The organism is Streptomyces sp. NPDC093586 (assembly GCF_044764905.1).
Taxonomy (GTDB): domain Bacteria; phylum Actinomycetota; class Actinomycetes; order Streptomycetales; family Streptomycetaceae; genus Streptomyces.
Map to the genome: position 1 here is coordinate 1 of NZ_JBIWJA010000010.1, position 54,283 is coordinate 54,283.

57 protein-coding genes, 1 rRNA gene and 1 pseudogene (1 of these 59 cut by a window edge) are annotated in these 54,283 nt (G+C 72.0%); 30 read left to right on the plus strand and 29 right to left on the minus strand.

The window, feature by feature from the left end; all coding sequences use genetic code 11:
* A 5S ribosomal RNA gene (gene rrf / locus ACIRFH_RS13130) occupies nt 1-95 on the plus strand; the annotation flags it as partial.
* A 61-nt stretch (nt 96-156) separates the two neighbouring features.
* Here rrf and ACIRFH_RS13135 read toward each other — a convergent pair.
* Nucleotides 157-834: a response regulator gene (locus ACIRFH_RS13135; RefSeq protein ID WP_403519853.1), complete on the minus strand. Its 678-nt coding sequence runs from the start codon at nt 832-834 to the stop codon at nt 157-159.
* Nucleotides 831-2,078 carry a sensor histidine kinase gene (locus tag ACIRFH_RS13140; RefSeq protein WP_403519855.1) on the minus strand — a complete coding sequence of 416 codons (1,248 nt, stop codon included), beginning with the start codon at nt 2,076-2,078 and terminating at the stop codon, nt 831-833. The genes ACIRFH_RS13135 and ACIRFH_RS13140 overlap by 4 nt, the downstream gene beginning before the upstream one ends.
* A 94-nt stretch (nt 2,079-2,172) precedes the next feature.
* Between ACIRFH_RS13140 and ACIRFH_RS13145 the strand changes: the two genes are divergently transcribed.
* A complete protein-coding gene (locus ACIRFH_RS13145; RefSeq protein WP_403519857.1) occupies nt 2,173-2,739 on the plus strand; it encodes a GNAT family N-acetyltransferase in 567 nt (188 codons plus the stop codon).
* On the opposite strand, the gene ACIRFH_RS13150 is transcribed toward ACIRFH_RS13145, so the two are convergent.
* From ACIRFH_RS13150 to ACIRFH_RS13175, 6 genes are all read right to left on the minus strand, one after another.
* Nucleotides 2,736-4,238, minus strand: coding sequence for a type VI secretion protein (locus tag ACIRFH_RS13150; RefSeq protein ID WP_403519859.1), 1,503 nt, complete (start codon nt 4,236-4,238; stop codon nt 2,736-2,738). The two genes, ACIRFH_RS13145 and ACIRFH_RS13150, sit on opposite strands and share 4 nt — an antisense overlap.
* An 18-nt stretch (nt 4,239-4,256) precedes the next feature.
* A complete protein-coding gene (locus ACIRFH_RS13155) occupies nt 4,257-5,669 on the minus strand; it encodes an ATP-binding protein (protein ID WP_403519861.1) in 1,413 nt (470 codons plus the stop codon).
* 12 nt (nt 5,670-5,681) lie between these two features.
* Entirely contained in the window at nt 5,682-7,223 is a 1,542-nt protein-coding gene (locus ACIRFH_RS13160; protein ID WP_403520154.1) for an SCO6880 family protein, read from the minus strand.
* A gap of 14 nt (nt 7,224-7,237) precedes the next feature.
* Nucleotides 7,238-8,590 (minus strand): hypothetical protein, encoded by a 1,353-nt coding sequence (locus tag ACIRFH_RS13165; RefSeq protein ID WP_403519863.1) that lies wholly within the window; start codon nt 8,588-8,590, stop codon nt 7,238-7,240.
* Nucleotides 8,580-9,416, minus strand: coding sequence for a hypothetical protein (locus tag ACIRFH_RS13170; RefSeq protein ID WP_403519865.1), 837 nt, complete (start codon nt 9,414-9,416; stop codon nt 8,580-8,582). The genes ACIRFH_RS13165 and ACIRFH_RS13170 overlap by 11 nt, the downstream gene beginning before the upstream one ends.
* Before the next feature lie 205 nt (nt 9,417-9,621).
* Nucleotides 9,622-9,930, minus strand: coding sequence for a hypothetical protein (locus ACIRFH_RS13175; RefSeq protein WP_019526682.1), 309 nt, complete (start codon nt 9,928-9,930; stop codon nt 9,622-9,624).
* A gap of 415 nt (nt 9,931-10,345) precedes the next feature.
* Here ACIRFH_RS13175 and ACIRFH_RS13180 point away from each other — a divergent pair, with 415 nt between their 5' ends.
* Both ACIRFH_RS13180 and ACIRFH_RS13185 read left to right on the plus strand, forming a co-directional pair.
* Nucleotides 10,346-11,290, plus strand: coding sequence for an NlpC/P60 family protein (locus tag ACIRFH_RS13180; RefSeq protein ID WP_403520156.1), 945 nt, complete (start codon nt 10,346-10,348; stop codon nt 11,288-11,290).
* A gap of 225 nt (nt 11,291-11,515) precedes the next feature.
* Nucleotides 11,516-12,223, plus strand: a complete 708-nt coding sequence (locus tag ACIRFH_RS13185) for a phosphatase PAP2 family protein (protein ID WP_403519867.1) — start codon at nt 11,516-11,518, stop codon at nt 12,221-12,223.
* A 2-nt stretch (nt 12,224-12,225) separates the two neighbouring features.
* On the opposite strand, the gene ACIRFH_RS13190 is transcribed toward ACIRFH_RS13185, so the two are convergent.
* Nucleotides 12,226-13,797: an FAD-binding oxidoreductase gene (locus ACIRFH_RS13190; RefSeq protein ID WP_403519869.1), complete on the minus strand. Its 1,572-nt coding sequence runs from the start codon at nt 13,795-13,797 to the stop codon at nt 12,226-12,228.
* Between the two features lie 430 nt (nt 13,798-14,227).
* A complete protein-coding gene (locus ACIRFH_RS13195) occupies nt 14,228-14,395 on the minus strand; it encodes a hypothetical protein (protein WP_403519871.1) in 168 nt (55 codons plus the stop codon).
* Between the two features lie 88 nt (nt 14,396-14,483).
* On the opposite strand from ACIRFH_RS13195, the gene ACIRFH_RS13200 reads away from it, so the two are divergent.
* Both ACIRFH_RS13200 and ACIRFH_RS13205 read left to right on the plus strand, forming a co-directional pair.
* On the plus strand, nt 14,484-15,371 hold the full coding sequence (locus tag ACIRFH_RS13200) for a hypothetical protein (protein WP_403520159.1): 888 nt from the start codon (nt 14,484-14,486) through the stop codon (nt 15,369-15,371).
* Nucleotides 15,372-15,439: 68 nt separating this feature from the next.
* A complete protein-coding gene (locus tag ACIRFH_RS13205) occupies nt 15,440-15,619 on the plus strand; it encodes a hypothetical protein (protein WP_403519873.1) in 180 nt (59 codons plus the stop codon).
* Nucleotides 15,620-15,651: 32 nt separating this feature from the next.
* On the opposite strand, the gene ACIRFH_RS13210 is transcribed toward ACIRFH_RS13205, so the two are convergent.
* Complete coding sequence (locus ACIRFH_RS13210) at nt 15,652-16,029, minus strand: metal-sensitive transcriptional regulator (RefSeq protein ID WP_403519875.1); 378 nt, start codon at nt 16,027-16,029, stop codon at nt 15,652-15,654.
* A 228-nt stretch (nt 16,030-16,257) separates the two neighbouring features.
* On the opposite strand from ACIRFH_RS13210, the gene ACIRFH_RS13215 reads away from it, so the two are divergent.
* Both ACIRFH_RS13215 and pitH read left to right on the plus strand, forming a co-directional pair.
* On the plus strand, nt 16,258-16,878 hold the full coding sequence (locus ACIRFH_RS13215) for a DUF47 domain-containing protein (RefSeq protein WP_077799272.1): 621 nt from the start codon (nt 16,258-16,260) through the stop codon (nt 16,876-16,878).
* Between the two features lie 7 nt (nt 16,879-16,885).
* A complete protein-coding gene (pitH, locus tag ACIRFH_RS13220) occupies nt 16,886-17,884 on the plus strand; it encodes a low-affinity phosphate transporter PitH (protein ID WP_403519877.1) in 999 nt (332 codons plus the stop codon).
* Between the two features lie 158 nt (nt 17,885-18,042).
* On the opposite strand, the gene pstB is transcribed toward pitH, so the two are convergent.
* From pstB to ACIRFH_RS13255, 7 genes and pseudogenes are all read right to left on the minus strand, one after another.
* Nucleotides 18,043-18,819: a phosphate ABC transporter ATP-binding protein PstB gene (gene pstB / locus ACIRFH_RS13225; protein WP_403519879.1), complete on the minus strand. Its 777-nt coding sequence runs from the start codon at nt 18,817-18,819 to the stop codon at nt 18,043-18,045.
* Between the two features lie 30 nt (nt 18,820-18,849).
* Nucleotides 18,850-19,911, minus strand: a complete 1,062-nt coding sequence (gene pstA / locus ACIRFH_RS13230) for a phosphate ABC transporter permease PstA (RefSeq protein WP_403519881.1) — start codon at nt 19,909-19,911, stop codon at nt 18,850-18,852.
* The gene (gene pstC / locus ACIRFH_RS13235) at nt 19,908-20,912 is read right to left on the minus strand and encodes a phosphate ABC transporter permease subunit PstC (RefSeq protein ID WP_403519883.1); all 1,005 of its coding nucleotides are present in this window, start codon (nt 20,910-20,912) and stop codon (nt 19,908-19,910) included. The genes pstA and pstC overlap by 4 nt, the downstream gene beginning before the upstream one ends.
* A gap of 128 nt (nt 20,913-21,040) precedes the next feature.
* The gene (gene pstS / locus ACIRFH_RS13240) at nt 21,041-22,168 is read right to left on the minus strand and encodes a phosphate ABC transporter substrate-binding protein PstS (protein ID WP_403519885.1); all 1,128 of its coding nucleotides are present in this window, start codon (nt 22,166-22,168) and stop codon (nt 21,041-21,043) included.
* 221 nt (nt 22,169-22,389) lie between these two features.
* A pseudogene (locus ACIRFH_RS13245) lies at nt 22,390-22,833 on the minus strand (NUDIX hydrolase).
* A 57-nt stretch (nt 22,834-22,890) separates the two neighbouring features.
* Complete coding sequence (locus ACIRFH_RS13250; RefSeq protein WP_403519887.1) at nt 22,891-24,075, minus strand: CHAD domain-containing protein; 1,185 nt, start codon at nt 24,073-24,075, stop codon at nt 22,891-22,893.
* On the minus strand, nt 24,056-26,296 hold the full coding sequence (locus ACIRFH_RS13255) for an RNA degradosome polyphosphate kinase (RefSeq protein ID WP_403519889.1): 2,241 nt from the start codon (nt 26,294-26,296) through the stop codon (nt 24,056-24,058). Before ACIRFH_RS13255 ends, ACIRFH_RS13250 begins: the two co-directional genes overlap by 20 nt.
* A gap of 622 nt (nt 26,297-26,918) precedes the next feature.
* On the opposite strand from ACIRFH_RS13255, the gene ACIRFH_RS13260 reads away from it, so the two are divergent.
* The 5 genes from ACIRFH_RS13260 to ACIRFH_RS13280 are packed head-to-tail and all read left to right on the plus strand — an operon-like array spanning nt 26,919 to nt 31,362.
* A complete protein-coding gene (locus ACIRFH_RS13260; RefSeq protein WP_403519890.1) occupies nt 26,919-27,461 on the plus strand; it encodes an RNA polymerase sigma factor in 543 nt (180 codons plus the stop codon).
* Nucleotides 27,458-28,306: a zf-HC2 domain-containing protein gene (locus tag ACIRFH_RS13265; protein WP_403519892.1), complete on the plus strand. Its 849-nt coding sequence runs from the start codon at nt 27,458-27,460 to the stop codon at nt 28,304-28,306. The genes ACIRFH_RS13260 and ACIRFH_RS13265 overlap by 4 nt, the downstream gene beginning before the upstream one ends.
* A 43-nt stretch (nt 28,307-28,349) precedes the next feature.
* Complete coding sequence (locus tag ACIRFH_RS13270; protein ID WP_403519893.1) at nt 28,350-29,210, plus strand: ABC transporter ATP-binding protein; 861 nt, start codon at nt 28,350-28,352, stop codon at nt 29,208-29,210.
* Nucleotides 29,207-30,730 (plus strand): ABC transporter permease, encoded by a 1,524-nt coding sequence (locus tag ACIRFH_RS13275; RefSeq protein ID WP_403519895.1) that lies wholly within the window; start codon nt 29,207-29,209, stop codon nt 30,728-30,730. The genes ACIRFH_RS13270 and ACIRFH_RS13275 overlap by 4 nt, the downstream gene beginning before the upstream one ends.
* Before the next feature lie 8 nt (nt 30,731-30,738).
* Nucleotides 30,739-31,362 (plus strand): ABC transporter, encoded by a 624-nt coding sequence (locus ACIRFH_RS13280; RefSeq protein WP_403520161.1) that lies wholly within the window; start codon nt 30,739-30,741, stop codon nt 31,360-31,362.
* Between the two features lie 208 nt (nt 31,363-31,570).
* Here ACIRFH_RS13280 and mshD read toward each other — a convergent pair whose 3' ends face one another.
* A complete protein-coding gene (gene mshD, locus ACIRFH_RS13285) occupies nt 31,571-32,500 on the minus strand; it encodes a mycothiol synthase (RefSeq protein WP_403519897.1) in 930 nt (309 codons plus the stop codon).
* A gap of 207 nt (nt 32,501-32,707) precedes the next feature.
* Between mshD and ACIRFH_RS13290 the strand changes: the two genes are divergently transcribed.
* Nucleotides 32,708-34,543: a bifunctional metallophosphatase/5'-nucleotidase gene (locus tag ACIRFH_RS13290; protein ID WP_403519899.1), complete on the plus strand. Its 1,836-nt coding sequence runs from the start codon at nt 32,708-32,710 to the stop codon at nt 34,541-34,543.
* Nucleotides 34,544-34,729: 186 nt separating this feature from the next.
* Here ACIRFH_RS13290 and ACIRFH_RS13295 read toward each other — a convergent pair whose 3' ends face one another.
* Together ACIRFH_RS13295 and ACIRFH_RS13300 are read right to left on the minus strand one after the other, a co-directional pair.
* The gene (locus tag ACIRFH_RS13295; RefSeq protein ID WP_403519900.1) at nt 34,730-35,380 is read right to left on the minus strand and encodes a Uma2 family endonuclease; all 651 of its coding nucleotides are present in this window, start codon (nt 35,378-35,380) and stop codon (nt 34,730-34,732) included.
* Nucleotides 35,381-35,483: 103 nt separating this feature from the next.
* Nucleotides 35,484-35,774: a hypothetical protein gene (locus ACIRFH_RS13300; RefSeq protein WP_403519902.1), complete on the minus strand. Its 291-nt coding sequence runs from the start codon at nt 35,772-35,774 to the stop codon at nt 35,484-35,486.
* 126 nt (nt 35,775-35,900) lie between these two features.
* Between ACIRFH_RS13300 and ACIRFH_RS13305 the strand changes: the two genes are divergently transcribed.
* The 5 genes from ACIRFH_RS13305 to ACIRFH_RS13325 all read left to right on the plus strand — a co-directional run bounded on the left by ACIRFH_RS13305 (nt 35,901) and on the right by ACIRFH_RS13325 (nt 37,874).
* Nucleotides 35,901-36,734, plus strand: a complete 834-nt coding sequence (locus ACIRFH_RS13305; protein WP_403519904.1) for a helix-turn-helix domain-containing protein — start codon at nt 35,901-35,903, stop codon at nt 36,732-36,734.
* On the plus strand, nt 36,731-36,940 hold the full coding sequence (locus ACIRFH_RS13310) for a DUF397 domain-containing protein (RefSeq protein WP_403519906.1): 210 nt from the start codon (nt 36,731-36,733) through the stop codon (nt 36,938-36,940). The genes ACIRFH_RS13305 and ACIRFH_RS13310 overlap by 4 nt, the downstream gene beginning before the upstream one ends.
* A gap of 20 nt (nt 36,941-36,960) precedes the next feature.
* Entirely contained in the window at nt 36,961-37,101 is a 141-nt protein-coding gene (locus ACIRFH_RS13315) for a DUF6177 family protein (protein WP_403519908.1), read from the plus strand.
* A 90-nt stretch (nt 37,102-37,191) separates the two neighbouring features.
* On the plus strand, nt 37,192-37,479 hold the full coding sequence (locus tag ACIRFH_RS13320) for a hypothetical protein (protein WP_403519910.1): 288 nt from the start codon (nt 37,192-37,194) through the stop codon (nt 37,477-37,479).
* Nucleotides 37,476-37,874, plus strand: a complete 399-nt coding sequence (locus ACIRFH_RS13325; protein ID WP_403519911.1) for a hypothetical protein — start codon at nt 37,476-37,478, stop codon at nt 37,872-37,874. Before ACIRFH_RS13320 ends, ACIRFH_RS13325 begins: the two co-directional genes overlap by 4 nt.
* Before the next feature lie 30 nt (nt 37,875-37,904).
* Here the strand turns inward: ACIRFH_RS13325 and ACIRFH_RS13330 are convergent, their stop codons facing one another.
* The 6 genes from ACIRFH_RS13330 to ACIRFH_RS13355 all read right to left on the minus strand — a co-directional run bounded on the left by ACIRFH_RS13330 (nt 37,905) and on the right by ACIRFH_RS13355 (nt 45,584).
* Nucleotides 37,905-40,016 carry a pectinesterase family protein gene (locus ACIRFH_RS13330; RefSeq protein WP_403519912.1) on the minus strand — a complete coding sequence of 704 codons (2,112 nt, stop codon included), beginning with the start codon at nt 40,014-40,016 and terminating at the stop codon, nt 37,905-37,907.
* Between the two features lie 70 nt (nt 40,017-40,086).
* Entirely contained in the window at nt 40,087-41,526 is a 1,440-nt protein-coding gene (locus tag ACIRFH_RS13335; RefSeq protein WP_403519914.1) for a sensor histidine kinase, read from the minus strand.
* Nucleotides 41,523-42,263: a response regulator transcription factor gene (locus tag ACIRFH_RS13340; protein WP_403519915.1), complete on the minus strand. Its 741-nt coding sequence runs from the start codon at nt 42,261-42,263 to the stop codon at nt 41,523-41,525. The genes ACIRFH_RS13335 and ACIRFH_RS13340 overlap by 4 nt, the downstream gene beginning before the upstream one ends.
* Before the next feature lie 172 nt (nt 42,264-42,435).
* Entirely contained in the window at nt 42,436-43,590 is a 1,155-nt protein-coding gene (locus ACIRFH_RS13345) for a S1C family serine protease (RefSeq protein ID WP_403519917.1), read from the minus strand.
* A gap of 129 nt (nt 43,591-43,719) precedes the next feature.
* Entirely contained in the window at nt 43,720-44,742 is a 1,023-nt protein-coding gene (locus ACIRFH_RS13350) for a LacI family DNA-binding transcriptional regulator (RefSeq protein WP_403519919.1), read from the minus strand.
* Nucleotides 44,743-44,810: 68 nt separating this feature from the next.
* A complete protein-coding gene (locus tag ACIRFH_RS13355; protein ID WP_403519921.1) occupies nt 44,811-45,584 on the minus strand; it encodes a response regulator transcription factor in 774 nt (257 codons plus the stop codon).
* A 266-nt stretch (nt 45,585-45,850) separates the two neighbouring features.
* Between ACIRFH_RS13355 and ACIRFH_RS13360 the strand changes: the two genes are divergently transcribed.
* The 8 genes from ACIRFH_RS13360 to ACIRFH_RS13395 all read left to right on the plus strand — a co-directional run bounded on the left by ACIRFH_RS13360 (nt 45,851) and on the right by ACIRFH_RS13395 (nt 51,281).
* Nucleotides 45,851-46,726: an alpha/beta hydrolase gene (locus ACIRFH_RS13360; RefSeq protein ID WP_403519923.1), complete on the plus strand. Its 876-nt coding sequence runs from the start codon at nt 45,851-45,853 to the stop codon at nt 46,724-46,726.
* 62 nt (nt 46,727-46,788) lie between these two features.
* A complete protein-coding gene (locus tag ACIRFH_RS13365; RefSeq protein ID WP_403519925.1) occupies nt 46,789-47,043 on the plus strand; it encodes a MoaD/ThiS family protein in 255 nt (84 codons plus the stop codon).
* A gap of 2 nt (nt 47,044-47,045) precedes the next feature.
* Entirely contained in the window at nt 47,046-48,356 is a 1,311-nt protein-coding gene (locus ACIRFH_RS13370) for a hypothetical protein (RefSeq protein ID WP_403519927.1), read from the plus strand.
* 147 nt (nt 48,357-48,503) lie between these two features.
* Complete coding sequence (locus ACIRFH_RS13375) at nt 48,504-49,241, plus strand: DUF2993 domain-containing protein (protein WP_403519929.1); 738 nt, start codon at nt 48,504-48,506, stop codon at nt 49,239-49,241.
* Nucleotides 49,242-49,515: 274 nt separating this feature from the next.
* The gene (locus tag ACIRFH_RS13380; protein WP_351998383.1) at nt 49,516-49,623 is read left to right on the plus strand and encodes a putative leader peptide; all 108 of its coding nucleotides are present in this window, start codon (nt 49,516-49,518) and stop codon (nt 49,621-49,623) included.
* Nucleotides 49,624-49,750: 127 nt separating this feature from the next.
* On the plus strand, nt 49,751-50,596 hold the full coding sequence (locus ACIRFH_RS13385; RefSeq protein ID WP_403519931.1) for a sulfurtransferase: 846 nt from the start codon (nt 49,751-49,753) through the stop codon (nt 50,594-50,596).
* A gap of 40 nt (nt 50,597-50,636) precedes the next feature.
* On the plus strand, nt 50,637-50,924 hold the full coding sequence (locus ACIRFH_RS13390) for a DUF1416 domain-containing protein (protein ID WP_100569102.1): 288 nt from the start codon (nt 50,637-50,639) through the stop codon (nt 50,922-50,924).
* Between the two features lie 96 nt (nt 50,925-51,020).
* Nucleotides 51,021-51,281 carry a DUF3099 domain-containing protein gene (locus ACIRFH_RS13395; protein WP_403519933.1) on the plus strand — a complete coding sequence of 87 codons (261 nt, stop codon included), beginning with the start codon at nt 51,021-51,023 and terminating at the stop codon, nt 51,279-51,281.
* Between the two features lie 25 nt (nt 51,282-51,306).
* Here the strand turns inward: ACIRFH_RS13395 and ACIRFH_RS13400 are convergent, their stop codons facing one another.
* Nucleotides 51,307-51,669, minus strand: a complete 363-nt coding sequence (locus ACIRFH_RS13400; protein WP_403519935.1) for a DsrE family protein — start codon at nt 51,667-51,669, stop codon at nt 51,307-51,309.
* A gap of 252 nt (nt 51,670-51,921) precedes the next feature.
* On the opposite strand from ACIRFH_RS13400, the gene ACIRFH_RS13405 reads away from it, so the two are divergent.
* Genes ACIRFH_RS13405 through ACIRFH_RS13415 form a run of 3 tightly spaced genes read left to right on the plus strand, consistent with a single transcriptional unit; the run spans nt 51,922 to nt 53,925 of the window.
* Nucleotides 51,922-52,497, plus strand: coding sequence for an FABP family protein (locus ACIRFH_RS13405; RefSeq protein WP_403519937.1), 576 nt, complete (start codon nt 51,922-51,924; stop codon nt 52,495-52,497).
* A 15-nt stretch (nt 52,498-52,512) separates the two neighbouring features.
* Nucleotides 52,513-52,950, plus strand: a complete 438-nt coding sequence (locus ACIRFH_RS13410) for a Fur family transcriptional regulator (RefSeq protein ID WP_403519939.1) — start codon at nt 52,513-52,515, stop codon at nt 52,948-52,950.
* A gap of 9 nt (nt 52,951-52,959) precedes the next feature.
* Nucleotides 52,960-53,925, plus strand: coding sequence for a YgfZ/GcvT domain-containing protein (locus ACIRFH_RS13415; protein WP_403519941.1), 966 nt, complete (start codon nt 52,960-52,962; stop codon nt 53,923-53,925).
* A gap of 219 nt (nt 53,926-54,144) precedes the next feature.
* On the opposite strand, the gene dtd is transcribed toward ACIRFH_RS13415, so the two are convergent.
* A protein-coding gene (gene dtd, locus ACIRFH_RS13420) for a D-aminoacyl-tRNA deacylase (RefSeq protein ID WP_403519943.1) crosses the window boundary here: on the minus strand, nt 54,145-54,283 show its end. 287 nt of this gene lie beyond the right edge of the window; 139 of the gene's 426 nt are visible here — the last part of the coding sequence; its start codon lies beyond the right edge, outside the window; it ends in the stop codon at nt 54,145-54,147.

The window sequence follows — 54,283 nt, forward strand, 5'->3', positions numbered from 1 at the left end:
AAACGCCCGGTTACATTCCGAACCCGGAAGCTAAGCCTTACAGCGCCGATGGTACTGCAGGGGGGACCCTGTGGGAGAGTAGGACGCCGCCGAACAATTTTTGGGAGAACCCCGCACCGGAAACGGTGCGGGGTTTTCTGCGTTTCCAGGTCCTTTTCAGGACGGCTTCACCAGTTTCGTGTCGTACGCCAGGATGACCGCCTGGACGCGGTCCCTGGAGCCCGTCTTGGCCAGGATGCGCCCCACGTGTGTCTTCACCGTCGACTCGGCCAGATGAAGACGCTGCGCTATCTCCGTGTTGGTCCAGCCCTGGCCCATGACCATGAGGATCTCTCGCTCGCGTTCCGTGAGCGAGGCCAGGCGCGGGTCGGGAGAGCCGTCGGAGGGGGCGTCGGCCGCGGTGCCGGTCGGGAGGTGGTGGACGTAGGCGTCCAGCAGGCGGCGGGTCAGGCTCGGGGCCACCACCGCGTCGCCCGTGGCGACCGCGCGGATGCCCGAGAGGAGCTCCTCCGGCTGGGCGTCCTTCACCAGGAAACCGGAGGCACCGGCACGCAGGCCGGCGTAGGCGTACTCGTCGAGGTCGAAGGTCGTGAGGATGAGGACCCGGGTGCGGTGGCCGGCGGCGATGATGCGGCGGGTCGCCTCGATGCCGTCCAGGCCGGGCATGCGGACGTCCATGAGGACGACGTCGGGGTGGAGTTCGGCCGTCAGACGGACGGCTTCGGCGCCGCCCGCGGCCTCACCCACCACCGTCATGTCGTCCTGGCTCTCCAGGAGCATCCGGAAGCCGAAACGCTGGAGCGGCTGATCGTCGGCGATGAGGACGGTGGTCACTGCGGGGGTTCCTCCGGGAGATATAGGTGAACGCGCCAGCCCCGGTCGGGGTGTGGGCGTGGGCCGGCCTCAAGTGTGCCGCCGTACAGGGATGTTCGCTCGCGCATGCCCGGCAGGCCCCGGCCGTCGGAGAGCGCGGGGGACGGGCCGCCCCGGCCGGTGTCGGTGACGGTGAGGGTGACGGCGCCGCCGGCCTCGTAGGAGAGGTCGATCCGGGCGGTGGCGTCGGGGCCCGCGTGTTTGAGGGTGTTGGTGAGGGCTTCCTGGATGACGCGGTAGAGCGCGAGCTGGCGGCCCGGTGGGAGTACGGCGTCGCCCCGGATGGCCGTGTGGACGGGCAGACCGGCCTTGCGGACGCCGTCGATGAGCCGGTCGAGGTCGGTGAGGGCGGGCTGCGGGGCGAGATCGGCTCGCTCCTTCTCCTCGTCGCGCAGGACGTCGAGCAGGCGCCGCAGTTCGCCCAGGGCCTGGCGGCTGGTCGTGCCGATGGCGTCGAGGGCCTGGGCGGCACGTTCCGGGGACTTGGCGGCGGCGTACCGGCCGCCGTCGGCGAGGCCCGTGATGACGGAGAGGTTGTGGCCGATGATGTCGTGCATCTCGCGGGCTATGCGGGCCCGTTCGGCGGCGGCGGCGAGCTGGGCCTGCTGGTCGCGTTCGATCTCCAGGCGGCGGGCGCGGTCCTCCAGGACCTCGGTGTAATTGCGCCGGGTGCGGACCGTGACGGCGATGAGGGCCGCGATCCCCATGGACAGCAGCTGCGAGCCGACCTGCTGGTTCCACGGGCCCACGTCCTCTCCGTGGCGGGCCAGGGTGACGCACGTCGGGACCGACATCAGGGCCGTCGCCCACCCCAGGGTGCGCAGGGGCAGGCGCAGGGCGATGTGGAAGAGGACGACCAGCTGGAGCAGGGACGCCTGCAGGGCTGCACCCGTCCAGGCGTTCACCGCGGCGACCGGAGCCATGACGAGGAGGGCGGCGCGGGGGTGGCTGCGGCGCCAGAGCAGGGGGACGGAGAGGCCGAGGCTCAGGGCGAGGACGAGGCCGCCGGGGAGACCCGGATCCTGGGCGACGCTGCGCCAGCCGCCGCCGGCGTAGTCGATCAGGGCGGCCGTCACCCAGAAGCCGGTGAAGTGGAGGTCCCACACGAGGGGCCGGCGCCGGTCGAAGGCACGGACTCGCCGGTTGACGCGCTGCACGTACTCGGTGAGGGGCTCGGCCGCTCGCTCTTCCACCACGGGCTCCATCCGACCATGTTCGGGCGTGTCGGGGCGCCGGGCGTCCGTCCCGGGGCCGTATATGAGATGAAGGGTGTCGTACCGGAGTACTACGGTGGCCCGCATGAGCACCCCGACCAGCGGTGACTACGTCATCCGCGCCGTACGACCGGACGACTGGCCCCGGGTGAAGGAGCTGCGGCTGGACGCGCTGCGGGACCCGGTCGCGCACCTCGCCTTCCTGGAGACGTACGAGGAGGGCGCGGCGAAGGCGGACGCCTTCTGGCAGGACCGGGCGATCGGATCCGGTGAGAGATCCACGACGGCCCGGCAGATCGTCGCCGAAACGCCCGACGGGAACTGGGCCGGAACGGTCACCGTGCTCATCGAGGAGCCCGGGACCGAGGACTGGGCCGGGCATCCTGTCGAGTGCCGGCAGGGGCATGTGGTCGGGGTGTACGTCCGGCCCGAGCACCGCGGGAACGGGCTGGTCGAGGCCCTGCTCGACGCGGGTGCGGAGTGGGCGCGGGAGCGGGGTGCCGAGCGGGTGCGGCTGATGGTGCACCAGGACAACGAACGGGCCCGGGGCGCCTACCGCAAGGCGGGGTTCGTGCCGAGCGGGACGGTCGTGCCGCTCGTGCGGGACGCGTCGCAGAACGAGGTGGAGTTCGTGCTGAGCCGGCCGTCCTAGGCCGGCAGCTCCTGGTGCGGCCAGCGGGCGCGGGCCTGTTCGCGGGAGCGGAGCAGGGCGAGGGTGGGCAGACCCTGGTCGGCACCGGTGGCCAGCAGCTCCGGGAGCTGGGGGAGCGGGGCCACGGCGGCGACGTCGTCCAGGACGAGCGTCATTGGTGGGTCGAGCCGACCGGAGGATGACCGTTCGGCCATGCGCCGGCCGCGCTCGACCACGCTGGAGACGAGCGCCGTCAGCAGAGGCATCGCGCCCGGGCTCGTCCGGGGGTCCTCGATGGATTCCCCCACCACATAAAGGGTGCCCTGTTCATGGACGAAGGAATCCAAGGCGAGGGCATCAGTTCGGTGGGGAGTGCACGCCTCTCGGATGTTGACCACGGAGAGGGCGGCCAGGGCACGGGTGGTCAGCTGCTGGGCCATGTCCCGGCGTTCGGGGTGGGCGGTGAGGGCCGCCTCCAGTTCGCCCGCGGCGCCGGGGGCGGCCTTGGGGTGGGTGCGGAGGATGCGTACGGCGTCCTGGATCTGGCTGCCCTGGGTCCAGCGGTGGACGTGGCGGACGGTGCGGCCGTCGACGGCGGCGGCGTGGAGGTAGCTGCGCAGGAGCGTGGTGGCGGTGTCGCCGACGGCCTGGTCGAGGCGGGCGGTGGGCCGGACCGGGGTGAGGAGCGCGGTCGCCCGGGCGAGTGCCGTCGGTTTGTCCTCGCAGCCCGCGACGGGGGACCAGTGGAGGCGGGCCGGGGTGTCGCACAGGTGGGTGGGGTCGTAGAGCAGGACGGGGCCCAGCTTGGCGCGGGCGTCCTTGGTGTCCTGCCACAGGGCGGGGTTCGACGTGACGACGAGGGCGGGGCCGTCCGCGTCGCTCACGGCCTGGGCGGCGGTGGTGCGGCGGCTCTCCCGCGTGCCCAGCAGGATGGTCTCCCGTCCGCCGCGGCTGCCGCCCGGGGGAGCGGCCGCGGGTGCCTGCTCCGTCGCCGTCCGTACCCACGGCTCGGCGGTCGGCGCGGGCTCCGGTGCGGTCCTCGGGGTCGGTACCTCGTGGCGGGGTGCGGCCGGTGCCGGGGACGGTGTCCAGGCGGGTTGCTCCTGGACGGGCGACGGCGGCCGTTCCGCGGGTGACCGCGCGGCCCGTCGCTGGAGCCGCACCGCCTTCCAGCGGGCCACCGTGCCCATCACGAACACGGTCAGGACGACGAGCACCATCAGCTGGCCGATGAACAGCCCCCAGAACAGCCCGTACCCGGAGAGCGCCGCCGCGGGGGCGTCCGGCCAGGCACCGGTGATGTCGTGGGGCTCGGCGATCAGGTGGCGCATGGCCAGGGGGGTGCCGGAGAAGGTGACGCCGGCGGGCCAGGAGCCGTGGGCGAACAGACCGGCGAGGCCCGTCGCCGTCCACACCAGCAGGGTCATGCCGAGGAGGAACGCGAGGATGCCGACCAGCAGGCCGTCGGGAATGCCGCCCTGCTGCCCCGGCCGCTGTTCGCGACGGTCGTCCGGTCTCATGCGTCCCTCCCGCCGCCCCTACGCCACCGTCGATTCGGACGAGTCCGCGATGTGCTGCTCCATGAAGGCCGCCGCCCGCTCCTCCGCCTCCAGCTCGGCGGCGCGCAGGGCGTCGTCCGCGAGGTCGGCGGAGGACTCGGTCATCGCGCGGTCCGTGAAGACCAGGGGGCGTTCGGTCTCGGTGACCAGGTGTTTGACCACCTGGACGTTGCCGTTGACGTCCCACACCGCGATGCCGGGCGTGAGCGACGGGATGATCTCCACCGCCCACCTGGGCAGGCCGAGCACCCGGCCGGTCGCCCGGGCCTCGTCGGCCTTCTGGGCGTAGATCGTCCGTGTCGAGGCCATCTTCAGGATGGCGGCGGCCTCCTTCGCCGCCGCCCCGTCCACGACGTCGGAGAGGTGGTGCACCACCGCCACGAACGACAGGCCCAGCCGGCGCCCGAACTTCAGCAGCCGCTGGAACAGCTGCGCCACGAACGGGCTGTTGATGATGTGCCAGGCCTCCTCGACCAGGAAGATGCGCTTCTTGCGGTCGGGGCGGATCCAGGTGTGCTCCAGCCATACGCCGACGATGGCCATGAGGATCGGCATGGCGATGGAGTTGCGGTCGATGTGGGACAGGTCGAAGACGATGAGCGGCGCGTCGAGGTCGATGCCGACGGTCGTCGGGCCGTCGAACATGCCGCGCAGGTCGCCGTCGACGAGCCGGTCCAGGACCAGTGCCACGTCCAGGCCCCAGGCCCGTACGTCGTCTATGTCGACGTTCATCGCCTCGGCCGACTCCGGCTCGGGGTGGCGGAGCTGCTCGACGATGTCGGTGAGGACGGGCTGGCGTTCGACGATGGTCTCGTTGACGTAGGCGTGCGCGACCTTGAGCGCGAAGCCGGAGCGCTCGTCCAGGCCGTGGCCCATCGCGACCTCGATGATCGTCCGGAGCAGCGCGAGCTGGCCGGTCGTGGTGATCGCCGGGTCGAGGGGGTTGAGCCGGATGCCGTGGTCCAGGGCGGCCATCGGGTCGAGGCGGATGGGAGTTATCCCCAGTTCCTGCGCGATGAGGTTCCACTCGCCGACGCCGTCCTCGCCCTGGGCGTCCAGGACGACGACCTGGCGGTCCTTGAAGCGGAGCTGGCGCAGGACGTACGTCTTCTCCAGCGCCGACTTGCCGTTGCCGGACTCGCCGAGGACCAGCCAGTGCGGGGCGGGGAGCTGCTGGCCGTACAGCTGGAAGGGGTCGTAGATGTAGCCCTTGCCGGAGTAGACCTCGCGGCCGATGATCACGCCGGAGTCGCCGAGGCCGGGTGCGGCGGTGGGCAGGTAGACGGCCTGCGCCTGGCCCGTGGAGGTGCGGACCGGGAGGCGGGTCGTCTCGACCTTCCCGAACAGGAAGGACGTGAAGGCGTCGGTGAGGACGGACAGCGGGTCCCGCATCAGGCTCAGCCCCTACCTTCGGATGCCGGTGGCGAACGGAAGTGTGTTCACGAAGGCGCGGTGGTGCTCGCGGTCGCACCACTCCAGTTTCAGGTACGACTTTCCGGCCGAGGCCCTTATCGTCCGCTTGTCGCGGGCGAGCGCCTCGGGGGAACGGGAGGAGACGGTGATGTAGCCGACCAGGTTGACGCCGGCCGCGCCGCTGGCGAGGTCCTCGCCGCGCTGGTCGAGCCGGCTGTGGGCGGCGATGTCGCGCGGGTCGACGGTCCGGTTCATCTTGGCGGCGCGGGAGGCCTCGGCCTCGTCGTTGGTCTTCTCGGTCAGCATGCGCTCGATGGCGACCTCGGTGGGTTCGAGGTCCATCGTCACGGCGACCGTCCGGATGACGTCCGGGGTGTGGACGAGCAGCGGCGCGAGGAAGTTCACGCCGACCGGGGTCATCGGCCACTCCTTGATCCAGGCCGTGGCGTGGCACCAGGGGGCGCGGGTGGAGGACTCGCGGGTCTTGGCCTGGAGGTAGGTGGGCTCCATGGCGTCCAGCTCGGCCGGCCAGGCGTTGCGCTTGGTCATCGCCTGGATGTGGTCGATCGGGTGGTCCGGGTCGTACATGGAGTGGATGAGGGAGGCGAGCCTGCCCTGGCCGAGCGGCTGGCGGACGCGGATGTCGGCCTCCTGGAGGCGCGAGCAGATGTCGGTCAGCTCGCGCGCCATCACCACGGCGAGCCCCGCGTCCCGGTCGACCTTGCGCCCGTTCTGCGGCCGGGCCGCCCGGGCCATGGTGTGGGCCTCGGCGGCCAGTTCACGCGTGTAGTGCATGCAGGCGACGAGGTAGGCGCGGTGCTGCTCGCTGCTGGTGGACACCATCGACTGCAGCTGGTCGTACGACTGCTGCAGCCACGGCAGCGCCTTGTCGTCGCCGCGTACGGCGACGTCCTTGGCGTGCGCGTCCGGGTCGGCGGGGAGGGTGCGGGCGAGCATCTGGATGCGGGTGACGAAGCCGTCGCCGTTGGCCACGTGCTTGAGCAGGGTGCCGAAGCGGTCGACGAGGGCCTCCTGGTCCTCGGAGTCGCGCAGGCCGACGCCGGGGCCCTCGATCTCGATCGCGGCGGTCACGGTCTTGCGGTCGGCGTGCAGCAGCACGGCGATCTCGTCCGGCCCGAAGGGCGCGGCCAGCCAGGTGATGCGGCCGATGCCGGGCGGCGGGCCGACCTCGACCTCCCGGCCGTCGAGCCGGGTGCCGGCCTCGATGGCGCCGGAACGGTAGGTGGTGCCCTGGCGCAGCGTCCGCTTGTAGCTGCGGTTGATCTCGAACCACTTGTAGAACGTGCGGTGCTTGTACGGCACGTAGACCGCCGCCAGCGCGAGCAGCGGGAAGCCCATGAGCAGCACGATGCGCAGGGTCAGGACGGGGACGAGGAGCCCGCACATCATGCCGAGGAACGCGCCCGCGATGATCAGCGCGATCTCGCCGGTCTCGCGGTTGCGTCCGACGATCGCGTTCGGCCGGGCGCGGCCGATCAGATACGTACGGCGGGGCGTGACCGGATGGGACATGTGGGACTCGGTCGTCAACGCCCGTCACCTCCTGAGCTGTTGCTGGTGCCGCTGTTGCGGGTGTTACTGGCATGGGGCGTGTTCACCGGGCTGCCGGAGCGCGGTGCGGGCGCGGCGGAGGGGACACTTCCGCCACCACCGTTCGAGGGGCGCGAGCTGTGCGCGGCGACTCCGCCGGAGGCGGGGTTGGAGGGGCGGGACGCGGAGGAGGAGCTGGACCGGCCCCCGCCTCCGCCGTCGCCGTTGTGGCGGGTGCTGTGGGTTCTGATGCCCTGGGCGACGAGGTTGGCCGGGGAGCTGATGACGGCCGCGGCCTTGCCCTCGGCGCCCTGCATGATGCGGTTGTTGCGGGACCCGGCGATCTCGTCGCCGAAGCCGGGGACGAAGCGGTAGATCATCGCGGACGCGAAGATGGCGAGCAGGATGATCGCGAGGCCGGAGACGACGGCGGCGAGGGAGTCGGGCCCCTTGTCCATGGTCAGCGCACCGGCCAGGCCCAGCACGATGACGATGACGGGCTTGACCAGGATCACCGCGATCATGATGCCCGCCCAGCGGCGGACATGGCCCCACAGGTTCTTGTCGACGAGGCCGGCGTAGACGACGACGCCGAGCAGGGCGCCCACGTAGAGCAGGACGGCTCGCAGGTACAGCTCCAGGTAGAGGATGCCCGCGGCGATGATCGACACGAACGACACCAGGATCAGCATGATGGGGCCGCCGCCGATGTCGTTGCCCTGCTTCAGGGTCTTGGAGAAGGTGCCGAAGAACGTGTCCGTCTGGTCCCCGGTCGCCTTGGCCAGGACGTCGCTCACCGCGTCGGTGGCGGAGACGACCGTGTAGAGGATCAGCGGGGTGAAGGCCGAGGCGAGCACGGTCAGCCAGAGGAACCCGATGGCTTCGGACAGGGCGGTGGTGAGGGGCACGCCGCGCACGGCCCGCTTGGCCACGGCCAGCAGCCAGAGGAGGAGCGTGAGGATCGCGGACGCCGCGAAGACGACGGCGTACTGCTGGAGGAACGTCCCGTTCGTGAAGTCGACCTCGGCGGTGTTCTTCACGGCGTTGCTGAGCATGTCGACGGTCCAGGACGCGGCGTCGGCACAGCCCTTGGCGAGGGAGGAGAGGGGGTCGAGGGTGGAGGTGAGGCCGGGGGCGTCACCACCGGTACCTCCGGTGGAGCCGCCGCCCTTGTCGTCACGCTCACAGTACTGTTTGGCGGGGCCGATGAGCAGGTCACAGGGGTCGTCACTCGGCGCGGGCGTAGGAGTGGGAGCCGCGAAGGCGCGGGTGGCCAGTAGGACGGCAGTTGCCTGAACTGACGCCAGCACGGCAGTGAGAGTAAGTACGCGTCGCGGGCTACCGGGCATAAGTGAACCCTCCGTACTCCTCGATGGCCTTGCTGATCTCGTCGGAACTGGCGGCTCTGTCGTCTCCTGGAACCGGTGCCGGGCCGTTCTTCTGGGTATCCGTGCCGATTTTCCAGTCGTCAGCGACCCACTCGAGGTTGAAGGTCCAGGTCTTCCACGTCGTGGTCACCGGATCGGTCGACTTTTCCCCTGACATCCCGATCAAGCCCATGTACCAGACGGCGACCTTGGCGCTGGTGTCGCTGTACTGCTCGACCTTGGTGCCCACGGGAATGGTGCGCGACACGAAGGTGTTGCCTTTCGGCGCAGCGCCGTTGGCGTCGAGCCCCAGTTTGTTGAGGAAGCTTGCGGAGTACGCCGAGTCCATCGCGCTCTGGAGCTTCACTGCTGCGGTGGGCGTGTAGATGGTGTCGACGATGGTGTGCCGACTGTCCTTCTGGAACATGCCGGTCGAGCCCAGTGCCACCGCGTAGTTCGCCGCCGCGCTCTGGGCGCCCTGTTGGTCGTGGGCGAAGCCCGAGGGGATGCCGGACGCCTTCGTGGTCACCGGCTGTTCGCCGGACGGCGCCGTCGCCGAGGTCTTCGGCTTGTCGCCGGACGCCGCCTCGCCGGACGTTGCGGAATCGTCTCCTCCACGGTTCGCGAAGGCGATCGCGGCGATCAGGAGGACGACCACGCCGACCACGGTGACCAGGCTGCGCGAGGACGAGCGTCCGCCGCGGCGGGCGCCTCCGTACGCGTCGCCGCCGTTGTCGGGCAGCCGCGTCCGGGTCTGGCCCGTGCCGCCGTAACCGCCGGAGGACTGGTGGTCGTCTCCGAGACTCATGCCGCGTACGCCCCCTCGACGTCGTGCGGGAACACCTCGTACCCCATGCCGTAGAAGTATGACGGTAGCGGTGCCGGCCCCCGTTCGGGCGCGGTGTGGTGACTGGACATCAGGGAAACGCAACCTCAACCGGTGGGCACGACGGGCGGGTGGGATGGAGGGGGAACCGGGCGCGCCCGGCGGGGCCGGTGGACCGCGCGCCCGCCTACACGGCCATGCCGTACACGATGGTGAAGAGCGTGCCGAGCGAGCCGATGATGAACACGCCGGTCAGACCCGCGATGATGAGGCCCTTGCCCTGCTCGGCGCTGAAGGTGTCCCGGAGCGCCGTGGCACCGATGCGCTGTTTGGCGGCACCCCAGATGGCGATGCCGAGGCAGAGCAGGATGGCGACGGCCATCACCACCTCGATCATCACCTTCGCCTCGTTGCCCAGGCTGCCGAAGGGGCCCCAGTCCGGAGCGATCCCCCCGATGATGGTGTTGATGTCTCCCTCGTCGGCCGCAAAGAGCATGTAAGTCACCGCCCCTGTTGGGTAGTTCCGTGCCCCCTGCGTTCATGCAGAGGTCAGGCCTCATTGTCGCCGACAACGGCGCCGTCGTATGTCGACTTGGCGTCATTGATTGGCGGGTTTCGTGCGAATAGCTTGCCACCGGACCGCACCGTGCCCTCGTGGGGTGGTGCGGACCGGTATGCAAAGATTCGTATCGTCACTCTGTGTATCACGGCGTGTCACGCTGGGCAATGAGGTGGGTCCGCAACTTGCCGCGCAGTCCGTCGTTGGCCACTCTTGCGCCCTCGCCCCCGCACTGACATACCGTCACACTCGGTGGACGTGGCCTGGGAAGCGGCTGAATGGGAAGGGTTGGGCCGTGCGCAAAGTGTGGTTCATCGGCGGCGCCGCAGTCGGACTGGGCGTCAGCTTCGTGATGCTGCTGGTCGTCGGGGTCTACCTCGTCGCCGGGAACCTCGCGGGCGGTGTGGGCGGCGGGGTCAAGAAGCTGGCCAAGGGGGCCGTGCCCGCGGCGTATCAGGGGCTCGTACAGAAGTGGGGCAATCTGTGCCCCGCCATCAACCCCGCGTTGCTCGCCGCCCAGCTCTACCAGGAGAGCGGCTTCAATCCCAGGGCGCGCAGCGCGGCGGCGGCGCAGGGGATAGCGCAGTTCATTCCCGGGACGTGGGCCACGCACGGCATCGACGGGGACGGGGACGGCGACCGGGACGTGTGGGATCCGGCGGACGCGATTCCGTCGGCGGCGTCGTACGACTGCTCGCTCGCGTCGTACGTGAAGGACGTGCCCGGGAACGCGACCGAAAACATGCTGGCCTCCTACAACGCGGGCGCCTACGCGGTCATCAAGTACCAGGGCGTGCCGCCGTACGAGGAGACGCGGAACTACGTCAAGATGATCACGACCCTGGAGAAGAGCTTCGCCGCTCCCACCTCGCGGGTCGATCCCTCCGAGCAGGCCGCCGGGGCCATCGCGTACGCGCAGAAGAAGCTGGGGACGCCCTATCTGTGGGGCGGGAACGGGACCGCCGACCAGGGAGGGCGGTTCGACTGCTCGGGGCTGACCAAGGCCGCCTACGAGAGTGTCGGGATCAAGCTGCCCCGGGTCGCCAACGACCAGTACAACGCGGGGGCGCATCCGGCGCGGGACGAGCTGCTGCCGGGGGACCTGGTGTTCTTCTCGGACGATCTGACCAATTCCCGGGCCATTCGGCACGTGGGGATCTACGTCGGCGGCGGGTACATGATCGACGCGCCGCGGACGGGGGCCGTGATCCGGTTCGACCCGATCGACACGCCCGATTACTTCGGGGCCACGCGGGTGACCGAAGATGGCGCGAAAGCATTGCCCACGACAGTGTGAACCGACCGTGAACCCCTCCCCTGAGCTGCGACGACGTATCTCTCTTCGATAACGTCTGCGTGATCATTCGGTGGAGTGTGGAACGTATCAACGGGGGCCGTGCGTTCCTGTTGTCGTGTAGGTGTGCGGCACAGGGACGAGAGCCGGCGGATCTACGACCACGGGGGTGGCAGGAGAGCCGAGCGCAAGGTGCGCCGGAGGACATGACGAAGGGGCCGCTGCAACATGGCTGGACTCGCGGAATCAGGGTCGAACCCCGACGTCGAGCTGCTCTACGACATCAACGGACTCGCCAAGGACGCGCCGCACTGGTTCGACCGCGTCATGGAGTTCGTGGGTGAGTACGGACTGCTGTTCGCGATCGTGCTGCTGGTGCTGTGGTGCTGGTGGGGTGTGCGGCGACGGGGCGGCGCGGACGCGGCCTCGTCCGTGGCCGCGCTGGTGTGGGCGCCGCTGGCGGCCGGTATCGCCGTCCTCGTCAACGTGCCGATACGGGGGTTCGTGGAGCGGCCCCGGCCCTTCAAGGACCACGACGGGCTGGAAGTGCTCGTCTCCGGCAAGGACGACTTCTCCTTCGTGAGCGACCACGCGACGCTCGTCATGGCCCTGGCCGTCGCGCTGTTCGTCGCCAACCGGAAGTTCGGGATCGGGGCGATCGTGCTCGCCCTGTTCGGCGGCTTCGCCCGGGTCTACATGGGCGTGCACTATCCGACGGACGTCATCGGCGGCTTCGCCCTCGGCACGGCCGTCGCGCTGCTGCTGTCGCCGGTCGCCATGGCCCTGCTGACGCCGCTGGTCAAGGCCGTCGAACGGTCGCCGCGGGCGGGCTGGCTGGTCAGGGCGCGCGGGCGGGCCGAAGAGGGTCGCGGCTCCGTGATCCCGGGGGCCCGGCAGGAGAGTGCCGGGTCTCAGGAACGGGACCTCGCCGCCTAGGCCTACAGAGCCTGGGGGAAGGTGAAGACGCGGTCCGGGTCGTACTGGCGTTTCAGTTTCGCCAGGCGCGGGGCCGCGTCTCCGTAATAGGCCCGCCGCCAGTCCGCCAGGGCCGGATCCGGGTAGTTCTGGTACGCGGCGCCCGAGGCGTACGGGCGCAGGGCACCGTACGTGGACGCCAGCCAGGACCGGACCGCCTCGCCGCTCGTGCCCGGCCGCCACGAGGCGAGGTACTGGGCCAGCATCCTCGAGCGGCGGTGCACGAACGCGGTCGCCGTCGGCGCGACGCGGTTCACCGCCCCGCCGAGCGCCGTGAACACGATGCTGCCGGTGCCGTCGCGCACCGGGCGGACCTGGGACAGCAGGGCCCGGACGCCGGCGGGCGGCAGCGAACGGTCGTAGAAGTCCGAGCGGGCCGCGTACGTCTCGCGCTTCAGCGCGCCCTGCGGTGACCGGCCGGGCGTGGTGCCGGGGAGATGGCACCGGGCGTTCGCGGTGAAGGACGAGCAGCCGGCGTACACCTCCATCGACGCCTCGTACGAGCGGCGCCTGAGGAAGACGCCGCTCGCCGGGGCGCCGATGCGGGCGGCGAGGCGGTCGACCGCGTTCTGCAGCTCGCCGTAGGTGCCGAGGGAGAAGGCGGCGACCGTCACGGTCGGGCCGCCGTGGGGCTTGGCCTCCAGGTGGAGGGACGACCAGATCTCGTCGGGTTGGCCCGGGCCCCACTCCTGCCAGGCGCGGACGACCGCGGCGGCCTTCGCCCAGGGCCAGGTCAGGTACGCCGTCACGGCCTGGGGCGCGGGGTGGGTGCGGAAGCGGAGCTCCGTGACGATGCCGAAGGTGCCGTTGCCGGCGCCGCGCAGGGCCCAGAAGAGGTCCTTGTGCTCGGCGGCGTCGGCGGTGATCTGCTTGCCGTCCGCCGTGATCAGGGTGGCCTGGGTGAGGCTGTCGCAGGTGAGGCCGTAGGCGCGGGAGACGACGCCGTGGCCGCCGCCGAGGGTGAGGCCGGAGATGCCGACGGTGGGGCAGGAGCCGGCCGGGACGGTCACGCCCTTGGCGGCCAGGGCGCGGTAGACGTCGATCAGCTTGGCGCCGGCGCCGACGGTGGCCTGGGTGCCGCTCACCCGGACGCGGTCGAGTTTCGACACGTCGATGATCAGGCGGCCGTCGCCGGAGGACCAGCCGGCGTAGGAGTGCCCGCCGTTGCGGATCGCGACGGGGACGCGGTGGGCTCGGGCGTAGGAGAGGGCGGTGCGGATGTCGTCGGGGTGGGCGGCGTAGGCGACGGCGGTGGGGCGGAGGGTGTCGAAGCGGGTGTTGTAGAGCTGGCGGGCCGTCTGCCAGGACTGGTCGCCGGGGCGGAGGAGGGGGCCGTCGAGGGATTTCGCCAGGGCGGTCCAGGTGGCGGGGGGCGGCTTGGCAGCGGTGGTTGTGGGGGTGAGGCGGGGGGTCTGGGCGGGGGCGGGGTTCTTGCCCGCGCCGGGGGGTGTGTCGGGGGGTGTGCCGGTGCACGCCGTGGTGACGGTGGTGAGGGCGGCGGCTGTGGTGCCGCCGAGGAAGGTGCGCCGGTTCATCTGCGTCTCCGGGTCCCGGGGGTTGTGGGAGGGAGACGGGGTGGTGGGGGTGTGGGTTCCACGGGCTGGGCCGGGCGGGTGTCCGGCGGGGTGGGCGCGGGGCCGGGTGACGCGGGGCGGCGTTGGCGGGGTGCTTCTCCCAGGGGGGCCCTCAGCGCTCGCCTGTGCCGGTCTGGGGGTGTCTTCCTGGGCGTTCAGGTAGTGGGGAGACGCAATCGCCCGCGGTTCGGCGAGTGGGTGCGGGGCGGCGCTGATGAGGCGCGAGGTGGGGGTGGGGGCGCGGGGCGGGGACGCGGGCGGGTGACGCGGCCCGGCGTCGGCGGGGTGCCTTCCCCGGAGAGGGCATCCCCAGCGCCCACCCGTGCCGCCCTTGGCGGCGCGATCGCCCGCGATCGCCCGCGGCTGCCCGCGGCTGCCCGCGGTGGCGCGGCTACGGGGCGTGGGACTTCGCGTCCGTGCGGGCCTGGCTCCTGGCTCTGCGGGCCGGGCCCCGCCACCCGCAGGTGCAGCGGGCCGTGCAGAAGGCACCCTGTTCGACCGTGCTGGTGCGGTGTTCCGGTATGTCCTGGGGAGCTTCGCGAGCGTCCTGCTGAGCCACGGCCACAACGTTACCGGGGTCGCCCGCCCGTCGTTAGCCGGGACGACAGGGGGCCCGGGACGGGCCGTGTCGGCTGGGGTAGGTGGCGATGGTCGGGCGGGAGAGGGAGCGACGGGGCAGGAAGGCGGGGGCGACCTCCGTCGTCGGGGCCGTGGTCGGCGTGGGCCTGGCCGCCACCGGATGCTCCGGGCAGGGAGCCGCCGCGCAGGACCCCCGGTCCGGCGACCCGGTCCGCGTGCTGCACCGGGCCGCGGACCGGCTGGTGGCCGCCGGCAGTTCCAAGGCCCGCACGGCCATGGAGATGGCCAGCGGCGGGACGCGGGTGACCATCCGCGGCGAGGGTGTCTACGACTTCCGCGAGCGGCTCGGCAGGTTGAAGGTGAAGCTGCCGCAGGACCCGGCGGGCACGAGCGGGCACCGGCCGATCACCGAGCTGCTGACGCCGGGCGCCCTGTTCATGAAGAACCGGGGTGCCGGTGTGCCCGACGACAAGTGGGTGCGGGTGGCGACCGCCACGCTCTCCGACGGGAACCTGGTGACCGGCGGGGCGACGGATCCGTTCGCCGCCGCCGAGGTGCTGCGGGGCACGCGGACGGCGACGTACGTGGGCCGCACCGAGGTCGCGGGGACCGCGGTGCGGCACTACCGGGGGACCGCCGACCTCGCCCGGGCGGCGCGGGACGCCTCGGACGGCAACAGGGCGGCGCTGTCCGCGGCGGCCGAGGGGTTCGCCACCGCCGAGGTGCCGTTCGACGCCTACCTCGACGACGCGGGCCGCATCCGCAAGGTCCGCCACCGGTTCAGCTTCGCCAACAGGCAGGGCGGGGGCACCGTGGCCGTCGCCTCGACGACGCTGCTCTACGACTTCGGCGCCGCCGTGCGCGTACGGCTGCCCGAGGATGAGGACATCTACGCCGGGAGGATCGCCGAGGCGCCGGACGGGGAGCCGGGCGGAGGCGTGGACGGCAAGGACTAGCCCTTCCGTGCCATGCGCGGTGCGTGGACCGCTCCCTACTCTAGGAAGCCGGTGACGGCAGAGACGAGGTGACGCGCGTGGCTCCGGTCGGCGGTACGGCAGTTCAGGACCATGTGGCGCTCGCCGAGATAGAGCTGTGCGGGGAGCTGATCATCGCGGCCTCGGCCGCCCGGGAGCGGCTCAGCCTGGAGAGCATCGACGAGGTGCTGAGGGTGGCCGAGGAGCGCGGCGCCGGCACCGACCGGTAGGCCGGGGCGCCGGGCGCGACGGGTCCGCCGGCTCAGGTGCGCAGCAGGCGGCCGATCGCCTTCGTCGCCTCCTCCACCTTCGCGTCGATCTCCGAGCCGCCCTTGACGGCCGCGTCGGCGACGCAGTGGCGCAGGTGCTCCTCGAGGAGCTGCAGGGCGAAGGACTGCAGGGCCTTGGTGGAGGCGGAGACCTGGGTGAGTATGTCGATGCAGTAGACGTCCTCGTCGACCATGCGCTGCAGGCCGCGGATCTGGCCCTCGATGCGGCGCAGGCGTTTGAGGTGCTCGTCCTTCTGCTGGTGGTAACCGTGGATGCCGCGGTCGTGGTCCGTGACGACGTCCGTCCCGTCCGTCTCCACCGTGTCCACGGCGGGGGAGGGCGCGCCTGCGCCGGCCTCGGTGGTCGTCATCGCGTCCTCCTGGTGAGAAGATTGCCGACATATACCCCTGGCGGGTATATGGTACCGAATTTTCCGGGGTAGGGGATCCCTGCACGCAGCGCGGAGCACGGCCCCCGGGTCGCCCCCCTGCTCATCACTCTGCCTCATGGGCGACACTGGGGGACGGCCCGTTAGCCGTGGCCGGATGATGCGCCTAGCATCAGCCTGACCGAAACCGATGCACCCCGAGGACCCCACGTGCGCTTTCGTCTGACCCCCAGGGAGACGAGCTTCTACGACATGTTCGCCGCGTCCGCGGACAACATTGTCACGGGCTCCAAGCTCCTGATGGAACTGCTCGGGGCGGACGCACCCGCCCGGGCCGAGATCGCAGAGCGTATGCGGGCCGCCGAACACGCGGGTGACGACGCCACGCACGCGATCTTCCACCAGCTGAACTCCTCGTTCATCACGCCGTTCGACCGCGAGGACATCTACTCCCTCGCGTCCTCCCTCGACGACATCATGGACTTCATGGAGGAGGCCGTCGACCTGGTCGTCCTCTACAACGTCGAGGAGCTGCCCAAGGGCGTCGACCAGCAGATCGAGGTGCTCGCGCGGGCCGCCGAGCTGACCGCCGAGGCCATGCCGAACCTGCGGACCATGGACAACCTCACCGAGTACTGGATCGAGGTCAACCGGCTGGAGAACCAGGCCGACCAGATCCACCGCAAGCTGCTCGCCCACCTCTTCAACGGCAAGTACGACGCCATGGAGGTGCTCAAGCTGAAGCAGATCGTGGACGTGCTGGAAGAGGCGGCGGACGCGTTCGAGCACGTGGCGAACACGGTGGAGACCATCGCCGTCAAGGAGTCCTGACCCCTCCATGGACACCTTCGCTCTGATCGTGACCATCGGGGTCGCGCTCTTCTTCACGTACACCAACGGTTTCCACGACTCGGCGAACGCGATCGCGACGTCCGTGTCGACGCGGGCGCTGACGCCTCGGGCGGCGCTCGCGATGGCCGCCGTGATGAACCTCGCCGGCGCCTTCCTCGGCTCCGGGGTCGCCAAGACCGTCAGCGAGGGGCTGATCGAGACACCCGAGGGCTCGAAGGGGATGGGAATCCTCTTCGCGGCGCTGATCGGCGCCATCGTGTGGAACCTCATCACCTGGTACTTCGGCCTGCCCTCGTCGTCCTCGCACGCGCTGTTCGGCGGCATGGTCGGCGCGGCGCTGGCGGGCGGCACGACCGTGTACTGGCACGGAGTGATCGACAAGATCGTCATCCCGATGTTCGTGTCGCCGGTGATCGGTCTGGTCGTCGGCTACCTCGTCATGACGGCGATCATGTGGATGTTCCGGCGGGCCAACCCGCACAAGGCGAAGCGCGGCTTCCGTATCGCGCAGACGGTGTCCGCGGCGGGCATGGCGCTGGGCCACGGTCTGCAGGACGCGCAGAAGACGATGGGCATCGTGGTGATGGCGCTGGTCATCGCCGACGTCGAGGACTACGGCGACCCGATCCCGGTGTGGGTGAAGATCGCCTGCGCGCTGATGCTGTCGCTCGGGACGTACGCGGGCGGCTGGCGGATCATGCGGACGCTGGGGCGGAAGATCATCGAGCTCGATCCGCCGCAGGGGTTCGCCGCGGAGACGACGGGGGCGTCGATCATGTTCGGGTCGGCGTTCGTGTTCCACGCGCCGATCTCGACGACGCACGTGATCACCTCGGCGATCATGGGTGTGGGGGCCACGAAGCGGGTGAACGCGGTGCGGTGGGGGGTCGCGAAGAACATCATCCTGGGGTGGTTCATCACGATGCCGGCGGCTGCGCTGGTGGCCGCGTGCTCGTACTGGCTGGTGGATCTGGCGGTTCTGTAGCGGCGCCCGGCGCCCGGCGTTGGTGCCGGGCGGGACGGCACGGCTGCCCGCGGTCGCGGGCGTACGAAGAGGCAATGGGCCCGCCCCCGGTTCGGGGGCGGGCCCTTTTCGCCTCGCGGTGGCACCGCCATGCAGCACCGCGAGGGGATCGGTCCGGCCTAGCCGAAGCGGCCGGAGATGTAGTCCTCCGTGGCCTGGACCGACGGGTTGGAGAAGATGCGCTCCGTCTCGTCGATCTCGATCAGCCGGCCGGGCTGGCCGACCGCGGCCAGGTTGAAGAACGCCGTGCGGTCCGAGACGCGCGCCGCCTGCTGCATGTTGTGCGTCACGATGACGATCGTGAAGCGCTCCTTCAGCTCGCCGATCAGGTCCTCGATCGCGAGGGTGGAGATCGGGTCCAGGGCGGAGCAGGGCTCGTCCATCAGGAGGACGTTCGGCTCCACCGCGATCGCGCGGGCGATGCACAGGCGCTGCTGCTGGCCGCCGGAGAGGCCGGAGCCCGGCTTGTTCAGGCGGTCCTTGACCTCGTTCCAGAGGTTGGCGCCCTTGAGGGACTTCTCGACGATGTCGTCCAGCTGGGACTTCTTGTACTTGCCGTTCAGGCGCAGGCCCGCCGCCACGTTGTCGTAGACCGACATGGTCGGGAACGGGTTCGGACGCTGGAAGACCATGCCGACCTCGCGCCGCACGGCCACCGGGTCGATGCCGGCGCCGTACAGGTTCTCGTCGTCGAGCATGACCTTGCCGTCGACCCGGCCGCCGGGCGTGACCTCGTGCATGCGGTTCAGCGTGCGCAGGAAGGTGGACTTGCCGCAGCCGGAGGGGCCGATGAAGGCCGTCACCGAGCGGGGTTCGACGGTCATCGAGATGTCCTCGATGGCCAGGAAGGAGCCGTAGTAGGCGTTGAGGCCGCTGACATCGATGCGCTTGGCCATGTGAATCACTGCTTCTTTCGGTCCGGGGCCTTAGCGACCGGTCTTCGGGGCCTTCCAGCGGGCTATGCCGCGGGCCACCAGGTTGAGGATCATGATGAACGCGATGAGCGTCAGGGCCGCCGCCCAGGCACGGTCGTACGCCGCGTCGGAACCGGCGCCGTACTGCAGGTAGATGTACATCGGCAGCGATGCCTGCGGGTCCTGGAACGGGTTGGTGTTGATGAAGTTCGTGCCCCAGATCAGCAGCAGCACGGGGGCCGTCTCGCCGGTGATGCGGGCGATGGCCAGCATGACGCCGGTGGCGATGCCGCCGATGGACGTGGGCACGACCACCTTGAGGATGGTGCGCCACTTCGGCACGCCCAGGGCCAGCGAGGCCTCGCGCAGCTCGTTGGGCACGAGCTTGAGCATCTCCTCGGTGGAGCGGACGACCACCGGGATCATCAGGATGCACAGGGCGAGCGAACCGGCGAAGCCGGAGGGGCCCATGTCGAGGATCACGATCCACAGGCTGAGGACGAACAGGCCGGCGACGATCGACGGGATGCCCGTCATGACGTCGACGAAGAAGGTGACGGCCTTCGCGAGCCTGCCGCGTCCGTACTCGACCAGGTAGACGGCGGTGAGCACACCGATCGGCACGGAGATCAGGGTGGCGATGCCGACCTGCTCCAGGGTGCCGAGGAGGGCGTGGTAGATGCCGCCGCCGGGCTCGGTGTCGGCGACGACGCCCATGGAGTGGGTGAGGAAGTAGCCGTCGAGGACCTTCACGCCCTGCTTCACGGTCTCCCAGGCGAGGGAGGCCAGCGGGATGACGGCCAGGAGGAAGGCGACCCACACCATGCTGGTCGCCACCCGGTCCTTGGCCTGCCGGCGGCCCTCGACCCGGGCCGAGATGCCGTAGGAGCCGAGGACGAACAGGACCGCGGCGATCAGGGCCCACTGGACGTCGCTGTGCAGACCGGCCGCGGCGCTGATGCCGAGGCCCAGGGCGACCGAGCCCGCGGCGACCGCCCACGGGAACCACTTCGGCAGGGTGGCGCCGCGCAGCGAGCCGCCCGGGCGCTCGTCGGAGAGGGTTGCGTGGCTCATGCGTTGGCCCCCGAGTACTCCTTGCGGCGGGCGATGATCAGGCGCGCCGCGCCGTTGACCAGCAGCGTGATGACGAAGAGCACCAGACCGGACGCGATCAGCGCGTCCCGGCCCATCGGGGTGGCCTCGTTGAACTTGCCGGCGATGTTCTGCGCGAAGGTGCCGCCGCCCGGGTCGAGCAGGCTGGCGTTGATGTCGAACGTCGGGGAGAGCACCATGGCCACGGCCATCGTCTCGCCGAGCGCGCGGCCGAGGCCGAGCATCGAGGCGGAGACGACGCCGGAGCGGCCGAAGGGCAGCACCGACATCCGGATGACCTCCCAGCGCGTGGCGCCGAGGGCCAGCGCGGCCTCCTCGTGCATGCGCGGGACCTGCCGGAAGACCTCGCGGCTGACGTTGGTGATGATCGGCAGGATCATGATGGCGAGCAGGATGCCGACGGTGAGCAGCGAGCGCGGGGCGCCGCCGCTCCAGGACAGGACGCCGGTCCAGCCCAGGTAGTCGTCGAGCCAGCCGTACAGGCCGCCCAGGTGCGGCACGAGGACGAGGGCGCCCCACAGGCCGTAGACGATGGAGGGCACGGCGGCGAGCAGGTCGATCACGTACGCGATGGTCCCGCCGAGGCGGCGCGGCGCGTAGTGCGTGATGAACAGGGCGATGCCGACGGCGACCGGGACGGCGAGGGCCATGGCGATGATCGACGAGACGACCGTGCCGAAGACCAGGACGGCGATGCCGAACCGCGGGGGGACGCCGCTGGGGTTCCACTCGAAGGCGGTGAAGAAGTTGGCCTCGTCGTCGCCGATGGCGACCGTGGCGCGGTAGGCGAGGAAGGCCGCGATGGCGGCCATGAGGACCAGCACGAGGATGCCGGATCCGCGGGACAGCCCGAGGAAGATCCGGTCACCGGGGCGGGTGACACCGCGCGTCGCGCGTTCGGTGTCGCCGCGGGGCGGCTGGGGTGCGGGGGGAGCTGTCGGCTTCTGTGTGGTGGTGTCCATCGGGTTCTCCGGTCTGCGGAGCCGCCTGTGCGGCGGCCCGGGCGGGGCCGCCCGCGTGGCGGGGCCCCTGGCGGCGGTGCACCGGACGGTGCGGTCCGGCCGCCCTCGGCGACCGGACCGCACCCGTGTCAGCTCAGGCCCGAGATGGTCTCGCGGACCTTGGTGATGATCTCGGTGGGCATCGGGGCGTAACCCGCCTCCTTCAGGAGGCCCTGGCCGTCCTCGGAGGCGATGTAGTTCAGGAAGGACTTGGTGGCGGGCAGGGTCTCGGCCTTGTTGCCCTTGTCGCAGACGATCTCGTACGTGACGAGGACGATCGGGTAGGCACCGGCGGCGCTCGGCGTGTAGTCCAGCTTCAGCGCGAGGTCCTTGCCGGTGCCGACGAGCTTCGCGGCGCCGATGGCGGCGGTGGCGTTCTCGACGGTGGCCTTGACCGGCTCGGCGGCCTCGGTCTTGATGTCGACCGTCTTGATGCCCTCGGCGAAGGAGAGCTCGAAGTAGGAGATCGCGCCGCTGGTCGCCTTCACCTGCTGGGCGACGCCGGAGGACTGCGGAGCGGACTGGCCGCCCTTGGCCGCCCACGCCTTGGCCGGCTCGTACTTCCAGTCGTTCGGGGCGGCGGCCTTGAGGTACTTGGTGAAGTTGTCCGTGCTGCCGGACTCGTCGGAGCGGTGGAAGGCCTGGATCTTCAGGTCGGGGAGCTTGGCGCCGGGGTTGAGCTTCTTGATCGCCTCGTCGTTCCAGTTGGTGATCTGGCTGTCGAAGATCTTGGCGAGCGTGGGGGCGTCGAGGACGAGCGTGTCGACGCCGGGGACGTTGTAGCCGATCGCGATCGGGCCGCCGACCATCGGGAGGTCGATGCCCTGGCCGCCGGAGCAGACCTTCTTCGACGCCTCGACGTCCTCGGGCTTCAGCGCCGAGTCCGAACCGGCGAACGCGGTCTGGCCCTGGGTGAACGCCGTGATGCCGGCGCCCGAGCCGTCGGGGCGGTAGTTGAGCTGCACGTTCTTGCACGCCGACGTGTACTGCTTGACCCACGCGTCGATCGCGTTCTTCTGCGCCGAGGAACCGGAGGCCTGGAGCTGGCCCTTCGCGTCGTCGCACTTGATGTTGCTGTTGGCGGCGGAGGCACCGGCCTTCCCGCCGTTGCCGGCGCCGCCGGTGTCGTCGGAGCCGCACGCCGTGAGGGCCAGGGCGCCGGAGACGGCGAGAGCACCGAGAGCGAGGGCCCGCCGGTTCATGCGCTGAAGCTTCACTTGAGGGAGTTCCTTCCAGGAGCCGCCGTCCTGAATCCGGCGGCGTGCGAGGACTGCTGACACGGACGCGCTCTCGGGAGGCGCCCCGTATCGGGTAAGGCCGAAATTAGGCAGAACAGGTGAAGCCGCCGATGGCCGTGAATGAACGAGGGGTGAACCCCTGTGGACGGTGCGGTGAGGTCACGGAATGCTTACGTCGATGACACGGCGCGGTTTCCGGGTCACCCGTCGTACGCCGCGCCCCCGTCCGGGCGCGGCGCGGCCGGCAGCGCGTCGACGAGCGCCCGGTCCCGGGCGTGGGTGAGACGGGCGCGGGCGGCGGCGGGCGGCAGCCACAGGACGCGGTCGACCTCGTCGTTCGGGGTGAAGCCGCCCGAGACGGCCCGTGCCGCCCGGTACCGGACCTCCTTGGGGCGGCCGTCCGCCAGGTAGCGCACGGTGCGCAGTCCGGCCCCCGGCACCGCGATGCACCCCGTCTCCTCCGCCACCTCGCGCAGGGCCCCGGCGAGCGGGTCCTCGCCGGGTTCGAGCTTGTCCCTGGGGTGCGATCAGTCGTCGTACTTCGGCCGGTGGACCAGACAGAGCCGCGGCTCGCCGGTGCGCGGGGCGCGGCGCCACAGGACGCAGCCGGCGGCGTGGACGGTGGGGTCCTCGGGAGTGCTCATGCGGGGCTCGCCGTCCCTTCGCGGGTCACCGTGCCGGTACCGGTGCCGGTGCGGGGCTCACGGTGCCGGTGCCGGGCGGACGGTCCTGTTCTGCCAGGCGTGCTGGAACGCGTACCGGGCCGCCTCCACCTCGTGGCGCTGGTCGGCGTGGAGCACGCCGAGCGCGTACGCCGTCGCCGGGGCGATGCGCGGCGTGCGGGCGGCCTGGGCCGCGGCGGCGGCGGCCTCCGACGCGTCGCGGTGGCGGTCGAGGGCCTCGCCCGCGGTGAGCAGGCGGGCCTCCTCACCGCTCGGGCCGCCCTCGCCGGCCAGGACCTCGCGGGCGTACCGGTGCAGGCGCAGCAGCAGGCGCACCTGGTGCCAGGGGGTGTCCTGCGGGTGGGGTGCCGGGTCCGGGGACAGGCCGTGGACCAGTGCCTCCGCGTTGTACGGGTGGCCCGCGGTGACCAGGGGCAGCGCGGTCACCGCGTCGGCGAGGCGGTCCTCCGCCGCCGCGGCCAGCGTGCGGAGGTCGGCCGCGGCGTCGGCGCCCGCCCGCAGGGGCACCTCGCTGGCCAGTAACGCGACCTTGTCGGCGACCGCGTGGAAACGGCTGCTGCCCAGGGCCTGCAGGGCGGTGGAGTGGGCCCGGGTGCGGGCCAGGGTCAGCTGACGGTCGAGCAGGGCGCCCGCCTTCGCCGCGCCGACGGTGAGGTTGCCGCGGTCGGGAGATGCGGGGGCCGCCGTGGTCGCCGTGGCCGTCGTGGCCGTCGTGGTCCTCGTGGCCGGTGGCGACGCCGCGGGGCCCGCGGACACGGAAGCCGCCGCCAGGTGCCGGTGGGCCGGGAGCGCCGACGAACCGGACAGACGGTGCAGCGCCTGGAGCAGGCGCTCCAGGCGCGAGGCGTACGCGTGCTCCATCGCCAGGGTGCCGGACAGCCAGGCCAGTTCGGGGCGCATGCCCTCCGCCCAGTCGGCGTCGAGCAGCGGCTGGTAGGTGTGCAGCGTGCCGCTGAGGCGGCGGGCCGCGCGGCGCAGGGCGCGGGCCGCGTCCACGGGGCCCGCGGAGCCGTTGCCGGCGCCCCCGTCGGCCGAACCGTTCACGCCTGCCCCCGTGCCCGACTCGTGGTGCAGGCGCAGGGCGCGGAGGAACTCCGTGGCCTGGGCGCGGAGATAGCCCGCGAGGGCTTCCACCGGCACCGGTCCGGCCGGGCCGGCCGGTGCGGCCGGGGAGTTCGTCGGGTCAAGGTGTCGCTGTGCCACGCCGGCGCCTCCGGGCGTCTATGAGCATCTCCTGGACGTTGCGCAGGGGCTGGCCGTCCGCGTCGGTCGCGTGCCGGGTCCACTCGCCGTCCGGTCCGAGGTGCCAGGAGGCGGTGCCGTCGGACATGCCGGTGTCGAGGAACCGGTTCAGGGCCGCCCGGTGCGCCGGGTCGGTGACCCGGACGAGTGCCTCGATGCGGCGGTCGAGGTTGCGGTGCATCATGTCGGCGCTGCCGAACCACACCTCGGGCTCGCCGCCGTTGCCGAAGGCGAAGACCCGCGAGTGCTCCAGGAAGCGGCCGAGGACGGAGCGGACCCGGATGTTCTCAGACAGGCCCGCCACGCCCGGGCGCAGCGCGCAGATGCCGCGCACCCACACGTCGACCGGGACGCCCGCCTGGGACGCGCGGTAGCACGCGTCGATCACGGCCTCGTCGACCATCGAGTTGACCTTGATGCGGATGTGGGCGGGGCGGCCGGCGCGGTGGTGCTGGATCTCCTTGTGGATACGGGAGACCAGGCCGTCGCGCAGGGACTTGGGCGCGACGAGGAGACGGCGGTAGGTCTCGCGGCGGGAGTAGCCGGAGAGGCGGTTGAACAGGTCCGAGAGGTCCGCGCCGACCTGCGGGTCCGCGGTGAGCAGGCCGAGGTCCTCGTAGAGGCGGGCCGTCTTCGGGTGGTAGTTGCCCGTGCCGACGTGGCTGTACCGGCGGAGGGTGTCGCCCTCCTGGCGCACGACCAGGGACAGCTTGCAGTGGGTCTTCAGGCCGACCAGCCCGTAGACGACGTGGCAGCCGGCCTCCTCCAGCTTGCGGGCCCACTTGATGTTGGCGTGCTCGTCGAAGCGGGCCTTGATCTCCACCAGGACGAGGACCTGCTTGCCGGACTCGGCCGCGTCGATGAGCGCGTCGACTATCGGGGAGTCGCCCGAGGTGCGGTACAGCGTCTGCTTGATCGCGAGGACGTCCGGGTCGGCCGCCGCCTGCTCCAGGAAGGCCTGCACGGAGGTGGAGAACGAGTCGTACGGGTGGTGGAGCAGGACGTCGCGGCTGCGCAGCGCGGCGAAGATGTCCGGCGCCGACGCCGACTCGACCTCCGCGAGGTCGCGGTGGGTGCCGGCGACGAACTTCCGGTACTTCAGCTCCGGTCGGTCGAGGCTGTGGATGCGGAAGAGGCCGGTGAGGTCCAGGGGGCCGGGGAGGGGGTAGACCTCCGCCTCGCCGATCTTCAGCTCGCGGACGAGGAGGTCCAGGACCTCCCGGTCGACGGACTCCTCCACCTCCAGGCGGACCGGCGGACCGAAGCGGCGCCGCATCAGCTCCTTCTCGAGGGCCTGGAGGAGGTTCTCGGCGTCGTCCTCCTCGACCTCCAGGTCCTCGTTGCGGGTGAGGCGGAAGGCGTGGTGCTCCAGGACCTCCATGCCGGGGAACAGTTCTTCGAGGTGGGCGGCGATGACGTCCTCGATGGGGACGTAGCGGCCGGGGGAGGCCTCGAGGAAGCGGGAGAGCAGCGGGGGGACCTTGACGCGGGCGAAGTGGCGGTGGCCCGTGACGGGGTTGCGGACGACGACCGCGAGGTTGAGGGAGAGGCCCGAGATGTACGGGAAGGGGTGCGCCGGGTCGACGGCGAGGGGGGTGAGGACCGGGAAGATCTGGTGCCGGAAGAGGGTGAACAGGCGGGCCTGCTCCTTCTCCGCGAGCTCGTTCCAGCGGACCAGGTGGATGCCCTCCTCGGCGAGGGCCGGGGCGACGTCCTCGTGGAAGCAGGCGGCGTGCCGGGCCATGAGCTCGCGGGAGCGGGCCCAGATCATCTCCAGCACCTCGCGGGGCTGCAGGCCCGAGGCGGAGCGGGTCGCCACGCCGGTCGCTATGCGGCGCTTGAGGCCGGCGACGCGGACCATGAAGAACTCGTCCAGGTTGCTGGCGAAGATCGCGAGGAAGTTGGCGCGCTCGAGGAGCGGGGTGTTCGGGTCCTCGGCGAGTTCGAGGACGCGTTCGTTGAACGCGAGCCAGCTGCGTTCGCGGTCCAGGAAGCGGCCCTGGGGGAGGTCGGCACCGGAGCCCTGGGACTCCGGTGACTCCTCGTAGCCGTCGAGGTCCGCGTCGATGTCGGGCTCCAGGTCGGAGACCGTCGCGGCCACGGTGTGCGGGCGGTGCGCGGTGATGGAGCCCACGGAGGGCTGCGAGTGCTGGACCTCGGCCTGGGGGTTCTGCTGCCTCATGAACTCATTCTTCCGCGCCGCGCGCAGGACAGGCGCGTCGGACGGCGCGGAATGCTCTGCTCCTGGGGGCGCGGTCGGTTTCATTCGGTGAGGGTCGCAAGGCTGTCTGAATCGCTGGTTACGGGGACATGACGTGTGGGATAGCGGGGGGCTTCCGGCGGTTGAGCGTCGTGCCTGCGGCGGCCTGTGCGGGGTGGGTGGGGGTGCGGGGTGCCTGCGGCGGCTTGTGCGGGGTGATGGGGTGCGGGGTGCCTGCGGCGGCCTGCGCGGGGTGGTGGGGGTGCCTGTGGGTGCCTGCGGCGGCCTGTGCGGGGCGGGTGGGGGTGCGGGTGGCGCGGTGCGTGGGCTGTGGGTCGGGGCCGCGCCGGGGGGTGTCCGTCCTCGGAACGGCGCGGAATCGGTCGGCCGCAGAAGTACCGGCGCGGACGCGCCAACCGCTGCGGGCGGACACCCCCCGACACGTCCCCTTCCCGCCGTACGCGACTGACCCGCCGTCACCCCGTCCGTCGGGGCCCGTGGTGGACCGCCGCTGTGCCCCCTGCGGGGGTGGCGTCCCGACCGCCGTCGGAAAATCCGCCGTGATCCTGTGAACCGGTCCGGGCCGCTCGACCGATGAGGAGATGTGAGCGAAACGAGAACCGACGGCGAGCTGCTGCGGGCCGTCGCGGCGGACGCCGACCGGCGGGCCTTCGAGGAGCTGTACCGGCGGTACGCCCCCTGGCTGACCGCCCGGATGCGCGGCCGCTGCGCCGACGCCGGTGTCGTCGACGACGTCGTGCAGGAGACGTTCCTCGCGGTGTGGCGGGGCAGCGCGCGCTACCGGCAGGAGGGGGACGTGGCCGGCTGGTTGTGGCGGATCGCCTCCCGGCGGCTGGTCGACGCGCTGCGCGGCGACGGCGCCCGGGGGCGGCTGCGGCAGGCGCTGGCCCGCCTGCGGCACCGGGACGAGGCGTCCGCCGAGGAGCGGGTGCTCGCCGGTGTCGAGCACGGGGATCTCGCCGGCGCGCTGGTCCGGCTCTCGCCGGAGCTGCGCGCGGTGCTCCAGGCCACGGTCATCGACGGGCTGACCACCCGCGAGGCGGCCGTCCTGCTCGGCATTCCGCCGGGCACGGTCAAGACGCGGGCGATGCGGGCCCGCCGGCAGCTGCGGGAGGCGCTGGCATGAGAAGCGACAACGGCTGGCACGTGGACGAGGACGACCTGCGGGCCTACGCACGCGGCGAGCTCGCCGCGCCCGTCCTCTGGTCCGCCGATGCCCATCTGACCGCCTGCGCGCGGTGCCGGGGCGTCCTCGCCGAGGTGAGTGACGCCGCCGTCCTGGATGCGGGGTGGGAGCGGCTCGACGCCGAGCTGGACGCGCCCCGGCCGGGGTGGTTCGAGGGCCTGCTGGTGCGGTGCGGGGTCGCCGACCACACCGCGCGGCTGCTCGCGGCCACGCCCGTGCTGCGCCGGTCCTGGCTGGGCGCGGTCGTCGCCGTGCTGGTGATGACCTTCGCCGTCGCCTTCACGTCCGGCGTCACCGACAGGCCCACGGTCTTCCTCGCCCTCGCTCCGCTGCTGCCGCTGGCCGGGGTGGCGCTCGCCTACGGGCCCGCGCTGGACCCCACGTACGAGATGGCGGTCGTCTCGCCGATGCACGGCTTCCGGCTGCTGATGATCCGTACGGTCGCCGTCCTGGCCGTCGGCCTCGGCGTCAACGGCCTCGCGACGCTCGCCCTGCCGGGCTACGGACTGCGCGCGCTGGCCTGGCTGCTGCCCGCGCTCGCGCTCACCGCCTCCGGGCTGGCGCTGACGCCCCGGCTGGGACCGGTGGTCGCGCCCTCCGTGGTCGCCGGGGTGTGGGGCGGGGTGCTGTTCGCCGCGGACGCGGCGCAGGCCGCCGAGGGCGGTCCGCTGGCGCCGTTCACCGCGGCCGGGCAGGGCGTGTCCGCGGCCGTGGCCGTGCTGGGGACGGGGCTGCTCGTCCTGTTCCGCGACCGGTTCGACGTCTCTTCGCGGGGTGCCGCGTGAGTCCTTCTTCCCCCTTTCTCCGACCTCTGTACGGGAGTGGCGCATGACCCCCACCGTTTCCGCCTCCGGGCTCAGCCTGCACTACGGGCGCACGCGGGCCCTGGACGAGGTGTCGCTGCGGCTGACGCCGGGCGTCACGGGGCTGCTCGGGCCCAACGGGGCCGGGAAGACCACGCTGCTGCGCGTGCTGGCGACCGCCGTGCCCGCCGACCGGGGGTCCTTCACCGTGCTCGGGCACGACCCGGGCACCGCGCGGGGGCGGCAGGAGGTGCGGCGGCGGCTCGGGTACCTGCCGCAGACCCCCGGCTTCCACCCGGACTTCACCGCCTTCGAGTTCGTCGACTACGTCGCGATCCTGAAGGAGCTGACCGACCGGGCCGGCCGGCACCGCGAGGTGCGACGAGCCCTGGACGAGGTCGGCCTGGGCGACGTGCGCGGCAAGCGGATCAGGAAGCTCTCCGGCGGTATGCGGCAGCGGGTCGCGCTCGCGGCCGCGCTCGTCGGCGACCCCGGGTTCCTGGTCCTCGACGAGCCGACGGTCGGCCTCGACCCCGAGCAGCGGATGCGGTTCCGGGAGCTGATCGCCGGGGCGGGGGAGGGGCGGACCGTGCTGCTGTCCACCCACCAGACCGAGGACGTGGCGATGCTCTGCCACCGGGTGGTCGTCATGGCCGCCGGGACCGTGCGGTTCGACGGCACCCCGGCCGAGCTGACCGAGCGGGCCGCCGGGCACGTGTGGAGCAGTACGGAACGCGACCCGGGCGCGAAGGCCGGCTGGCGCACCGGGACGGGGACCTTCCGGAACGTGGGCGACCCGCCCCCCGGCGCCGAACTGCTCGATCCCACCCTGGAGGACGGCTACCTGCTGACCCTCGACGGCGCCGGCGCGGAGGTGGCGGCATGAGCGCCGTACCGACGACGGCCCCGCCCGCCGCCGACACCGGGCCGCGCGTGAGCGGCGCCCGGGCCGTGCCGGCCCTCGCCCGGTTCGAGGCGCGCCGGCTGCTGCTGAGCATCCCCGTCGCCGTCGCCTTCGTCGTGTACGTCGCGTGGATCGTCTGGCGCACACGGGACTCCTGGGACGGCTATCCGGCCCTCCAGGACGCCGACCGCGCCACCCAGAGCGGGCCGCTGCTCGTCGGTCTCGCCGTCCTGCTGCAGGCCAACGCGGCGGCCCTGCGCTCCCTGCGGCACGGCACCGAGGACCAGTTCGCGATCCTGGTCGTGTCGCCCTGGAGGCGTACGGCGGCGCACGTCCTGTCCGTCGTACCGGCCGCGCTGCTCACCGCCGTGTGCGTGGCCGGGCAGTTCGGCTGGGAGGCGGCCAAGCCGGGCGCGGTGGGGAGCGGTTCGCCGGCCGAGCTGCTCGTCGGGCCGCTGACGGTGCTGCTGTTCGGCGTGTTCGGGGTGCTGCTGGGCCGGGTGGCGCGGTCGCCGTTCGCCGCGCCGCTGCTGGTGGTCTGCCTGCTGATCACGCTCGTCCTCGGCACGGCCCCGGGCGAGATGGACGGCCTGTCGTGGCTGGCCCCGGCCGTCATCGAGTCCGGCACCGACACCCTGCCCTCCGACCTGCTGGGGCGGCCCGCCGCCTGGCACGCGCTGTACCTGGCGGGCGCGGTCCTGTGCCTGGCCTTCCTCGCGGTGCTGGCCGCCGGCGGACGCAGGATCGCCGTCCAGGCGGGGGTCGCCCTGTCCCTCGCCCTGGCGGTGACCGGCGGCGTCCTGCAGGCCAAGGGCGTGGATCCGTCGCCGGAACTGACCGCGGCCCGCGAGCGGGTCTCGGTCAGCCCGGAGAAGGAGCAGACCTGCGTCGAGCACGGTCGGTCGACGTACTGCGCGTTCCCCGACTGGGAGCCCCGGACGGGCACCTGGGCCGAGGTGGTGGACCGCGTCCAGTCCCTCGCGGGCGGCACCGCGCACGACCGGCGACTCGTCGTACGGCAGCGGCTGGACGCCCGGTACGGGCTGGGCGAAGACACCGCGATCCCCCCGCTGACCGCGCCGGACCAGGTGACGGTGGGCACCGCCTGGGGCGGCAACCGGGTCCCGGAGTTCTCCACCGCCGTCGCCTCCGTGCTGGTCACGGGCAGCGAGAAGGCGGGGAGCGCGGTGTGCGACGGGCGGATGGTCACCATCATGTGGCTCTCCCTCAGCTGGCAGGACGACCCGATGAACGCCCTGCGCCGGGTCCGTCTCGACGACAGCGTCGAGGGGTCCGCGGTGGTGCTGTCACCGACCGATCCCCTGTCCATGACGGAGGGCCAGACCGACGTCGTACGGCGGTTGCTGGAGAAGCCGCGCCCCGGTGTGGCCGAGCGGGTGAAGACGCACTGGGCCGAGCTGACCTCCCCGAAGGTCACGACGGCCGAGGCCGCCGGGCTGCTGGGCGTGGCCGGGCCGAAGGAGGCGGACTCGTGCGAGTGACACGCGCGATGACCGGCCCCGTGTGGCGCACGCTGCCGTGGCGGGCCCTCGGGTCCGCCGGCGCCCTCGGGCTGCTGATCGCCGGGACGCCGAGGCTGGCGGGCGCGGAACCGGCCTCCTGGCAGTCGCTCGCCCTGCTGCGGGGCGTCGCCCTCATCGGCGCGCTCGGCCTGGTCTTCCTGCTGGACGACCGGGCCCGGCACCTCACCACGCCGGTACCGGTCCGGCGCCCCCTGCGGCAGGCCCTGCGGGTGGCCCTCGTCGCACCGCCCGCCGCGCTGTGGTGGACGGCGGTGCTGCTGCTCGTCCCCTCCGGCACCCGGCCCCCGGCCGGCGACATCACCCTGGAGGCCGGGGCGATGGGCGTGCTGGCGCTCGCCGGTGCCGCGGCGGCGGTACGCCTGACGGACGAACCGCGCCCCGGCCCGGCCGTCGCGGCGACCCTGCTGGTCGTGGCCGTCCTCGCACCCCTGCTGTCCCCCGAGGACTGGGCGCTGTTCGTGGTGCCGGACGACCCGAGGTGGCCGGCGGCGCACGACCGGTGGGCGGTGCTGCTGGCGGTGGTCGCGGTGGCGGGGGCGATGTGCGGGCCGGAGCCGCTGGGTCGGCGGGGCCGGCGGGGACGGCGGTGACGGCGGTGACGGCCGCGTGCCGTCACCGGACGCGGTCGGCGAATCCGCTCGACACCCGCCGACCGCCTGCCCCCGGCCACGGGATTCGCCGACAGCGTCCGTGCCGTCACCGGGCCGGGGCCTTCCGGGCCCGCCGGATCTTTCGGCGGTCAGGCGTAGCGCGGGAGACGGCTCACGTCGCCGACAGGTGTGGCGTGCCGGTGACGGCTCACGTCTCCGTGCGGTACATCAGGTCCGTCTCGTGCGTGACGAAGCCCAGGCGTTCGTAGACGGACACCGCCGCCTTGTTGTCGGCGTCGACGTACAGCATCGCCGTGGGCAGGCCCCGCTCCGCCAGGTGCCGCAGGCCGATGGTGGTCAGGGCCTTGCCCAGGCCACCGCCCTGGACGTCGGGTCGGATGCCGAGGACGTACACCTCACCGAGCCGTTCCTCGGCGTGCACCTTCGTCCAGTGGAAGCCGATCAGTTCGCCCCCGCGTTCGGCCAGGAAGAACCCCGCCGGGTCGAACCACGCCTCGGCCTCGCGGTCGTCGAGGTCCCGCTGCGTGAGGGCGCCCTGCTCGGGGTGGTGGGCGAAGGCGGCGGCGTTCACGGCGAGCCAGGCCGCATCGTCCCGGCCGGGTACGAAGGTGCGCACGCTCACCCCCTCGGGCAGGCGCGGGTCCGGCAGCTCCAGGTCGGCCAACGGGCGGCGCATCTGCCGCAGTTCGCGGAAGAGGGTCAGCCCCAGCACCTGCGCGAGGTGCCGGGCGGCGGAGTGGCCGCCGTGCGCCCAGATCCGCAGCCGCTTGCCGGAGGCGGCGAGCAGCGCGGAGCCCAGTGCCCGCCCGTGTCCCTGCCCCCGGTGCGAGGGGTGGACGACCAGTTCGGCGGCCGGGGGCTCGACCGGGTCGGTGCCCTCCAGCTGGGCGTAGCCGACGAGTTCGCCGCCGTCGACGGTGAGCAGCAGGTGCGCGACGCCTTCCCGCGCCGGGCCGCGCAGGTGCAGCCGTCCCTGCTCGGACACGGCCTGCTGTCCGTCGTTCCGGGCGGCCTCGGAGAGCAGGGCGAGGACGGCGTCGGTCTGCTCCGGGGTGAGCGCGGAGAGGGTCTCGATCGAACGGGGGCGGCCGGGCCGCACGGTCTCGTCGCTGGTCATGCGTACGAGGGTAGAGGGAGAGGGCGGCAAAGCGTCGGCAGAGCGGCGGCAGAGGGAGCGGCCGCGGGAGGGGCCACGGAGGAGGAGGAAGGTAAACCAGGATGTAACCCGGTACCCCCTGTCGCGCTACGCGCGTTGACCCTAGGCTGTCGCGCCGGCGGGCCGTCTCCCGAGCGGCTCGCGTCACGCACACCCACAGGGGGGCGCATGCCAGCCACAGCACAGTCGTACCGACCGCGCCGCAGACGCCGTACGAGCCGTCTTCTCGTCGCCGCCGCCACCGTCGTCACCGCCGGGGCGCTCGCCGCGGCGGCGCTGCCGGCGTCGGCGGACGCGGCCCACGGAGGCCATGGAAGCCACGGAGGCCATGGAGGGGGGCACGGCCAGGGCCGGTACCAGGACGTCCAGCTCCTCTCCTTCAACGACCTGCACGGCAACCTGGAGCCCCCGGCCGGCTCCTCCGGCCGCGTCACCGAGCTCCAGCCGGACGGCACGACGAAGACCGTCGACGCGGGCGGCGCCGAATACCTCGCCACCCACCTGCGCCAGGCCCGCAAGGGCCACCCGTACTCCATCACCGCGGCCGGCGGCGACATGGTCGGCGCCTCCCCGCTGCTGTCCGGCCTCTTCCACGACGAGCCGACGATCGAGGCGCTGAACAAGCTCGACCTCGACGTGACGAGCGTCGGCAACCACGAGTTCGACGAGGGCGCCCGGGAGCTGGCCCGCCTGCAGAACGGCGGCTGCCACCCCACCGACGGCTGCTACACGGACAAGGAGTTCGAGGGCGCCGACTTCCCCTACCTCGCCGCGAACGTCCAGGACGAGAAGACCGGCAAGCCCCTCCTGAAGCCCTACTGGGTGTGGAAGCACAAGGGCGTCAAGGTCGGCTTCATCGGCGTGACCCTGGAGGGCACCCCGAACATCGTCTCGGCGGCCGGCGTCAAGGGCCTGCGGTTCAAGGACGAGGTCGACACGATCAACACGTACGCCAAGGAGCTGCAGCGCCAGGGCGTGAAGTCGATCGTCGCCCTCATCCACGAGGGCGGCTTCCCGGCCTCGTCCTCCTACAACTACGACTGCGACTCCCCGGGCGCGGGCGACGGCATCTCCGGCCCGATCGTCGACATCGCCAAGAACGTCTCGCCGCAGGTGGACGCGCTGGTCACCGGCCACACCCACAACGCGTACGTCTGCACGATCCCCGACCCGGCGGGCAAGCCCCGCATGGTCACGTCGGCGTCGTCCTTCGGCCGCCTCTACACGGACACGACGCTGACCTACGACCGCGCCACGGGCGACATCGCCCGGACGTCGGTGAAGTCGGCGAACCACGTGGTGACGCGGGACGTCCCGAAGGCGCTGGACATGACCCGCCTGATCGACCGCTGGAACACCCTGGCCGCCCCGATCGGCAACCGTCCCGTCGGCTACATCTCCGGCGACATCGACCGCACCGGCACCGAGTCCCCGCTGGGCGACCTGATCGCCGACGCGCAGCTGGCCCACGGCAGGTCCCTGGACCCGGAGACCGACCTGGCCCTGATGAACCCGGGCGGCATCCGCGCCCCCCTGACCTACACGGCCTCGGGCAGCGAGGGCGACGGCGTGGTCACGTACGCCGAGGGCTTCACGGTCCAGCCCTTCTCCAACACGGTGAACCTGCGCAGCTACACGGGCGCCCAGCTGATCCAGGTCCTCAAGGAGCAGGTCAGCGGCCCGAACGAGGCCGCCCCGAAGATCCTCCAGGTCTCCTCCGGACTCACCTACACCCTGGACATGACCAAGTCGGGCGCCGACCGCGTCGTCACCGGCTCCATCCGCCTGAACGGCGCCCCCATCGACCCGGCGGCCACCTACCGCGTCGCGGCGAACAGCTTCCTCGCGGGCGGCGGCGACGGCTTCACCACGATGGGCCAGGGCACGGACGAGCTGGTCGGCTCGGACGACCTGGCGGCCTTCGTGCAGTACCTGACGGCCAACTCCTCGGCGAGCACCCCCATCGCCCCGCCGGCGGCGGACCGGATCACGGTCGTGAAGTAGCGCTCCGCGCTCTTCCCGCGGGCCCGTGACCCTCACCGGTCACGGGCCCGTTCCTTTACCCGCTCGCGCTGCGCCCGGCGGTGTCGCACGAGGAAGGGGATGCGTCCCCAGGGCACTTGTCCAACAGGCTGTCGGACACAAGGGGAAGCCGGCAATCGCACCCGTCACGCGACTCCCCGCCCAGGTTCAGGTGCGCTTGGGCCCTGTGATCGCCTCTCCGATCACGAAGCCCGTCGCTGGTCCCTTCGGGATCTCGGCGTCCGTCCCGTAGGGGACGCGTACGACACCCAGCCAGTCGCCCTTGTCGGGGCGGGGCTCGGTGAGCACGGTGACCGTGCCCTGGGCGTCGTGGTCGTCGATGATCACGTACACGGGAATCCCGGCACGGGCGTACTCGCGGCGCTTCCTGACCCGGTCGCGGTCCTCGTCGTGCCTGCCGGGGGAGACCACCTCGACCACCAGGCGAACCGCCGCCGCGTCGACGCCGAGCCCGTCCTCGTCCGCGTACGGCTCCAGGTCGTCCGGCGCGACGAAGAGGTCGGGGATCCACGTCCTGCGCCGGAAGACGACGTTGGCGTCCTGGTACGCCGAGTACTCTCCCTCCCCCAGGAAACGCACCAGCGCGTTGCGCAGTCGGTTGGCGGTCCGGGCGTGGGACAGGCGACCGGTGGGCGACACCTCGATGGCTCCCTCGACGATCTCGGCGCGGTAGCCCTCCGGGAGTTCCATGGCCTTCCACGCCTGCCACACGACCTCGTCCAGGGCGGGGCCCTGCTCCGATCCGGTCGCCGCGAACTCGGACATGGTCTCGGGCCTCTCGTGCGCAAGAGCGGTCATGGTGACGGCACCTCCTCAAGTGTGGGCCGAGCCTGCTCGGGGGACAAGCAACGCCGTCACGCTACGTACGGTGATGAGACTGACCTGGCGGAACGAGGCCGGATCACTCGGCCGGGTGAGGGATGCGCAGCCCCCGGCTGACCGCGACCCGCAGGACGTCGTCCAGTGCCTCCGTCGCCCTGGTCAGCGCGAACCGCACGGCCCGCTCGCCGGCCTTCGCGTCCCCGAGCACGGCCCTGGCGCCCACGAGCACCTGTGCGCCGGATTCCAGCTGGGCTTCCTCGATGTCGTCGGCGAGCAGGGAGAGCCGGCTGTGGCTGTTGTCGGTGCTCAGGTAGCAGGGTTTGCCCTCGGGGGCGGTCCAGGGGAGGAGGCGGAGCGGGGGCGTGTTCATGGAGGTTGTCCCTTCGAAGCAGCGACCTGCGGTGATTACCGTTGGTGCATCGATCGTCACTGGGGCGGCGTACGCTGCGGAAGAGGGCTGGTGTTGCCTGCGGAGCAGACAACGGGGAGGGGCGACGTGGTCGAAAACCCGGGCGGGGAACGGGAGTCGAGGCGTGGGGAGCTCGGGGAAACCCTTCGGATACTGCGGGAGAAGGCAGGCAAGTCCCTCGGGCAGCTCGCTGAGGAGACGTCGTACGACAAGAGCTACCTGTACCGCTTGGAGAAGGGAGAACGGCTCTCCAAGCGGGCGGTCATGGAGGACCTGGACCGCTATCACGGCACCGGTGACCTGCTGGTCCGGCTGTGGCGGGATGCGCGCCATGAGGTCGTCAAGGACAGGTACAAGGCGTTCATGGAGCTCGAAGCGACGGCGCGGGTGATGTGGTTGTTCCAACTCCGGGTCCCCGGCTTGTTGCAGACCGAGGATTACGCCCGCGCGGTGTTGTCTGGGTTGTCGGGCGCCCAGACAACGGCGGGCAACAGCGAGGCTGTCGAGGAGCAGGTGGCCCTGAGGCTGGGACGGCAGGAGTTGCTGTACCGCCAACCTGCGCCGAGCGTCCGCGTGATCCTGGACGAGGGCGCGCTGCGGCGGCGCGTCCCGGACGCGAAGGTGTGGAAGGACCAACTGTCGTATCTGCTGAACGCGGCTGAACTGCCTTCTGTCGCGCTTCAGGTGCTGCCCTACGCGGCCGGTGTGCACGACCTCATGGACAGCCACCTCTGGCTTCTGTGGCGACGAACCGGCGATCCCGTCGCCTATGTGGAAGGCAACGGATTTGGCGAGCTGATCGACGATCCGGACAAGGTCCTGTCGTTTCGCCTGTCCTACGATCTGGTCAGGGACGCGGCTCTGACTCCGGTGGAGTCGATGGCGTTCATCAAGAGTCTTCTGGAGGAGCGCAAACCATGAACCGACTCCCTGACCTCTCCGCCGTGTCCTGGCGCAAGTCCTCCTACAGCGACGGGGGCGGCACGAACTGTGTCGAGGTCGCCGGCGGCTGCCCCGGCTTCGTGCCGGTGCGCGACAGCAAGGTGCCGACGGGGCCGGTGCTCGTTTTCGGTGAGGCCCCGTGGAACGTGTTCGTGGCGGGGACGAAGGGCGGGTTGCTGAAGTAGGGCGGGACAGTCGCACTGAATTGACCGGCCCCCGGCCCGCCCGCCTCGGCGGCACTGCCCGACGGGCGGCCCTGCACTACCGGCTGGGCGACGGGGTGGACGCGGAGGGCTGGGGCCGGCTCCGAGGGCTGCTGCGGCACCTGCGTGGAGAGGCGGCGTAGGCCTCAAGCGCGGGGCGCGCAAGGGCCACGTTCCGGTGAACCGGGAGACGACGGAGCACCCCGTGGCCGTACCGTGACTATGGTGGTGCCATGGCAGAGAACACGACCATTCAGGTGTCCCGCCGGACCCGCGACCACCTCGCGCAGGTCGCCAAGGAGCGGGGCATGACGCTCGGGCAGCTCGTGGAGCAGCTGGCGTCGGAGCAGCCGACGGCGGAGCAGATCGCGGAGCGGGTGGCGGCCACGCGCAAGGTGCTGCGCGAACGGCTGGGCTGCACACTCAGCGACGAGGAGCTCGACAGCGGTCCGGACGTGCTGGCCAACGTGTACGCGATGGCGGCGGAGAAGGCCCGCGCCCTCCGGGAGCGCGCCGCGTGATCATCCTCGACACGAGCGCGGCCCTCGCGCTCGCCCACGGGCATGAGGCGCTCCACCGCCTCGTGGACAACGTGGCGCACACCCCCGGCGACTGGCTGCACCTGCCGGCGCTCTGCCTCATGAAGGCCGAGGAGAGCGACGCGGACGTCGGCAGCGCGCTGCTGGCGCTGCCGGGCCTTCACATCGATCCGCTCGGCCAGGTCGCGGCCGTCACCGTCGGGGGGATGGTGCGTGACGGCTGGGGCGGCGCGGACACATGCCATGCCCTCTACGTGGCCACGCCGCACCTCGACTCGGGCGGTATGTCGATCATCCTGACCGGGCGGGAGGACGCCTACGCGCCGGGCTTCCTCACCGTCGGCATCGACTCCCCCGGCATGCTCGGCTTCCACTGAGCACCCCGGTCCGCCCGAGCCCTACGGCACCTACGACGCCGTGGGCACCCAGCTCCCCAGCCAGTCCGCGACCTCCTGCCCGGCCGCCTGGGCGTCGGTCAGCTGAGGCCGGTCGGCGCTCGCCCGGCCCGCGCCGGGGCCCGTGTTGCGGTACTCGGCGAAGCGGTCGTCCTTCCAGGAGAAGCCGCCCATGTCGGACCACGGCGCGGCCTTGACCGCGGCGCTGAGCGTGGTGTCGCGGACCGTGGTCTGCGGGTCGAGGCTCGCGTCACCGCCCGCGTGCCAGGTGCGGCCGAGGTGGAAGGAACCGGCCGCGACGTCGCCGTTGACCGCGGAGTCGGTGATCAGGAAGCCCTTGCGGTTCGCGGGGGTGCTGGGGGCGGTGACGAAGCCGGCCGAGGTGCCGTCCCAGCGCTTCTTCAGGGTGATGACGGAGCGGTCGATCACCGCCGAGGCCCGGCCGAAGATGAAGTCGACGTTGCCGACGACGTAGGAGTTCCTCATGTAGACGCGGCCGAGCCTGTCCTTGGCCGCCGTGTCCAGCTGCAGCGTGTCCTGGTCACCGGTGACGATCACGCCGTCCAGGAAGACCTTGTCGGCCGCCGTGCGCAGCGCCACCGCCTGGTGGCCGGACAGGGACTGGTGCGCGGCCTCGTCGAAGTCGTTGGCGATGGTCAGGTTGCGGGCCTGGAAGTCGTCGGCCTCGACGGCGACGGTCGCGCTGCCGGAGGTGCCGTAGGTGCCGGAGCCGTCGGGCCTGGGCGTGCCGGCCGCGTTGTCGTACGTGATCACGGTCTGCTTGCGGCTGCCGCCCGTGCCCTGGATGGTGACGTGCGGCTTGTCGGAGGGGACCTTCACCGTCTCGCGGTACGTCCCCGGCTTCACGGCGATGACGACCCGGGAGGCGTTGTTCACGGGGACGGCGTCCACGGCGGCCTGGACGGTCCGGTACTGTCCGCTGCCGTCCTTGGCGACCGTGAGCGTGGTCGCGGCCTTCGCGCCCGAACCGCCCGAACCGCCCGAGCCGTTCGCCCCGTTGGTGCTGTTCGCGATGCCGATCGAGGGGCGCGGTCCCGTGCCCGACCTGAGCAGCGCCGGCACGTCCGCGGCCTTGTCGAGGGTGTAGGCGTAGAACCTCTTCGGGTCGAAGGCCGTCCCGCCGCTCTCGTTGCGCCCGGACGTGCCGGAGAAGACGTTGCCGCGCTGGACGAGCGTCGCGGTGGCGTCCTTGGTGACGGGGTTGCGCATGCCCTGGAAGTAGCTGTTCTCCAGGACCATCGACGTCCTGCCGCGCGCGTAGTTGCCGTAGGCGGAGGTGATGTCCGTGTTCGGCACGTCCTCCAGGTAGTTGTTGTAGAGGTGCGCGTGGGCGGCGTTGTCGGTGGAGGGGTTGCGCTGCTCGGTCTCGCGGAACCAGTTGTGGTGGACCGTGATGTCGGTCTTCACGTTCTCGGTCCAGCCGATCCCGAACGTCTTGTTGTTGTCGCTCAGCCTGTTCCAGGAGACCGTCACGTAGGTGCTGTCCTTGCGGACGTCGATCAGGCCGTCGGCCATGTGCCGCAGGTCGTTGTGGTCGATCCAGACGTGGTGCGCGCCGTCCATCTGGATCGCGTCGAAGTCGTGCTCCTTGTCGTTCCAGGTGCCCTGGTAGGAGTCCCGGATCGTCAGATTGCGGATGATCACGTTGTGCACGCCGGTGCCGAGGAAGAAGCCGCCGCCGGCGATCTGGCCGGAGGTGCCGGCGCCGACGATCGTCTTGTCCGAGCGGACCTTGATCTCCTTGCCGACGGGCGCCATCCTGATCGTCCCGGCGACGACGATGACGTACGGCTCCTCGGCCGTCGCGTACTTCTCCAGCTCGGCCTGCGTCCGCACGGTCACCGTCCTGCCGCCCCGGCCGCCGTACGTGCCCCTCTGCCCGAGGGCGTCGACCGAGGCGAAGCCGTCGGCGGTGGCGGTCGCCCACGCGGGGGCGGCGTAGCCGGCGGCCGATGCCTCGCGGGAGGCGCCGGAGCCGAAGAAGCCCGCGTCCGTGCCGTAGGCCAGGGCACCGGCGGCGGTCAGCGCCAGGGGGACGCCGACGGCGAGGGCCTTCCTGCTCCTGCGGTGACGGGCCCTGCGGTGGGAGGGGGTCTCGTTCACGACTGCTTCCGTTCAGGCGGGGACGGGGGATCACCTGTCGGTCGCCGCCGGAGCGTCGGAGGTTGCCGCGTCAGTCGTCCCCGTCCGCCGGATCCCGGTCCGGCGGCGGCACCGGTGCCCCCGGCAGCCGTACGGTCACCACCGTGCCGCCGCCCTCCGCCGGGGTCAGCGTCACCTCTCCGCCCGCCTGCTGGACCGTGCGGGCCACGATCGACAGGCCGAGGCCCGAGCCGGGCAGCGCGCGGGCCGAGGGAGAGCGCCAGAAGCGGTCGAAGACGTGCGGGAGTTCCTCGGCGGGGATGCCGGGACCGTGGTCGCGGACGGTGAGGACGCCGTCGGCCAGCCGCACGTCGACGGTGCCGCCCTCCGGGCTGAACTTCACCGCGTTGTCCAGGACGTTGACCATCGCGCGCTCCAGACCGGAGGGCTCCGCCCGTACGTACCAGGGCCGGACGTCGGCGGTGATCGTCAGCTCCGGTCCGCGCAGGCGGGCCCGGCGCAGCGCCGACTCGACGACGTCCTGCCAGGCGAGGATCCGCGCCCTGCCCGCGTGCTGGCCGGTGTCCGGGCGGGACAGCTCCTGGAGGTCCCCGATGAGCGCGGCGAGTTCCGTCATCTGCGCCTTCACGGAGGCGAGGAGCGCCTTGCGGTCGGCCTCGGGGATCGGGCGGCCGGTCTCCTCGCTGCGGGAGAGCAGCTCGATGTTGGTGCGCAGGGAGGTGAGCGGCGTGCGGAGTTCGTGGCCGGCGTCGGCGATGAGCTGCTGCTGCAGGTCGCGGGAGCTGGCCAGGGAGGAGGTCATCGAGTTGAAGGAGCGGGAGAGGCGGGCCACCTCGTCGTCGGAGTCGTCCTCGACGGGGATGCGGACGGCCAGGTCCTCGGTGCGGGCCACGTGTTCGACGGCCTGTGTCAGGTCGTCCACGGGCCGCAGACCGGCGCGGGCCACGGCGAGTCCGGCGGCCCCGGCGCCCACGACGCCGATGCCGGAGACCAGGAGGAGGACCCAGACCAGCGAGGACAGCGGCTCGGTGACCTCCTTCACCGGCTTGGCGACGGAGACGGCGACGCCCGGCTGCACCTGCTCGGTGAGCCGGTCGGCGACCGGCCGGGTGTAGACGCGGACGGTGGTGCCCTCGGTGGTCGTCGCGGTGTGCAGCGCGTTCTCCGCCAGGCCGTCGGCCACCGCCACGTCCGCGGCCTGCACACGCATCCGCGCGCTGCCCGGGTCGACGCACGTGGAGCCGTCCGAGTAGAGGATCGTGACGATGGGGGCGTTCGGGGCCTGGGGCAGTGCCTGCGGGTCGGCCGACCGGCAGTTCGCCAGCATGCTCTGCAGGAGCTGGCTGGAGACCTGCTCGCCGCGCAGTTGGTCGTCCAGCTGGTGGTAGAGCCGGTCGCGCACCACGAACCAGCACGTCACCGAGACCGCCGCCACCGCGAACGCCACCGCCGCCGCCACCAGCAGGGCCAGGCGGGAGCGCAGGGGCAGGGTGCGGAACCGCCTGATCACTCCGCGCCGCCCTGCCGCAGGACGTAGCCGACGCCGCGGACGGTGTGGACGAGGCGCGGTTCGCCGGCCGCCTCGGTCTTGCGGCGCAGGTACATGACGTACACGTCGAGGGAGTTGGACGACGGCTCGAAGTCGAAGCCCCAGACGGCCTTGAGGATCTGCTCCCGGGTGAGGACCTGGCGCGGGTGCGCCATGAACATCTCGAGGAGGGTGAACTCCGTGCGGGTCAGCTCCACCGGGCGCCCGGCCCGGGAGACCTCCCGCGTCGCCAGGTTCATGGTCAGGTCGGCGAAGGTGAGCGTGTCGTCGTCGTCGGCGGTCGCGTCGAGCGCCGCCGCGTAGGAGCTGCGGCGCAGCAGCGCGCGGATGCGGGCGAAGAGCTCGTCCAGCTCGAAGGGCTTGACCAGGTAGTCGTCGGCGCCGGCGTCCAGGCCGGTCACCCGGTCGCCGACCGTGTCGCGGGCCGTCAGCATCAGGATCGGGGTCGTGTCGCCCGCGCCGCGGATCCGGCGGGCGGCGGTCAGGCCGTCCATGCGGGGCATCTGGATGTCGAGGACGACCAGGTCGGGCCGGTACGCCGCCGCCTTCTCCAGGGCGTCGGCGCCGTCGACGGCGACCTCGGTGCCGTACCCCTCGAAGGCGAGGCTGCGCTGGAGGGCCTCGCGGACCGCCGGCTCGTCGTCGACGATCAGGATGCGCTGGGGGTCACGGTCGCGGTCGCCTTCTGCGGGGCTCATGGGCTCGGGTTCCTCGGGTGCGGTGGGGAGGGGCTGCCAGTGTCTTCAGCGTCGCATGCCCCGGCCGGAGCCGTGCGGCGCCGTCGGTACGGGCCGGCGTCGTGCGGCCCGTACGCCGGGACGGCCCCCGCGGCGTCGCGGGCGCGGGTCACGGCGTGCCGCCCTCCTCCGCTCAGGTGCCGGCGCCCGCCCGCAGCGCGGCCAGGTCCGCCTTGACGGTGTTGACCGGGATGGCGAAGCCGAGGCCGACGCTGCCCGCGTCCGCCGACGAGGACGAACCGGCCGCCGAGTACATCGCGGAGTTGATACCGATGATGTTGCCGTTCATGTCGATCAGCGCGCCGCCGGAGTTGCCCGGGTTGAGGGAGGCGTCGGTCTGGATCGCCTTGTACGTCGTCGTGGACGAACCGGTGTCGCCGTTGAACTGCCGCCCGCCGAACTCGAACGGCCAGCCACCGCCCTGGCGTTGCTGTTGCTGCTGCTGGTCCTCGTCCGTCGACACGGTCACGTCGCGGTTCAGGGCCGAGACGATGCCGCTGGTCACGGTGCCGGTCAGGCCCTCGGGGGAGCCGATCGCCACGACCTGGTCGCCCACCCGGACGCCGTCGGAGTCGCCGAGGGTCGCGGTCCTGAGGCCGGAGGCGTTCTCCAGCTTGATCAGCGCGAGGTCCTTCTTGCTGTCGGTGCCGACGACCTCGGCGGTGTACTGCTTGCCGTCGCTGGTCGTCACCTTGACCGAGGAGGCGCCGGACACCACGTGGTTGTTGGTGACGATCTCGCCGTCACCGGTGATGATCACGCCGGAACCGGTGGAGGAGCCGGCGTTCGAGGCCGCGCTGATCTCGACGATGCTCGGGCTGACCGCCTGGGCGACCCCGGCGACCGTGCCCTTCTGGCCGGTCGGCACCACGGTGGTGCTGGTGGAGCCGGCGGCGACGGTGTCGCCGCGGGTCAGTTCCTGTATGCCGTACGCGGTGCCGCCGCCGACGGCCGCCGCGACGATCGCCACGGCCGCGAGCAGGGCGAACGGTCCGCGCCGGGTCCGCCTGCGGGGCGGCTGGGCGGGCTCGCCCGGCACCCCGGCCGTCGGAGGGTACGGCGGCTGCGCCGGCGGGGGCGGCCACTCCGGGTCCACCGGGCTCGCGTGGCTCTCCGCGCCCGTGGGGTGTGCGTGACTTCCGGGGTTCCCGGGGTTCCCGGGGTCCACCGGGCTCGTGTGGCTCGCCCGGCTCTCCGGCGTGGAGGTCTGCTGCTGGGCGCCCTCGGAGGGGGTTATGTACGGATGCGCGTTCTCGTACTCGCCGCTGCGGCGGAAGCTCTCGGTCATGTCCATGAGCTTCCCGCCCGTATATGAGAGCTTCCTGAGTCCCGTCTGAGAAGCCCGGCAGAACCGTGTATGCCCGATATAAAGAAGCCCGTCCTCCCGGGAAGCACGTCCTCCCGCGGCCGCCGGAGGTTACCCGCAGCCGCAGGAGCGCCGTACCACCAGCCGCGACGGGAAGACCTTCAGCCGCTCCCGCCGCGAGCCCACCACCCGCAGCCCGTCGTCCAGGACCAGGTCCACGGCCGACCGCGCCATCGCCGACCGGTCGGAGGCGACCGTGGTCAGCGGCGGGTCGGCCAGGTCCGCCTCCTTGATGTCGTCGAAGCCGGCCACCGCCAGCTCGCCGGGGACGTCGATGCGCAGTTCGCGGGCCGCGCGCAACAGGCCGATCGCCTGGTCGTCGGTGGAGCAGAAGATCGCGGGCGGTCGGCGCGGCCCGGCGAGGATCTCCAGGGCCACCTTGTACGCGTCGTAGCGGTTGTACGGCGCCTCGAAGAGCCGGCCCTCGGTGGGGAGCCCGGCCTCCTGCATCGCCCGCCTCCAGCCCTCGACGTGGTCGGAGACCGGGTCGCCGACGGACGGGGTCTCGGCGGTGCCGCCCATGCAGGCGACGTACTCGTACCCGTGCTCCAGCAGGTGGCGCACGGCGAGCTGGGCGCCGCCCAGGTCGTCGGTGACGACGGCGACGTCGTCGATGGCCTCGGGGCGCTCGTGCAGCAGGACGACCCGGGCGTCCCAGGCGTCGATCTCGGCGGCGGCCAGGTCGTTCAGGGCGTGGCTGACCAGGATCAGGCCGGAGACCCGCATGCCGAGGAAGGCGCGCAGGTAGTGCACCTCGCGCTCGCCGACGTAGTCGGTGTTGCCGACGAGGACCATCTTCCCGCGCTCGGACGCGGCCTGTTCGACGGCGTGGGCCATCTCCCCGAAGAAGGGCTGGCGGGCGTCCGGGATGATCAGCCCTATGAGGTCCGTGCGCCGCGACGCCATGGCCTGGGCGACCCGGTCGGGCCGGTACCCCAGCTCCTTGATCGCGGCGAGGACACGCTCGCGCGTGGCCGGGGCGACCGGCCGGGGTCCGTTGTTGATGACATAGCTGACGACGGCGGTCGAAGTCCCCGCCAGCCGCGCCACATCGTCCCGAGTCACCTTGGCCACGCGCGGAGTCTACGCGGATGGACCCGTTGTGGGCAGGGCGTATCAGCCCTCGGTCGGACCGGTCGCGCTCAGGCCTCGGCAGCGGCCGACGCCACCTCCGCGGCGTCCGCCTCGCTCCCGGACCCGGACTTCGCCCGGGTGTCCTCCGCGGCCCGCTCCTTCTTCTCCGGTTTCTCGGGCGTGACGAAGCGGTAGCCGACGTTGCGGACGGTGCCGATCAGCGCCTCGTGCTCGGGGCCGAGCTTGGCGCGCAGCCGCCGTACGTGCACGTCGACGGTGCGGGTGCCGCCGAAGTAGTCGTAGCCCCACACTTCCTGGAGCAGCTGGGCGCGGGTGAAGACCCGGCCCGGGTGCTGGGCGAGGTACTTCAGCAGCTCGAACTCCTTGAAGGTCAGGTCCAGGACCCGGCCCTTGAGCTTGGCGGAGTACGTCGCCTCGTCGACCGACAGATCGCCGTTGCGGATCTCCATGGGGGAGTCGTCGCCGGCGATCTGCTGGCGGCCCATGGCCAGCCGCAGCCTCGCCTCGACCTCCGCCGGGCCGGCGGTGTCCAGCAGCACGTCGTCGATGCCCCAGTCGGCGGTGACGGCGGCGAGGCCGCCCTCGGTGACGACGAGGATCAGCGGACAGCCGAGGCCCGTGGAGCGCAGCAGCTGGCACAGGCTGCGGACCTGGGGGAGGTCGCGGCGCCCGTCGACGAGGATCACGTCGGCGCCGGGGGTGTCGACGAGTGCGGGCCCCTCCGCCGGAGCCACACGGACGTTGTGCAGCAGCAGGCCGAGGGCGGGAAGCACCTCCGTCGACGGCTGAAGGGCATTGGTCAGGAGCAGAAGAGAACTCATCGCGCCCCACCTGCCTGGGTCGTCCTGCGGTCGTGCACGGTTCGCTCGCCCATAACGTCTGGTTCCTCCTCGGTCCCTGCGATGGGGGCACCTCCCGCGCCTTCGAGGCAGCGGGGGAGTTTACGGCACTGCTTCGTACGGTGCGGATCCCGCGCCCGTGGGCTCCGCTGCGAGTCCGGGAAGTGAACGCCGGCGAACGCTCCCGAAAGCACAAAAGGACCCGGGGGCTACGTCGCCCGAGTCCTCTGCCCAGCACAATAGCCGACATGAGCGAGGGTCCGGCAGGTCATGTGGCGTGTTCCACCGTTCGTCCGAATCCCGGGACGCCCCGGGAAACGGCGGCGGGGACGCCCCGCCGCACTCCGGCGCGCACGTATCTCCGCACGTCCGACGGGGTGCGCATCGACGCCGTGTACGAACCGGGAACGGCCGGCCGGGACGCCGGTGACCTGGTGCTCGTGGTGGCGCACGGGTTCACCGGCGACGCCGACCGCCCGCACGTGCGCCGGATCGCGCGGGCGTTCGCGCGCCGGGGGGCCGTCGTCACGTTCTCCTTCCGGGGCCACGGTGCCTCCGGCGGGCGCTCGACCGTCGGTGACCGCGAGGTGCTCGACCTGGCGGCGGCGGTGACCTGGGCGCGCGGCTTCGGGCACGCGCGCGTGGTGACCGTCGGCTTCTCCATGGGCGGCTCGGTGGTGCTGCGGCACGCCGCGCTGTACGGCCGCGACGGCGACGGCACCGGCGGTGACGCCCGCACGGACGCCGTCGTGTCGGTGAGTTCCCCCGCCCGCTGGTACTACCGGGGCACGGCCCCCATGCGCCGGCTGCACTGGCTGGTGACGCGCCCCGCCGGGCGCCTGGTGGGCCGCTACGGCCTGCGCACCCGTATCCACCACCGGGACTGGGACCCGGTGCCGCTGTCGCCGGTGGAGGCGGTGGGGCGGATCGCGCCGACGCCGCTGCTCGTCGTGCACGGCGACCGGGACGGCTACTTCCCCCTCGACCACCCCCGGATGCTGGCCGAGGCGGCCGGTGACCACGGCGAACTCTGGGTGGAGCCCGGCATGGGCCACGCCGAGCACGCGTCCGGCGAGGAGCTGCTGCGCAGGATCGGCGACTGGGCCGTGGCGCGGGCGGGCTAGCCTGACGGTGTTCACCGCCGATCGGCACGGACGCCGATCGGCACCGGCGACGAAGGATCCAGATGGCAAAGGTCACGGTGCGCTACTGGGCCGCCGCGAAGGCCGCGGCGGGAGTGGCCGAGGAGCCGTACGAGGCGGCCACGCTCGCCGACGCGCTCGACGCGGTGCGCACGAGCCACCCCGGCGAACTCACGCGCGTGCTGCTGCGCTGCTCGTTCCTCGTCGACGGCGACCCCGTGGGCACGCGCGCGCACGGGACGGTACGGCTGACCGACGGCGGCACGGTCGAGGTGCTCCCGCCGTTCGCGGGAGGGTGACGATGACCGACCAGCCGTATCGGCCACACCAGCCGCAACAGCCGTACGGGGGACACCCGGGGTACGACGCCCAGGTGTGGCCCGGACAGCACCAGCAGGGCCACCAGGGGTACGACGACCCGGACACCGGCCAGCACACGCAGCAGTGGCAGGGCCAGACCTGGGAGACCCAGCTGCAACCGCCCGTCCCGGCGGAGGAGACGGCGTACCTGCCCCCGCAGGGGGACGGCGCGTACGGCGGCGGGTACGGGGAGCGGACGTACGGATCGCAGCCGTACCAGCAGTACCAGGCGCAGCCGCAGGCACAGCAGTACCAGGCGCAGCCGCAGCCGTACCAGCAGCAGCCGCAGGCCCAGCAGTACCGGCCGGAGCCGCAGCAGACGTACGCCCCGCAGGCGCCCTCTCAACCCCACGCGTACCCCCAGCCCCACCAGGCCGAGCCCCCCGCGGTCCCCGTCGCCCCCGAGCCTCCGGCCGCCACGGCGGCCCCGGCGTCCCCGGTGGCCACCGCCTCCGCCGACGCGCCCGGGTACGGTCCGGCGACCCTCGCGGGCAACGCCCGGATCACCGACGCGCAGCGGGCCCGCGCCGAGGGCCGGTCGCCGATCATCGACCCAGGGATGCAGCCGGCCGTGCTGACCGCGCTGCTCGGGCTGCTGCTGGCCGGCGCGGCCGCGGTCGGCACGTACGCGCTGCTCGTCCCGCTGGTCGTCCTCCAGGCCGTCACCGCGGCGGGCTGGTTCCGGCTGAACGGCATGTGGCCCGCCCGGCAGGGCATCGCGCTGGGCTTCGCGGGCGCGCTGGCCGCGGACGCGGCGATGCTGGTCTCGGACCGTTCCCCGGCGGCGCTCCTCGGCACGCTCGGCGTGTGGGTGCTGCTGTCCCTGGTCCTGCAACTGCGGTCGCACGCCGACCCGGACGAGCGGATGTACGGCCTGATGGCGACCGTCGCCGCGGCGGCCCTGGCCGTCGTCGCGGGCGGGTACCTCGCGGCCGACGCGGACGCGGCGACGGTCGGCGCGGTCGCCGTGGCGGTGGCCGTCGTGGTCCGCGCGCTGCCGCTGCCGACGCCCGTCTCCGTGGTCGTCGCGCTGCTCGCGGCGGCGGGTGCCGGGTTCGCGGCCGGCGCGATGACGGACCTCGGCACGCCGGGCGCGCTGCTGGGCGCGGGCGCCGCGGTGTGCGCGCTGATCGGGCACCGGGTCGCGGCCTACGACTACCCGTCCCGGTTCGTGCACTTCACGGCGGGCGTGGCGCTGCCGCTGGCGGCCTCGGCACCGGCCGTGTACCTGCTCGGCCGCACGCTCGGCTGAGCCGGACCCCGGGGCGCACGCGCTCCGCCTGTCACAGCTGATCGACAAAATCCGGCGGCCGTCGCCCGGCGCGTTACGCTCGCGCTGGGCGGCCGCCGGTCGTCGGGGGACCGCTGTCGTTGTCGCTTACTGGTGGGGAACGCTCGCATGCGTGCACTGCGAATACTGTTGATCGTCGTCGTGATCCTGGGCGGTCTCTTCGTGATCGCCGACCGGGTCGCGGTCAACTTCGCGGAGGGCCAGGCGGCGGACAGACTGCGCACCACCGAGAACCTGCCCTCGACGCCGGACGTGTCCATCAAGGGCTTCCCCTTCCTCACGCAGATCGCCGGCGGTGAGCTGGACGAGGTCGAGGTCGGCATCCAGGACTACGAGGCCGCCACCGGCGACGGCGCCGAGAAGATCCGCATCGACGACCTGCGGGCGCACATGAAGGGCGTCGAGTTCTCCGGCGACTTCAGCTCCGCCACCGCGGCCACGGCCACCGGCACCGCGACGATCGGGTACGACGAGCTGCTGAAGGCCGCCAGGTCCCAGCCCACGGAGGTCGCGCCCGGCGTCACCGCCAAGGTCCTCGGCCTCTCCGACGGCGGCAACGGCAAGATCAAGGTGTCGCTCCAGGCCACGGTCCTGGGCAACGCGCTGCCCGAGCCGGTCGACGTCCTCAGCTCGGTCAAGGTCAAGAACGACAAGGTCGAGGTCGTCGCGGACGGCCTGCCGACGGTGGGCGGCAAGGAGTTCGCCGAGTCCCGGATCCGGGCCATCACCGACTTCCAGCAGACCATCGACGAGCTGCCCGGCGGGATCAAGCTGGACAAGGTCGAGGCGGCGAGGAACGGCGTCGAGATCACGGTGAAGGGATCGGGCGTCAAGCTGGCCGGGTAGGACGACGGCCGACACCTCGGGAGGCCCGGGAAACCGCCCGCCGGCCGGCGCCCCGGTAGACCCGGGAACCGCCCGCCGGCCGGCCGCCCGGCGCGTCGGCGTCCGACAGGCGAGACGCCGACGTCCGCACCGCAGATGGGACGGCCGGCGCGACGGGCCGCGCACCGCCCGGCGACACCCGGGAAAGCCCATCGATCCCACATGGCGGACGATCGCATCTCATCATGCGACACACCGGTGACATGGCCCGGCATCCGTCCCTACGATCGGGGCTATGCAGTGTCAGACGAGCGTCCTCCGGTCGCGGGGACAGGCGGATCTCACGAAGCGGCGGGCAGTGGACCTGTGCCGCGTTGCCGCCATGCTCTGTCGCACCTTCTGAGCGGACGGCGACGCCGCCGTCCGGTTCCCCTCACCGCCCAGCTCAGGGCATCCGCGCGCCGCTCCGGCATGAGCGCGCACCCCTTCTCACTCGCACGCCCCGCCGCAACTGCCCCGGAGGAGAAAGCATGAGCCGCAGCGACGTCCTGGTCGACGCCGACTGGCTTCAGGACCACCTGGACGACCCGACCATCGCGATCGTCGAGGTGGACGAGGACACGTCCGCGTACGACAAGAACCACATCAAGAACGCGATCCGGATCGACTGGACCCAGGACCTCCAGGACCCGGTCCGCCGTGACTTCATCGACCAGGAGGGCTTCGAGAAGCTCCTGTCGGAGAAGGGCATCTCCAACGACCACACCGTGGTCCTCTACGGCGGCAACAACAACTGGTTCGCGTCCTACGCCTACTGGTACTTCAAGCTGTACGGCCACGAGAACGTCAAGCTCCTCGACGGCGGCCGCAAGAAGTGGGAGCTGGACGCCCGCGAGCTGGTCGACGGCACCGACGTGCCCGAGCGCCCGGCCACCGAGTACAAGGCCAAGCCGCAGGACACCTCGATCCGCGCCTTCCGCGACGACGTCGTCAAGGCGATCGGCACGCAGAACCTGGTCGACGTCCGCTCGCCCGACGAGTTCTCCGGCAAGCTGCTCGCCCCGGCCCACCTCCCGCAGGAGCAGTCGCAGCGTCCGGGCCACGTCCCGTCCGCCCGCAACATCCCGTGGTCGAAGAACGCCAACGACGACGGCACCTTCAAGTCGGACGAGGAGCTCAAGCAGCTCTACACCGACGAGCAGGTCGACCTGGCGAAGGACACCATCGCCTACTGCCGCATCGGCGAGCGCTCGGCCCTGACCTGGTTCGTGCTGCACGAGCTGCTGGGCGTGGAGAACGTCAAGAACTACGACGGCTCCTGGACCGAGTACGGCTCCCTCGTCGGCGTGCCGATCGAGCTCGGCGCCGGCAAGTAAGCGACCCCACCGACCTTTTCCAACCCCTCAGGAGTACGACATGTGCGGAGCGAAGGCCGGCGGCCCCGACGCCTCGACGATCAAGCCCGGTGAGACCACCATCCAGGGCCAGGTGACCCGCGACGGCGAGCCGGTGACGGGCTACGTCCGTCTGCTGGACTCCACCGGCGAGTTCACGGCGGAGGTCCCGACCTCCGCGACGGGCCAGTTCCGCTTCTACGCGGCCGAGGGCACCTGGACCGTACGGGCGCTCGTCCCGGGCGCCAGCGCCGACCGCACGGTCGTCGCCCAGCAGGGCGGACTGGCGGAGGTCGCGATCGCCGTCTGACGGCAGACGCACCACGCGACGGCCGAGGGGCCGCACCCACCGGGTTGGACGCCTGGGGCGCGGTCCCTTCGGTGTGCGCGGACCTACTCTGGACATATGTACGCACGGCGGCGGCACATCTACTTCGTGATGATGGGCACCTGCATCACGCTGTTCGTCCTGGCCTGGGGAGTCGTCCGCCTCTGGTCGGTCCCGGCGGCCGTGGGCATGTGCGTGGCCGCCATGGTCATCCCCCCGCTGGCCGCGGTGGTCGCCAACCGCCGGGGCCCCGACGACCGCTGGTGGGACGACCCCTCGGGCGACGCCAAGTCCGACGAGTGGTGGGACGAACTCGACGGCAAACGCCGCGGACCCTGACGGGGAGCCCCGGTGGGCCCCCTACTCAGTAGACGAGCGCCTGCGTGTCGTCGGCCAGGGACTCCTGCACGAAGACCTGCGCCCCCGCGATCCGCACGCCCTCGATGACGTCCTTCTCGGTGATGTCGCGGCGGGCCGCGCACTGGGTGCACAGCGTCAGCCGGCCGCCCGCCAGGATCGAGTCCAGCAGGTCGGGCAGCGGCGCGGCGTGCGGCAGCTCGAACTCGGCCGCGCGGCCCGGCAGGGCGAACCAGGCGGACTCGCCGGTCAGCCACACCGAGACGTCGACCCCGCTGGCCACGGCCACCGCCGCCACCGTGAACGCCTGAGAGCACCGCTCGGGCGCATCGGCCCCCGCCGTCACCTTGATCACGAGCTTCTTCGCCATGGCCGCATCGTACGGCCGCCGCGAGGACGTACCTCACCCAGTGCCGTCCGGCCCGGCCGCGTAAGCTGGGCACCGGCCCCTGTGCACACAGCGCACGCACCGCACCCCGCTCAATCGAGGAGCACCCCGTGGAGATCTTCTTCGAAACCCTGCTGGTCCTGGTCTGCGTCGGCGTCCTCGCCTTCGCCGGTCTGACCGTGAAGAAGCTGTACCAGGGCCAGCGCTGACCCCCCTCGCCAGGAAGTTCTGCTCATGATCGAGATCCCGTCCGACCTCCACAAGGACCTCGTCCCGCTCGCGTTCCTGCTCGGCAACTGGGCGGGTGCGGGCGTGCACGACTTCCCGGGTGCCGAGAAGTGCAACTTCGGGCAGGAAGTCAGCTTCACGCACGACGGCCGGGACTTCCTGGAGTACCGGTCCCACACCTGGGTGCTGGACCAGGACGGCAACAAGGTCCGGCCGCTGGAGTCCGAGCACGGCTTCTGGCGGATCGACGCCCAGCGCAAGGTCGAGGTCACGATGACCCGCGACGACGGCGTCATCGAGATCTGGTACGGCGAACTGGCCGACCAGAAGCCGCAGATCGACCTGGTGACCGACGCCGTGGCCCGCACCGCCGCCTCGCGGCCCTACACCGGCGGCAAGCGGCTGTACGGCTACGTCAAGAGCGACCTGATGTGGGTCGGTGAGAAGCAGACCCCCGAGGTCGAGCTGCGCCCCTACATGTCGGCGCACCTGAAGAAGGTCGTCACCCCGGAGGAGGTCGAACGCTGGGCCAAGGCCCTGCCGGACGACATGCCGGACGACGGGATCGCTTTCTTCAAGTAGTCCTAGACTCTTGGTGTGGTGAGCACCGACTGGAAGAGCGACCTCAGGCAGCGCGGCTACCGGCTGACCCCGCAGCGGCAGCTGGTGCTCGAAGCCGTCGACACCCTGGAACACGCGACCCCCGACGACATCCTCGGCGAAGTGAGGAAGACGGCGTCGGGGGTCAACATTTCCACCGTGTACCGCACGCTGGAGCTCCTGGAGGAGCTGGGGCTGGTCAGCCACGCCCACCTCGGGCACGGGGCGCCCACCTACCACCTCGCCGACCGGCACCACCACATCCACCTGGTCTGCCGGGACTGCGGCAACGTCATCGAGGCCGATCTGTCGGTGGCCGCCGAGTTCACCGCCAAGCTGCGCGAGCAGTTCGGCTTCGACACCGACATGAAGCACTTCGCGATCTTCGGCCGGTGCCGGGACTGCCCCCCGGAGGGCTCACCCGCCGAGTCGTAGGCTGGGCGTATGAAGAGCCCCCTGCTGTCCCTGCCCGGCGCCGTCCCCGCCGAGGGCGTGGACGAAGGCGTCGCCGCCCACTACGGCGACCTGTTCCGCGAGCAGCGCGCCCTCGCCGCCGGCACCGGATTCGTCGACCTCTCCCACCGCGGCGTCGTCACCGTCACCGGCGACGACCGGCTGGCCTGGCTGCACCTGCTGCTCACCCAGCACGTCAGCGAGCTGCCGGCCGGCGAGGCCACCGAGGCGCTGATCCTCTCCGCCAACGGCCACATCGAGCACGCCCTGTACCTCGTGGACGACGGCGCGACCGTCTGGGCCCACGTCGAGCCCGGCACCCAGGAGGCGCTGATCGCCTACCTGGAGTCGATGAAGTTCTTCTACCGGGTCGAGGTCGCCGACCGCACCGCCGACACCGCGGTCGTCCACCTGCCGGCCGGGTCCATCGCCGCGGCCCCCGAGAGCGCCGTCGTGCGCGAGACACCGTACGGCCGTGATCTCTTCCTGCCGCGCGAGGAGCTGGAGGTCTTCGCCGCCGAGGCCGGCCCGCCCGCCGGGATCCTCGCCCACGAGGCGCTGCGCGTCGAACAGCACCGGCCCCGCCTCGGTTTCGAGACCGACCACCGGACCATCCCGCACGAGCTGGGCTGGATCGGCACGGCCGTGCACCTGCAGAAGGGCTGCTACCGGGGGCAGGAGACCGTCGCCCGGGTGCAGAACCTCGGCAAGCCGCCGCGCCGGCTGGTCTTCCTGCACCTGGACGGCAGCGAGGTCCACCTGCCGCCCGCCGGGGCCGAGGTGCGCCTCGCCGACGACGGGCCCGACGGCCGCAGGATCGGCTTCGTCACCACGTCCGTGCGCCACCACGAGTTCGGCCCGGTCGCCCTCGCCCTGGTCAAGCGGAACGTGCCCGTGGACGCCCGGTTGCTCGCCGAGGGCACGGCGGCGGCCCAGGAGACGGTCGTGGAGCCGTAGGGGGCCAGCGGTCCTGGTGCCGCGGCAGGCGACGTGCGCCCCGTCGTGACGCCCGGCACGCTCCCCCGGAGGGGGTGCCCCCGCTCGCCGCACCGGCCGGAAGCCCGCGTACGTCCAGTACGCGGGCTTCCGGCCGGCACTGCCCCAGCCTCCGGCCGGGGCCCCCGGAGCACGCACCGGACGCCGCTCCTCACCGGGCGAACGTCGCCTGCCGCGGCACTAGACCTCGATCAGCACCGTGAACGGGCCGTCGTTCGTCAGCGACACCCGCATCCGCGCGCCGAAGCGGCCCGTCGCCACGGTCGCGCCCAGCGCGCGCAGCTGTGCGACGACCTCGTCGACGAGCGGCTCGGCGACG

Coding starts and splice junctions, on each gene's coding strand:
- ACIRFH_RS13375 (WP_403519929.1), top strand. CDS start 48,504: ATGCGTGCACTGCGAATACTGTTGATCGTCGTCGTGATCCTGGGCGGT.
- ACIRFH_RS13390 (WP_100569102.1), top strand. CDS start 50,637: ATGTGCGGAGCGAAGGCCGGCGGCCCCGACGCCTCGACGATCAAGCCC.
- ACIRFH_RS13160 (WP_403520154.1), bottom strand. CDS start 7,223: ATGTCCCATCCGGTCACGCCCCGCCGTACGTATCTGATCGGCCGCGCC.
- ACIRFH_RS13295 (WP_403519900.1), bottom strand. CDS start 35,380: ATGACCGCTCTTGCGCACGAGAGGCCCGAGACCATGTCCGAGTTCGCG.
- ACIRFH_RS13385 (WP_403519931.1), top strand. CDS start 49,751: ATGAGCCGCAGCGACGTCCTGGTCGACGCCGACTGGCTTCAGGACCAC.
- ACIRFH_RS13185 (WP_403519867.1), top strand. CDS start 11,516: ATGGCTGGACTCGCGGAATCAGGGTCGAACCCCGACGTCGAGCTGCTC.
- pstC (WP_403519883.1), bottom strand. CDS start 20,912: ATGGACACCACCACACAGAAGCCGACAGCTCCCCCCGCACCCCAGCCG.
- ACIRFH_RS13200 (WP_403520159.1), top strand. CDS start 14,484: ATGGTCGGGCGGGAGAGGGAGCGACGGGGCAGGAAGGCGGGGGCGACC.
- ACIRFH_RS13400 (WP_403519935.1), bottom strand. CDS start 51,669: ATGGCGAAGAAGCTCGTGATCAAGGTGACGGCGGGGGCCGATGCGCCC.
- pstA (WP_403519881.1), bottom strand. CDS start 19,911: ATGAGCCACGCAACCCTCTCCGACGAGCGCCCGGGCGGCTCGCTGCGC.
- ACIRFH_RS13165 (WP_403519863.1), bottom strand. CDS start 8,590: ATGCCCGGTAGCCCGCGACGCGTACTTACTCTCACTGCCGTGCTGGCG.
- ACIRFH_RS13140 (WP_403519855.1), bottom strand. CDS start 2,078: ATGGAGCCCGTGGTGGAAGAGCGAGCGGCCGAGCCCCTCACCGAGTAC.
- ACIRFH_RS13320 (WP_403519910.1), top strand. CDS start 37,192: ATGGCAGAGAACACGACCATTCAGGTGTCCCGCCGGACCCGCGACCAC.
- ACIRFH_RS13150 (WP_403519859.1), bottom strand. CDS start 4,238: ATGAGACCGGACGACCGTCGCGAACAGCGGCCGGGGCAGCAGGGCGGC.
- ACIRFH_RS13275 (WP_403519895.1), top strand. CDS start 29,207: ATGAGCGCCGTACCGACGACGGCCCCGCCCGCCGCCGACACCGGGCCG.
- ACIRFH_RS13210 (WP_403519875.1), bottom strand. CDS start 16,029: ATGACGACCACCGAGGCCGGCGCAGGCGCGCCCTCCCCCGCCGTGGAC.
- ACIRFH_RS13355 (WP_403519921.1), bottom strand. CDS start 45,584: ATGAGTTCTCTTCTGCTCCTGACCAATGCCCTTCAGCCGTCGACGGAG.
- pstB (WP_403519879.1), bottom strand. CDS start 18,819: ATGGCCAAGCGCATCGATGTCAGCGGCCTCAACGCCTACTACGGCTCC.
- ACIRFH_RS13300 (WP_403519902.1), bottom strand. CDS start 35,774: ATGAACACGCCCCCGCTCCGCCTCCTCCCCTGGACCGCCCCCGAGGGC.
- ACIRFH_RS13360 (WP_403519923.1), top strand. CDS start 45,851: ATGAGCGAGGGTCCGGCAGGTCATGTGGCGTGTTCCACCGTTCGTCCG.
- ACIRFH_RS13345 (WP_403519917.1), bottom strand. CDS start 43,590: ATGACCGAGAGCTTCCGCCGCAGCGGCGAGTACGAGAACGCGCATCCG.
- ACIRFH_RS13280 (WP_403520161.1), top strand. CDS start 30,739: ATGACCGGCCCCGTGTGGCGCACGCTGCCGTGGCGGGCCCTCGGGTCC.
- ACIRFH_RS13405 (WP_403519937.1), top strand. CDS start 51,922: ATGATCGAGATCCCGTCCGACCTCCACAAGGACCTCGTCCCGCTCGCG.
- ACIRFH_RS13190 (WP_403519869.1), bottom strand. CDS start 13,797: ATGAACCGGCGCACCTTCCTCGGCGGCACCACAGCCGCCGCCCTCACC.
- ACIRFH_RS13415 (WP_403519941.1), top strand. CDS start 52,960: ATGAAGAGCCCCCTGCTGTCCCTGCCCGGCGCCGTCCCCGCCGAGGGC.
- ACIRFH_RS13370 (WP_403519927.1), top strand. CDS start 47,046: ATGACCGACCAGCCGTATCGGCCACACCAGCCGCAACAGCCGTACGGG.
- ACIRFH_RS13380 (WP_351998383.1), top strand. CDS start 49,516: ATGCAGTGTCAGACGAGCGTCCTCCGGTCGCGGGGACAGGCGGATCTC.
- ACIRFH_RS13180 (WP_403520156.1), top strand. CDS start 10,346: ATGCTGCTGGTCGTCGGGGTCTACCTCGTCGCCGGGAACCTCGCGGGC.
- ACIRFH_RS13395 (WP_403519933.1), top strand. CDS start 51,021: ATGTACGCACGGCGGCGGCACATCTACTTCGTGATGATGGGCACCTGC.
- ACIRFH_RS13145 (WP_403519857.1), top strand. CDS start 2,173: ATGAGCACCCCGACCAGCGGTGACTACGTCATCCGCGCCGTACGACCG.
- ACIRFH_RS13310 (WP_403519906.1), top strand. CDS start 36,731: ATGAACCGACTCCCTGACCTCTCCGCCGTGTCCTGGCGCAAGTCCTCC.
- ACIRFH_RS13340 (WP_403519915.1), bottom strand. CDS start 42,263: ATGAGCCCCGCAGAAGGCGACCGCGACCGTGACCCCCAGCGCATCCTG.
- ACIRFH_RS13170 (WP_403519865.1), bottom strand. CDS start 9,416: ATGAGTCTCGGAGACGACCACCAGTCCTCCGGCGGTTACGGCGGCACG.
- ACIRFH_RS13290 (WP_403519899.1), top strand. CDS start 32,708: ATGCCAGCCACAGCACAGTCGTACCGACCGCGCCGCAGACGCCGTACG.
- ACIRFH_RS13365 (WP_403519925.1), top strand. CDS start 46,789: ATGGCAAAGGTCACGGTGCGCTACTGGGCCGCCGCGAAGGCCGCGGCG.
- mshD (WP_403519897.1), bottom strand. CDS start 32,500: ATGACCAGCGACGAGACCGTGCGGCCCGGCCGCCCCCGTTCGATCGAG.
- ACIRFH_RS13155 (WP_403519861.1), bottom strand. CDS start 5,669: ATGCGGGACCCGCTGTCCGTCCTCACCGACGCCTTCACGTCCTTCCTG.
- ACIRFH_RS13255 (WP_403519889.1), bottom strand. CDS start 26,296: ATGAGGCAGCAGAACCCCCAGGCCGAGGTCCAGCACTCGCAGCCCTCC.
- ACIRFH_RS13265 (WP_403519892.1), top strand. CDS start 27,458: ATGAGAAGCGACAACGGCTGGCACGTGGACGAGGACGACCTGCGGGCC.
- pitH (WP_403519877.1), top strand. CDS start 16,886: ATGGACACCTTCGCTCTGATCGTGACCATCGGGGTCGCGCTCTTCTTC.
- ACIRFH_RS13175 (WP_019526682.1), bottom strand. CDS start 9,930: ATGCTCTTTGCGGCCGACGAGGGAGACATCAACACCATCATCGGGGGG.
- ACIRFH_RS13270 (WP_403519893.1), top strand. CDS start 28,350: ATGACCCCCACCGTTTCCGCCTCCGGGCTCAGCCTGCACTACGGGCGC.